A 56,587-nucleotide genomic window follows, 5' to 3' on the forward strand; every position below is an offset into this window, starting at 1 on the left:
AACAGCGTGCCCGAGCGCCAGCCCAGGTAGGCATCCTCGACGGCCGTGCGGCGTTCGTCCCCCAGGGTCAGGCCCGCGGCATCGCCGTCACCCCAGGTGGCGGAGCTGAGCAGGCTGAAGGCGCCGTACAGTGAGCCGGTGTCGGCCAAGGTCTGGCTCGCGCTCAGGCCATATTTGACGTAGCCCTCGCGCCAGTTGTTGCTGCCAGGCGAGCGGTTGCCGGCCTGATTGAAGCTTTCGTCACTGTGAAAGATGCCGAACAAGGCCTCGAGGTTGGCGTTCAGGACAGTGCCATCCTGGTTGTAGAGCTCCTGGGCCTGGGTGAGGGGAGTGGCCAGCAGAAGGGCCAGCGTGCAGACGAGCGGATGCCTCATGGTGTGCTCCATGTTTTCTTGTTGTTTTCAGGAAGTCGGCCTCTTTGCCGGCAAAGCTGCGAAGAGGCCGGGGCAGCTCAGCTTCAGAGCTTGATCAGTACCGACTTGAGCTCGGTGTAGTAGTCGATCGCCGCGGCACCCATCTCCCGGCCGACGCCCGACTGCTTGTAGCCACCGAAAGGCAGGGCCGGGTCCAGCGCACTGTGGCAGTTGACCCAGACCGAACCGGACTTGATGCGGGGAATCATGCGGTGCACGGCGCCCAGGTCGTTCGACCAGATGCTCGCGCCCAGCCCGTAAGGGTTGTCATTGGCCATGCGCACGACCTCGTCGATATCGTCGAAGGGCATCGCCACCAACACCGGGCCGAAGATTTCTTCCTGGACCAGGCGATGGCGCTGGTCGACATCGACGATCACCGTCGGCTTGACGAAGTAGCCCGGCCCGTAGCGCTCACCGCCGCAGGCGATGGTCGCGCCGAGCTCGCGCCCCAAGGCGATGTAGCTGCTGACCCGATCCTGCTGCTTGGCGGAAATCAGCGGCCCCATCTGCACCGCCGGGTCCAGGCCGCTGCCGAGCTTCATGCCGTTGGCGATGCCGGCGATGTCGGCTACCACATTGTCGAAATGCTTGCGGTGCACATACAGGCGCGACCCTGCACAGCACACCTGCCCCTGGTTGAAGAAGATCGCCGTCGCCGCGCCGGCGGCGGCTTCCTGCAGGTTGGCGTCGGGCATGACGATGGTCGGCGACTTGCCGCCCAGCTCCAGGGTGACGCGGGTCATGTTGTCCATCGCGGCCTTGCCGATCAGCTTGCCGACTTCGGTCGAGCCGGTGAAGGTGAGCTTGTCCACACCCGGATGGCGGCTGAGCGCCGCGCCAGCGTTGAGCCCGGTGCCTGTGACCACGTTGAACACGCCAGCCGGGTAACCGGCTTCATCGACCAACTCGGCGAGCTTGAGCGCCGTCAGTGGGGTTTCGTCGGCAGGCTTGAGCACCATGGTGCAGCCGGTGGCCAACGCCGGGGCAAGTTTCCAGCAGGCCAGCAGCAGCGGGAAGTTCCAGGCGACGATCGCACCGACTACGCCCACTGCTTCGCGGCGGATGAAGCCGTGGAACTGCTCGTCGGGCATCAGCGGCATCGACGCTTCGACGGTGCTGCCCTCGATCTTGGTGGCCCAGCCGGCCATGTAGCGCAGGAAGTCGATGGCCAGTTGCACGTCCATGACCTGGGCGACGTTGGCGCTCTTGCCATTGTTCAGGCATTCGAGCTCGGCCAGTTCGCGGGCATCACGGGCCATCAGGTCGGCCAGGCGCCACAGCAGGTTCTGCCGTTCGCGAGGGCGCATCCGGCTCCAGGGCGAGTCGTCGAAGGCCTGGCGGGCTGCGCGCACGGCACGGTCGACGTCCTCGCTGTCGGCCGAGGGGACCTCGCCGAGTATTTCGCCGGTGGCCGGGTTGCGAAAACTCAAAGTGCGGCCACTGGCAGCGTCCTGCCAGTCGGCGCCGATGCGCATCTTCAGCTTGCGCGCGAGGAACGCCTGGGTGGCGGGCAGGATGGGCAGGTCGGAAAACATGGGGCGGTGCCTCTTGTCATTGGAATGTGGCAAGGGCGGCGCAATGGCCGTGCCAAGGTGGCTTAGCGGGCTTAAGTCGTTGATCGGGTTAGTTTTTGTACTGGCGCACAGGGTGGATTGCGGGGTTGCGCTGTTGCACATTGAGACGGTGTGAGACGGTGGTGAAACAGGTAGACCGCACTGGCCCTTTCGCGGGCAAGCCCGCTCCCACAGGTATTGAATCCTGCACCAACCAGTGGGAGCGGGCTTGCCCGCGAAAAGACCACCACCGATACCCCTGTCTCAACCTGAAACAACCTGTCGCGAATTGGGACGTTCCGACCCGCCCCAACTCACCGGGATAGATCGCTCAAAGCAGCTCAAGTCACTGAAAAAACGCCACTTTCAAACACCTGGCACGCTTCCTGTATTGCCACTGTCACATGCACCGGCGGTACCCAAGCGTGCGATAACGATAAGAACAACACCGTGGAGGTCTGATCTTGAAGACGACTCGACTCCGGCAGCAGGCGGGCACATGGGCGCTGGTCGCCGCCGTGCTGAGCGCCCAGGCCATGGCGGCCGAACCGGGCCCGGCGATTTTGCAGAACAAGTGCATGGGGTGCCACATCCCCGAGGGCAACGATGCCTACAGTCGTATCAGCCACCAGCGCAAGACCCCTGAAGGCTGGTTGATGAGCATCGCCCGCATGCAGGTGATGCACGACCTGCAGATCAGCGACGACGAGCGCCGCACCCTGGTCAAGTACCTGGCCGACAAGCAGGGCCTGGCGCCGAGCGAGACTGATGGCGTGCGCTATGCCATGGAACGCCGGCTCAATACCGTCGAACACTTCGATACGCAACTGGCCGAAACCTGCGGCCGCTGCCATTCCGGTGCCCGTGTCGCATTGCAGCGGCGCCCTGCGCAGGAATGGGAACACCTGGTCAACTTCCACCTTGGCCAGTGGCCGTCCCTCGAATACCAGGCCCAGGCACGTGACCGTGACTGGCTGGAAATCGCCCTCAAGCAGGTGGTGCCGGACCTGGCCAAGCGCTTCCCGCTCGATAGCCCCGCCTGGAGCGCGTGGCAGAAGGCCAAGCCCAAGGCTGACGCGTTGCCGGGGCAGTGGGCGTTCAGTGGTCATATGCTTGCCAAAGGCGATGTCCGGGGCGTGATGACGGTCAGTGCCGACCAGGGCGACAGTTTCAAGGTCGAGGTCAAGGGGCAGTACGCCGACGGCACGCCGTTCAACGGCAGCGGCTCGGCGATCCTCTACAACGGCTATGAGTGGCGCGGTAACGTGAAGATCGGCGACAGCACGATGCGCCAGGTCTTCGCGGCCCTCGATGGCGAGATGAAAGGGCGCATGTTCGAGGCCGAGCACGACGAGCGCGGCCTCGATTTCACCGCAGCGAAGGAGGGCAAGGCTCGCCTGCTGGCGGTGCAGCCGGCCTTCATCAAGGCCGGGGACGAGCGCGAGATCACCTTGGTGGGCAACGGCTTGTCCGGCAAGCCCGAGCTGGGTGCCGGTGTGCAGGTGACCGAGATTCTGGAGCAGACCCCAAACCTGGTTCGGCTCAAGGCCCGCGCCGCAGCCGATGCAGCACCTGGCCAGCGCGAGGTGACGCTGGGCACGCTCAAGGGCGTGAATCTTGCGGTCTACGACAAGGTCGAGGAGGTCAAGGTGGTGCCGGCGTTCTCCATTGCCCGCATCGGCGAGAACGGTGCTTCGGTACCCAAGGTCCAGGGGCGCTTCGAGGCCGAGGCCTGGGGCAAGGACGTCAATGGCCAACCGTTGCGCATTGGTTATCTGCCGGCCACCTGGAAGGTCGAGCCGTTCAACGAGCGCGCCGTCGAGGACGAAGACGTCAAGTTCGCCGGGCAGATGCAGGCCGACGGCGTGTTCGTACCCGGCGGTGCCGGTCCGAACCCGGCGCGCAAGATGATGACCAACAACGCCGGCAACCTGAAAGTCATCGCCACGCTGGCTGACGGCGGACAGACCGGTGAAGGCCACATGATCGTCACCGTCCAGCGCTGGAACAACCCGCCGCTGCCCTGAGGGTGGCAGGCACGGTTTTTCCAACGGATCGATTATCGGGAGATCACCATGGGCGCACTACTGAATCTGGTCGAACGCAATCTGCATGAAGTGCAGGTCGATGCCGACCGCATGCTGTTCCATATCCCCAGCAGTTCTCTGTTCACGGCCGACGCGGTGACTGGCGGCATCATCGACACCCTGCGCCAGCAGGGCTGCTCGGCCGAAGAGCTGATGCAGCGCCTCGGCCAGCAGTTCGCGGGCGACGATATCCAGGAAACCCTGCGCGAGCTGATCGCGCTGGAGCTGGTCAGCGACGGTTCGCCGCTGACCCCGGAAATCGCCCTCAAGCAGGTCGAGCGCACCGCACTCAATACGGTGGTGCTCAACGTCAACACGGGCTGCAACCTGAGTTGTACCTATTGCTACAAGGAAGACCTCGACAAACCTTCGGCAGGGCGCAAGATGAGCGCCGCCACCGCCGAGGCTTCGGTGGAGATGCTGCTCAAGGAGTCACCCGACGAAACCCGCTACAGCGTGGTGTTCTTCGGCGGCGAGCCGCTGTCCAACCGGCCGCTGATCGAGCACATGGTCGGCTATTGCGAGCGGCGTTTCGCCGAGGCCGGCAAGCAGGTGGAGTTCATCATGACCACCAACGCCACGCTGCTCACCGAGGAGATCGTCGATTGGCTCAATGCCCATCGCTTCGGGCTGTCGGTGAGCATCGACGGGCCCAAGACCGTACACGACCGCAACCGCATCACCGTGGGCGGGCAGGGCACCTACGATGTGGTACGGCGCAATGCCGACATGCTGCTGTCGCGCTATGACAGCCGCCCGGTCGGCGCCAGGGTGACCCTTACCCGGGGCATCACCGATGTCGAGACCATCTGGAACCACTTGTTCAACGAGCTGGGCTTTGCCGAAGTGGGCTTCGCCCCGGTGACATCGGGCGACATGGCCGACTTCAACCTCACTGGCGAAGAGCTGGTGCAGGTGTTCGCCAACATGAAGGCGTTGGGGCGCCAGTACCTGGAGGCGGCGTTGCAGCACCGCAACATCGGTTTCTCCAACCTGCACCAACTGATCACCGACATCCACGAGGGGCACAAGAAGGCGCTGCCATGCGGCGCGGGCCTGAAGATGCTGGCGGTCGATCACGAGGGCGAGCTGAACCTGTGCCACCGTTTCACCGGCTCCAGCCTGCCGACCTTCGGCAACGTGCACACGGCGGTCAAGCAGGTCGAGCTCAACGACTTCCTGTCCCAGCGCCTGGACCGCAGCGGCACCGGCTGCGACAGCTGCCGCATTCGCAACCTGTGCTCCGGTGGCTGCTATCACGAGAGCTATGCGCGCTACGGCGACCCGCAGCACCCGACCTACCACTACTGCGAACTGATGCGCGACTGGGTCGACTTCGGCATCGAGGTCTACAGCCGCATCATGGCCGCCAACCCGGCCTTCATCGATCGCTACATCACTCCTCGCAAGGCGCACTGACATGAAGCACTTGAAGCCCCTGAACAACAAGGCGCGCATTCTTGAACAGGCTGCCGCCGAAGACCGCGTCGAAGAAGTCATGGCCATGAGCGCAGTGGCCGGTTGTACCGCCACCACCGACCCAGGCTGGGAAGTGGACGCCTTTGGTGGCGTCAGCTCGCTGTGCCAGCCCATGGAGGCTGACCTGTACGGCTGCTCCGACCCTTGCTGGTGGCCGGCCCAGGTGCCCGACATGATGAGCACCTACCAGGACTGGAACGCCCAGGCGAGCAATTCGCAGGACGATTGGCGCAACCTCGGCACCGTATTCCCGAAAGACAAGTGACCGGCCCGACAAGAACGACAAGGGGAAACCGCATGAAACCTGGATTCTGCGCGCAACTGGCGCTGAGCGTCGCCACCTGCGCCGCGACACTGGCCGTGCACGCCACTGACGGCGACGCCGGGCCGGCCCTCAAGCCTGGCCATGAGTACCTGATCGCCACCAACTACCCGAACAACCTGCACGTGGTGGATGTGGCCAGCGATACGCTGTTCAAGAGCTGTCGCTTGCCGGACGCCTTCGGCCCGGGCACGGCGATGATGGCGCCGGACAACCGCACTGCCTACATCCTCAACAATCACTATGCCGATATCTATGGCATCGACCTGGACACCTGCAAGACCACCTTCCACGCCAACCTGTCGAGTGTGCCGGGCGAGGTGGGCAAGTCGATGTACTCCTTCGCCATCAGCCCCGACGGCAAGGAGGTCTATGCCACGGTCAATCCGACCCAGCGGTTGAACGACCACTACGTGGTCAAGCCGCCACGCCTGGAGGTGTTCAGCACAGCCGACGGGGTAGGGGCCAAGCCGGTGCGCACCTTCCCCATGCCGCGCCAGGTCTACCTGATGCGTGCCGCCGACGATGGCAGCCTGTTCGTCGCCGGGCCGGATATCTACAAGATGGACGTCAAGACCGGTCAATACAAAGTGGCGCTGCCGCTGCGCAACTGGAACCGCAAGGGCTACAGCGCGCCGGACGTGCTGTACTTCTGGCCGCACCAGAGCCCGCGCCACGAGTTCTCGATGCTGTATACCATCGCCAGGTTCAAGGATGAAAAACAGGACCCGGCGACCGCCGAGCTGCTGTACGGCTACCTGAGCGTGGACCTCAAGACCGGCAAGACCCACACCCAGGAGTTCGCCGATCTGACCGAGCTGTACTTCACCGGGTTGCGTTCGCCCAAGGATCCGAACCAGATCTATGGTGTGCTCAACCGCCTGGCTCGCTACGACATCAAGCAGCGCAAGCTGGTCAAGGCGGCGAACCTGGACCATACCTACTACTGCGTGACCTTCGACAAGGCGGGCGACAAGCTGTACCTGGGCGGGACCTTCAACGACCTGGCGGTGTTCGACCCGAACACGCTGGAGAAGGTGAAGAACATCAAGCTGCCAGGGGGTGACATGTCGACCACTACGCCGCAGGTGTTTGTCAGGTAATCGGTCGTCTGTGACGGCCCTATCGCGGGGCAGGCCCGCTCCCACAGGTATCCCCTGTAGGCTGAGGGGTAACTGTGGGAGCGGGCTTGCCCCGCGATAGGGCCCGCCTAAACAACACAATAAATATCAGGCCCCTCTATGACCCACCCCAGTCACACCCAGGGCAACCCGGACAAGCCCTTGCTCGACCACTGCATCGGTGACGCCTTCGACGCCACCGTGGCCCGTTTCCCCGACCGCGAGGCCCTGGTGGTGCGTCACCAGCAACTGCGCTACACCTGGCGCCAGTTGGCCGATGCCGTCGACCAGCATGCCCGCGCGCTGATGGCACTTGGCGTGCAAGCGGGCGATCGCCTGGGCATCTGGGCTCCCAATTGCGCCGAGTGGTGCATCACCCAGTTCGCCAGCGCCAAGATCGGTGCAATCCTGGTCAACATCAACCCGGCCTACCGCAGCAGTGAGCTGGACTACGCCCTGAGCCAGTCTGGCTGCCGCTGGGTGATCTGCGCAGATGCGTTCAAGACCAGCGACTATCACGCCATGCTCTGCGACCTGGTGCCCGGATTGTCGGCCTGCAAGCCCGGGGCTGTGCACTGCGAGCGCCTGCCAGAGCTGCGCGGGGTGATCAGCCTGGCGGTAAAGGCGCCGCCAGGCTTTCTCGCCTGGTGCGACCTGCAGGCTCGCGCCGGTGAGGTCAGTGTCGAGGCCCTTGGTCGCCGTCAGGCGAGCCTGCGCCCGTCAGAGCCGATCAATATCCAGTACACCTCCGGCACCACCGGCTTCCCCAAGGGTGCGACGCTCAGCCACCACAATATCCTCAACAACGGTTACATGGTCGGCGAGAGCCTGCGCCTGACAGAGCATGACCGCCTGGTGGTGCCGGTGCCGCTCTACCACTGCTTCGGCATGGTCATGGCCAACCTCGGCTGCATGACCCATGGCAGCACGCTGATCTACCCCAACGATGCCTTCGACCCCTTGCTCACCCTGCAAGCCGTGGCCGAGGAACGCGCCACTGCGCTGTATGGCGTACCGACCATGTTCATTGCCGAACTGGACCACCCGCGTCGCAGCGAATTCGACCTCTCCAGCCTGCGCACCGGGATCATGGCTGGCGCCACCTGCCCGATCGAGGTGATGCGAAGGGTGATCGACGAGATGCACATGGCCGAGATACAGATCGCCTATGGCATGACCGAGACCAGCCCGGTGTCATTGCAGACCGGCCCGGAGGACGAACTGGAAGTGCGCGTGACCAGCGTGGGTCGTACCCAGCCGCGCCTGGAAAGCAAGGTCATCGACGCCGAGGGCAACACCCTGCCGCGCGGCGAGATCGGCGAGCTGTGCACGCGTGGCTACAGCGTCATGCTCGGCTACTGGAACAACCCAGAGGCTACCGCCGAGAGTATCGACGAGGAGGGCTGGATGCACACCGGCGACCTGGCGCAGATGGACGAGGCTGGGTTCGTGCGTATCGTCGGGCGGAGCAAGGACATGATCATTCGCGGCGGGGAGAACATCTATCCGCGTGAGTTGGAGGAGTTCTTCTTCACCCACCCGGCGGTGGCCGACGTGCAGGTGATCGGCATTCCGTGCAGCAAGTACGGCGAAGAGATCGTCGCCTGGGTGCGACTGCATCCGGGGCACAGCGCCAGCGCCGAGACGTTGCGCGAATGGGCGAAGGCGCGTATCGCGCACTTCAAGGTGCCGCGGCATTTCCGTTTCGTCGACGAGTTTCCGATGACGGTGACCGGCAAGGTGCAGAAGTTTCGGATGCGCGAGATCAGTATCGAAGAACTGAGTGGGGTGTCAGCCGGTTAGCGTAACCACTCCGGGCTGTTGAAGTTGCCGAGCCGCTCATCGTCGACGGCACATTCCAGCCCCTGCAGCGATTCACGCGACAAGGCCCGCTGCAGGCTCCGCTCACCGGCCTGCCAGGCCTGTTCCAGCCGTGGCAACAGGCGCGTCGGCAATACGCTGAACATCGGCTGCCAATAGCCTCCCTGGCGCACCATCGCAGCGCTGTCATGGCGGGCAGCCAAACCGCGCAGCCCATCGATCAGCGCCTGGTCGACCCGCGGTGAATCGCAGGCCAGCACCACCACCCACGGGTGTCTGGCCACCTTGAGCCCGGCGATGACACCAGCCAGAGGCCCGGGATAATCCGCCTCGGCATCGCCGACGCATTGGTCGGCATAGGCGGCATAGGCGTCCTGGTTGCGGTTGCAGGAAATCACCAGGTCGTCGCTCAACCCCCGCACCACCCGATGGATGTGTGCGATCAGTGGTTGGCCCCGCCATGGCACCAGGCCCTTGTCGCGCCCGCCCATGCGTTGGCCGCGGCCACCGGCGAGGATGAGGATGGAGCAGGGGGGTAGGGCGGCAGGCATGAAAAAGGGTCCCGGGCAGTCGATGCCCGGAACCCTCTCATTCAACGCCTGGCTTGTCCAGTCAGGCGTCGTGGGGTACTGCATGATCCGGGTCAGCGCTGCGCTTGCCGGCCAACCGCATCACCACCACGAAGAACACCGGTACGAACACCACCGCCAGTGTCGCGCTGAGCATCCCGCCGATCACGCCGGTGCCGATCGCCTGCTGGCTGGCTGAGCTTGCGCCGCGTGCGATGGCCAGCGGCACGACGCCGAGGATGAACGCCAACGATGTCATGACGATCGGGCGCAGGCGCAGGCGGGCGGCCTGCATCGCCGCATCCGCAGCGTCGACCCCCTGATCCACCAGGCTCTTGGCGAATTCGATGATCAGGATCGCGTTCTTTGCCGACAGGCCAATCAGGGTGATCAGGCCGACCTTGAAGAACACGTCGTTGGGCATGCCGCGCAGGGTTACCGCAAGCACGGCGCCGAGCACACCCAGCGGAACCACCAGCAACACTGCGGTAGGGATCGACCAACTCTCGTAGAGCGCTGCCAGGCACAGGAACACCACCAGCAGCGACAGGGCCAGTAGCAAGGGCGCCTGGCTACCCGAAAGACGCTCCTGCAACGACAGACCGGTCCATTCCAGTGCGCTGCCGGTCGGCAGTCGATCGACCAGGCGCTGGATTTCCGCCATCGCCTCGCCGGAGCTGTAGCCGCTTGCCGGTTCCCCGGAAATAGACACTGCCGGGTAGCCGTTGTAGCGGGTCAGTTGCACCGGGCCGCTGAGCCAGCGGGCCTGGACGAACGCCCCCAGTGGCACCATCTTGCCGCTGCTGTTGCGCACGTGGATCTTCAACAAGTCCTCGACCTGGCTGCGCTGGTCACCCTCGGCCTGCACCACCACGCGCTGCATGCGGCCCAGGTTGGGGAAGTCGTTGACATAGTTCGAGCCCACCGCGGTGTTGAGCACGGCGCCGATGTCGGCAAAGGAAACCCCGAGGGCGTTGGCCTGGCGTCGGTCGATTTCCAGTTGCACCTGCGGGCTTTCGGCCAACGATGCCTCGCGCACGTTGGCCAGCACCTTGCTCGTGCGTGCGTTGGCCAGCAGTTCGTCACGGGCTGCCATCAGCCCGGCATGACCCAGGCCGCCGCGATCCTGCAGGCGGAACTCGAAACCCGTGGACTCGCCCAGGCCATCGACTGGCGGCGGCAGCACGGCATAGGCCACGGCATCCTTCAGCGCGGCGAAGGCCATCGTGGCACGGTCGGCGATCGATTGTGCGCCGTCGTCGGCGCCGCGTTCTGACCAGTCCTTCAGCGTGGTGAACGCCAGCGCGGCGTTCTGCCCGCTGCCTGAGAAGCTGAAACCGAGAATCAGCGTGGTATTACCCACCCCGGGTTCTGCGGCATTGTGCGCCTCGATCTGCGCCGCCACCTGCTCGGTACGCATCCGACTGGCGCCTGGCGGAAGCTGGATATCGGTGATGGTATAGCCTTGGTCTTCGGTCGGCAGGAAAGCGCTGGGCAACTGGCTGAAGCCATAGGCCAGCACCGCCACCAGCAACCCGTAGAGCAACAGGTAGCGCCCGCTACGTGCCAAGGCGTGGGCAACCCAGCGTTGGTAGCCATTGCTCATGCCCTCGAAGCAGCGGTTGAACCAGCCGAAGAAGCCTTTGCGTACGTGATGCTCGCCCTTGGCCACTGGCTTGAGCAGCGTGGCGCACAGTGCCGGGGTGAGGCTCAGGGCGAGGAAGGCCGAGAACAGGATCGACACCGCCATCGACAACGAGAACTGCTGGTAGATGACGCCCACCGAGCCTTTCATGAAGGCCATCGGCAGGAACACCGCGACCAGCACCAGCGTGATGCCGACGATAGCCCCGCTGATCTGGCCCATGGCCTTGCGCGTCGCGGCCTTCGGCGACAGGCCTTCCTCGGCCATGATCCGTTCGACGTTCTCCACCACGACGATGGCGTCGTCCACCAGGATGCCGATGGCCAGCACCATGCCAAACAGGGTCAGCACGTTGATCGAGAAACCCAACGCCAGCATCACCGCGAAGGTGCCCATCAACGCCACCGGAACCACCAGCGTAGGGATCAGCGTGTAGCGGATGTTCTGCAGGAACAGGAACATCACCACAAACACCAGCAGCATGGCTTCGAACAGCGTGCTGATGACCTGCTGGATCGAGACCTTGACGAACGGCGAGGTGTCGTAGGGGATGTCGTACTTCACGCCGGCCGGGAAGTAGCGTGCCAGCTCATCCATCTTCTGGCGTACCAGGGTCGCGGTTTCCATGGCGTTGGCCCCCGGCGACAGCTTGACGCTGAAGGCACTGGTGGGCTTGCCGTTCAGGCGTGTGCCGTACTGGTATTCCTGGGCACCGATCTCGACCCGCGCCACGTCACCCACGGTGACCACCGAGCCATCCGGGTTGGCCCGCAGCACGATGGCCGCGAACTCCTCTGGCGTGCTCAGTTGGCCCTTGACCACCACGTTGGCGGTGATTTCCTGGGTCGCACGGGCGGGCAGGTCTCCGATGCTGCCGGGTGCAACCTGGGCGTTCTGCGCGGCGATGGCGTCGGCGACGTCCTGGGGCGTGAGCTTCAAGCCGACCAGCTTCGCCGGGTCGATCCAGATGCGCATGGCCCGCTCCGAACCATACAACTGTGCCTTGCCGACACCTTTGAGGCGGCGAATCTCGTTCATCACGTTGCGCGCCAACAGATCGCTGAGGGCGATCTCGTCGTAACTGCCGTCCTCGGAGGTGAGGGTGCCCAGCAGCAGGAAGCCGGTGGAGACTTTTTCCACCTGCAGGCCTTGCTGCGTGACGGGCCGCGGCAGGCGCGACTCGACCACCTTGAGGCGGTTCTGTACATCGACCTGGGCCAGGTCAGGGATGGTGCCCGGCTCGAAGGTGGCGGTGATGGTCGCGCTGCCCAGGCTGCTCTGGGACTCGAAGTACAGCAGGTTGTCCGCACCATTGAGCTCCTGCTCGATCACGCTGACCACGCTTTCGTCCATGGTCTGCGCCGAGGCACCGGGGTAGACGGCGTACACCTCCACTTGCGGCGGCGCGACATCGGGGTACTGCGCCACGGGCAATTGCGGGATGGCCAAGGCACCGGCGAGCAGGATGAACAACGCAACCACCCAAGCGAAGATCGGGCGGTCGATGAAGAATTGCGGCATGGATCAGGCCCTCACTGGCCGTTGCGCTGGACGATGGGGTTGGCGGCCTTGTCGGCATCGACCCGGACCTGATCGCCGACCTTGACGTGCTGCAGCCCCTCGATCACCACCCGTTCGCCGGGGGCCAGGCCTTCGCTGACGATCCAGCGGTCGCCCTGGGCATTGCCCAGTACCACCTGGCGTTCCTCGATGCGCTGCTGGGCGTCGACCACCAGGACCTTGGGCACGCCTGCGCTGTCACGCAGGATCGCCCGCTGCGGCACGCTGATGCCCTTGGGCTGCAGGGCCTGTTCGAGGCGCACACGCACGTAGCTGCCAGGCAACAGATCGAGGTCGGGGTTGGGGAATTCGCTGCGCAGGGTGATCTGGTTGGTGCTCGGGTCGACGCTGATATCGGAGAACAGCAGCTTGCCCGGCAGCGGATAGGCACTGCCGTCGTCCTGAATCAGGGTGGCGCGGGCCTGGTCCTGGCCGACCTGCTGCAGCTCGCCAGCGCGCATGGCGCGGCGCAGGGCGTTGAGGTCGCGGGTCGACTGGGTGACGTCGGCGTGGATCGGGTCCAGTTGCTGGATGACGGCTAACGCGGTGGTTTCGTTCTGTCCGACCAGCGCCCCTTCGGTGACCAGCGCGCGGCCAACCCGTCCGGAGATCGGTGCGGTGACCGTGGCATAGCCCAGGTTGAGTCGCGCGCGTTCGAGGGCGGCCCGGGCTTCGGCAACCTGGGCGTCCGCCTGGAGGAAGGCGGCACGGGCATTGTCATATTCCTGGCGGCTCACGGCCTTGTCGTCGACCAGCTCGCGGTAACGTTGTTCCTGCAGGCGCGCCTGGTACAAGGTGGCTTCGGCCTTGGCCAGTGCGGCGCGGGCACTGTCATGGTCCGCCTTGAACGGCGCCGGGTCGATGAGGAACAGCACATCGCCCCGCTTGACGTCGCTGCCCTCGCGATACACCCGCTTGAGCACCACGCCGGCAACCCGGGCGCGGACTTCGGCGGTGCGTGGCGCGAGAATCCGCCCGCTGAGTTCGGTGCTGATCGCCATGGCTTGCAACTGTACGGTTTCGACCCGCACCTGGGGGGCGGGTGCCTGCGCGTCCTGTTCGGGGGCGTCGTTGCAGCCGGTCAGGGCCAGTGTGAGCAAGGCGAGAATCGCCAAAGGGCGCTTGGAGAAGGGAATGGACATACGGATCTTCCGGATAGGATCGCCCCTATGCTAAGGCAGGCGCTCGCGCATGGGCTGTTAAGCTGTGTAGGCCGTGTGTGAAAAAGTGTAAGGCTCGTGCCGTGTGGAGCGTAGGATTCTATATCCTGCGAGCAACTGACTGCACTGGCCCCATCGCCGGACAAGCCCGCTTCCACAGGTGTTCGCAGCCTCTGTAGGCGCGGGCTTGTCCGGCAATGACGACGGTAAGGTCTCAAGCCTATCTGTTCATGACGACCCACATGCCAAACATCCTTCTGGTCGAAGACGACAGCGCGCTGTCCGAACTGATTGCCAGCTACCTGCAGCGCAACGACTTCCACGTCCGGGTCATCGCCCGTGGCGATCATGTGCTCGACGAGTTTCGTCGTCAGCGCCCCGACCTGGTGGTGCTCGATCTGATGCTGCCCGGCCTTGACGGCCTGCAGGTGTGCCGCCTGCTGCGCCAGGAGTCGCAAAGCCTGCCAATCCTGATGCTGACCGCCCGTGACGACAGCCATGACCATGTGCTGGGCCTGGAAATGGGCGCCGACGACTACGTCACCAAACCATGCGAGCCCCGCGTACTGCTGGCCCGGGTCCGCACCTTGCTGCGCCGTAGCAATGTCAACGAACCACGGCTTGATAGCGAGCTGATCCAGGTCGGTGGCCTGAGCATCAATCTGGCCGAGCGCAGCGTGAGCTGGCGCGGCTGCGAGGTGGAGCTGTCCAGCGGCGAATACAACCTGTTGGTGGTGCTGGCACGCAATGCCGGTGAAGTGCTCAGCCGCGACCGCATCCTCCAGCAACTGCGCGGCATCGAGTTCAACGGTACCGACCGTTCGGTAGACGTGGCCATCTCCAAGCTGCGGCGCAAATTCGACGACAATGCCGGCGAAGCCCGCAAGATCAAGACCGTGTGGGGCAAGGGCTATCTGTTCAGCCGGGTCGAGTGGGAGTACTGACGCGCCATGCTCAAGATCCTGGTGCGCCTGTACCTGGTGATCATCGTCGCCTATGCCGGTGCCTTGCTGCTGATCCCCGACGCTATCGTCGGCGCGTTCCATGAACGCTTCATGGCGTACAACCTCGATCAGGCCAAGGGCGTGCAGTCGTTGATCGTCCGCCAGTTCCATCAGGCCCCGCGCGAGCAATGGCCTTCGGTGGAGCAGGACCTGGCCTCGGCCTTTGCGCCCCTGCAGGTGCAACTGCTGCGCATGGACGCCGCCGACCTTGCGCCGCAGGAGCGGGCGAGGCTGGAGCACGGGCTGTATGCAGTGCGCATCGCCGACTGGGGCTATTACGAAACCGTGCTGGCGCCGCTGGACAAGGACTGGCTGGTGCGCCTGCACTCGCCGCCGGATCCGCTCGACATCAACGTGTTGTCGTGGGGCGTCACGGTACTGATCGGTGCCGCCATGCTGGGTTGCCTGCTGCTGTGGGTCTGGCCGCACTGGCGCGACCTGGAACGGCTCAAGGAAACCGCGCGGCGCCTGGGGCGCGGGGAGATGGCGGAGCGTACGCAGATCTCGCCGCGCTCGAACATCGGCGAGCTGGCCGGAGTGTTCGACACCATGGCAGGCGACCTGGAGCGCCAGGTCAACCAGCAACGCGAGCTGCTCAATGCGGTCTCGCATGAGCTGCGTACCCCCCTGACGCGCCTGGACTTCGGCCTGGTGCTGCTGTTCGATGAAGTGCCGCCGGCCAGCCGCAAGCGTTTGTTGGAACTGGTGGGGCATGTGCGGGAGCTGGACGAGCTGGTGCTTGAGCTGCTGTCGTACAGCCGCCTGGAGAACGCCGACCAGGTCCGCGAGCGGGTCGAGGTGTCGTTGCTGGAACTGGTCGACAGTGTGCTGGGCAGCTTTGCCGAAGAACTCGATGGTCGCGGGATCAGATGGGAGGTGCGCGCTGACGACAGGCTGCCACGTTTCGTCCTCGATCCTCGCTTGACCGCGCGGGCGGTGCAGAACCTGGTACGCAATGCCATGCGCTATTGCGACGAAAGCCTGCTGCTGCGACTCAAGCTCGAGGCGGATGGCGCTTGCCTGCTGACGGTAGAGGATGACGGGATCGGTATTCCGCCTGAGGAGCGCGAGCGGATCTTCCAGCCGTTCTACCGCCTGGACCGCAGTCGGGACCGCAGTACCGGTGGTTTTGGCTTGGGGCTTGCGATCAGCCGCAGGGCGATCGAAGGGCAGGGCGGGACGCTGACCGTGGCGCAGTCGTCATTGGGTGGGGCGCAGTTCAGGATTCGTCTGCCGGCGGGATGATCAAAGGTAAGGGATCGTCCCGCGACCGGCCGTAACCAGCGGAACCGCTCTCACCGCAATTCCCCCGCTGCCTCACGGGCACCGCATTGCACGGTGCCTCGATGAGGCTTGCCGCTTTAGATCACCACACCCTGGCTACGCAGGTAGTCGTCATAGGTGCCGCTGAAGTCGACCACTCCATCGGCCGACAGCTCGATGATCCGCGTGGCCAGCGACGACACGAACTCACGGTCATGGCTGACGAACAGCAGGGTGCCTGGATAGTTCTCCAGCGCCAGGTTCAGCGCTTCGATCGATTCCATGTCCAGGTGGTTGGTCGGTTCGTCCATCACCAGCACGTTGGGCTTTTGCAGGGTCAGCTTGCCGAACAGCATGCGGCCCTGTTCACCCCCGGAAATCACCTTCACCGACTTGAGGATCTCGTCGTTGGAGAACAGCATGCGCCCCAGCGTGCCGCGAATCACCTGCTCGCCGCTGGTCCACTGGCCCATCCAGTCGAACAGGGTGACGTCGTCTTCGAAGTCGTGGGCGTGGTCCTGGGCGTAGTAGCCGACCTCGGCGCTGTCGGTCCACTTGACCGAGCCTGCATCGGGCTGCAGCTCGCCGACCAGGGTGCGCAGCAAGGTGGTCTTGCCGATGCCGTTGGGGCCGATGATCGCTACGCGCTCGCCGGCTTCGACGGTAATGTCGAAGTTCTTGAACAGCACCTTGTCGTCGAAGGCCTTGGCCATCTTTTCCACGACCACGGCCTGGCGGTGCAGCTTCTTGGTCTGCTCGAAGCGGATGAACGGGCTGACCCGGCTCGACGGCTTGACCTCGGCCAGCTGGATCTTGTCGATCTGCTTGGCGCGCGAAGTGGCCTGCTTGGCCTTGGAGGCGTTGGCCGAGAAGCGGCTGACGAAGGTCTGCAGCTCGGCGATCTGGGCTTTCTTCTTGGCGTTGTCCGACAGCAACTGCTCGCGCGCCTGGGTGGCGGCGGTCATGTACTCGTCATAGTTGCCCGGGAACAGGCGCAGCTCGCCGTAGTCCAGGTCGGCCATGTGGGTGCAGACGCTGTTGAGGAAGTGACGGTCGTGGGAAATGATCACCATGGTGCTGTTGCGTGCGGTGAGCACGTTTTCCAGCCAGCGGATGGTGTTGATGTCCAGGTGGTTGGTCGGTTCGTCGAGCAGCAGCACGTCCGGATCGGAGAACAGCGCCTGTGCCAGCAGCACCCGCAGTTTCCAGCCTGGCGCCACTTCGCTCATCGGCCCGAAGTGTTGCTCCAGCGGAATGCCCAGGCCCAGCAGCAGCTCGCCGGCGCGCGATTCGGCGGTGTAGCCGTCCATCTCGGCGAATTCGGTTTCAAGCTCGGCGACGGCCATGCCGTCCTCTTCGGTCATTTCCGGCAGCGAGTAGATACGGTCGCGTTCGGCCTTGACCTTCCACAGTTGGCCGTGGCCCATGATCACCGTGTCGATGACGCTGAACTGCTCGTAGGCGAACTGGTCCTGGCGCAGCTTGCCCAGGCGGGTGTTGGGCTCGAGCATGACCTGGCCGGCGGATGGCTCCAGGTCGCCACCGAGGATCTTCATGAAGGTCGACTTGCCGCAGCCGTTGGCCCCGATCAGGCCGTAGCGGTTGCCGTTGTTGAATTTGACCGAGACGTTCTCGAAGAGCGGCTTGGAGCCGAACTGCATCGTGATATTGGCTGTAGAAATCAAGTACTTGTCCTGCGGGAATGTATGGCGCAGCCCTCAGGCACAGGGTTGCGAAGCTGAGGCGGGTATCGCGCTGGCGGCGGTCACGGATGTTCAGCGCATCGAGCGCTGATTTGAAGCGGCGCAGTGTAACACTTGGCTCGTTGATCCACAGCCCATCTTTGTTCTGTTGGCAAACAAAAGGACGGGCTGCGGGAAATGTCGAACGACCTCAAACGGCATAGCCATCAATGACCTGCAATCGCTTTCAAGGCCGCAACCGCCGCATCGTTACCCTGCGACTCGCTGATCATCAGCGCGGTATTGCCCCTGGCATCCCTGTGCTGCGGGTCGGCACCGTGCCGTACCAGCTCGGCAAGGATGTCGAGGCGGCCGAACAGGGCCGCGAACGAAAGTGCAGTCTGGCCATCGTTGTTGCTTGCATCGATAGGGCACAGGTCGATCAAGCGCCGGGCAATGGCCATTTCACCTTTGAACAGCGCCCCCATCAGCGCGGTGTTGCCATTGTTGTCGGCAAGGCAGGGGTCAGCATGGGACCGCAACAGGGCGTTCACTTCGTCGAGGTCGCCGTGGTAGGTCGCCAGGATCAGCGCGGTATGGCCTCGGCTGGTCTGGCTGTCGATCGGATATCCAGCCTGGAGCAGCGCATCGGTGATGTCGATGCGCCCGGCGCGCGCGGCATCGAACCACTGGCTGTCATACAGGTGCGGATCGACGCGCTGGACACCGACCTGCACTTGGAACTGTTCGGTATTGGCAGGTAGCCACAGGCCGGGAACGAACAGGTGCAAGACCCGGTATCCAATCACCAGAAGCAGCAGCACCGCGGCGGCGGCGAGGCTGGTCTTGATTCGTGCAATGCTCATCGGGACTCTCCCGCAAGCCTGCGCCATCACGCAGCGCAGGCTTGCCACTCACAGGCTGATCAGTTCGCCAATGCCTTGGCGGCGGTGTCCACGCGCTTGATATCGGCATGGGTGGCCTTGGCCAGGCGAGTGCCGTAGTCCGGGTCGGCCTTGTAGAAGTACGAGAGCATCGCGTACTTGTTGCTTTCGTTTGTCACATGGTTCAGGTCGCCACTGAGGGCTTCGATCAGCAGCCCCTTTTCCTTGGAGGAGAGGGCGCGGTAATACTCGCCAGCCTGCAGGAAGTTCGCCTGTTTCTTGATTGCCAACTGCTGGGTGACGCCACTGACCGGGGTGCTGGCGTACTTGTATTGCGGGTCCTGCGGGATTTCGGCGATACCGGAAGGCTCGTAGTTGACCTCGCCCTTGCGACCGCTGCTGTTCATCGCGCCGTCCTGCGAGTTGTTGCTCACCTTGTTACGCGGCTGGTTGACCGGAATCTGCTGATAGTTGGCGCCCAGGCGGTACATCTGGGTGTCGGCGTAGGCGAACAGGCGGCCTTGCAGCATGCGGTCCTCGGAGGCCTCGATACCTGGCACCAGGCGGGAGGGGGCAAACGCGGACTCTTCAGTGGACTCGAAGTAGTTGTCCGGAACCTTGTTCAAGGTCATGGTGCCGACCTTGCGCTCGGCCACGCCTGTCCAGACCTTGGTGTCATCCAGTGCATTGAACGCGAAATGGCCAAGTTCCGAGGGCTTGAGCACCTGGACGTACAGGTCCCACTTGGGGAAGTCGCCTTTGTTGATCGCGCCGTACAGGTCGTTGGTCATCATGTTCGGGTCCTTGCCGATGGACTCGCTGATCTGCCCAGGCTCCAGGCTGTGCAGACCTTGCTGGGTCTTCCAGGCGAACTTGACGTAGTGCACCTCGCCTTGGGCGTTGACGAACTTGAAGGCATGCACCGCCGAGCCGTTCATGTGCCGGTAGGAGTCCGGCATGCCTTCGAGCGAGTACATGTGGGTCAGCATGTTGGTCGCTTCGGGGCTGTGGGCGAAGAAGTCGAAGGCCAGGTTGGGGTCCTGCACACCGGTGACAGCACTGGGCTTGTTGGCATGAACGAAGTCCGGGAACTTGATGGCGTCACGGATGAAGAACACCGGCACGTTGATGCCAACCATGTCCCAGTTGCCCTGGGTGGTATAGAACTTGACGGCGAAGCCCCGCGGATCACGGGCTTGCTCAGGGGAGCCGCGATACCCCATCACGGTGCTGAAGCGCACGAAGACCGGGGTGCTCGTGCCGCTCTTGAATACTTCGGCGCGGGTCAGGTCGGTGATGTCGGCGGTGGGTTCGAACGTGCCGTAGGCACCGGTGCCACGCGCATGAACCACGCGTTCGGGGATTCGCTCGCGATCGAAACGCTGAAGTTTTTCGATCAGGTGGGCATCTTGCAGAAGTACCGGGCCATCGGCACCTGCTGTCTGAGAGTTCTGGTTATCGCCTACCGGTGCACCCGAATCGCGAGTGAATTCATTGGCCGCGAATGCACTGACAGTCAAACTGGTAAATAACAGGCACAGGGGAAGTCTCAAGCGTGAATGACGCATACAACGATCCTTCTTTTTTTGATTGGAATCAAAATGATGAATCGCTGCGCAGAACGTGCACCAATATAAGCTTTCAATTGTATTAATAGTGCTAAATCATTGGGTTGCCGAAGGGCGGGAGTCGCATGTTAGTGTCGGGAAGTTTTCGGTATTTTTTATGGGTTGGATAGTTGTGACCCCTGTCGCACTTTGCAGTTTAGGGTTTCATGCGTATTTAATTGACAGTGCATGACAAGTTCGTATGCGGGGCAGATATATACGGACTTGCCATGCTTCTGGGTTTATCTGATCAGACCGTCGGTGCCGGATTTCAAACCGTCCGTGGAGATGGACTAGAACCCGACAGACCCTAGTTAGCTTCTTTCACCGCACTGAGAAACGCACGCGTACGCTCCTGTTGCGGATGCTCGAAGACCTGCGCTGGTGTGCCCTGTTCGTGGATCTGCCCCTTGTAGAAGAAGCACACGCGATCAGCGAACTCCCGCGCGAAGCCCATCTGGTGAGTGACCATCAGCATCGTCAGGTTGTGCTCGGCGCCGAGCTTGCGGATCACGTTGAGCACTTCACCGCACAACTCAGGATCGAGCGCCGAAGTCACTTCGTCGAACAGCATGACCTTCGGCCGCATCGCCAAAGCCCGCGCAATCGCCACCCGCTGCTGCTGTCCACCGGACAACTGCGAAGGGTAGTGCCCCAGCTTGCTGCCCAGCCCCACCAGCTCCAGCAGATCCGCTGCTCGCTCACGGGCTTCGGCAGGCTTCATGCCCAGCACCTGCACCGGCGCCTCGATGACGTTCTGCAACGCGGTCATGTGCGGGAACAGGTTGAAACTCTGGAACACCATGCCGATCTTGCCGCGCACGCGACGGATATGCCGGTCATTGGCTGGCACCAACACGCCATTACGGTTGGGCATGTGGGTCAGCAGGTCGTCTTCGATGCGGATCACCCCGTCATCGATGCCTTCCAGGGTCATCAGCACCCGCAACAACGTGGATTTTCCCGAGCCGCTGGGGCCGATGATCGCGACTTTCTCGCCCGGCGTGACATCCAGGTTCAAGTGGTCGAGCACCGTGAAGTTGCCATAACTCTTGGTGACGTCCTGGAAGCTGACGATCGGCTGTACTGCCTTCGGTTGATGCATGGCCGTGGCCTCCTGCAAATGCAGCGGTGTCAGATTGCCGTGCCGGGAAAGGTCGTGGGAAGTTGAGAGTGGAGAAGTCATTAGCGTAGCTCCAGGCGCAGTTCGAGGCGCCGTACCAGATAAGCCAGGGCGATGCTCAGGGCGAGGAAAAACAGGCCGACCATGGTGATCGGTTCCAGGTATCGGAAGTTCTCGGAGCCGATGTTCTTGGCCTGCTGCATGATTTCCACCACGGTAATGGCCGACAGCACCGGTGTGTCCTTGAGCATCGCCACCAGATAGTTGCCCAGTGGCGGCAGAATCGGCCGCAGGGCCTGGGGCAGGATGATGTTGCGGTAGGCGCTGTACGGCGCGATGTTCAGTGCGGTGACGGCTTCCCATTGCGCCCGTGGCACCGCATCCAGCCCACCGCGGTAAACCTCTGCGATGTAGCAGGCGTAATGCACGCCGATGCCGATGATCCCTACTTGCATGGCGGTCATGCTCACCCCGTAGTTGGGCAGCACGTAGTAGAGGAAATACACCTGGATCAGCAGCGGCGTGCTGCGGATGAACTCGATCGTCCCGGCGATCGGCCACGACAGCCAGTACAGGCGGCTGCGTCGGCCGATGGCGAGGAACAGCCCCAGCACGATGGCGATGAGGAAGCCGATCAGGGTAATGCCCACGGTGTTGAGCGAGGCGCGCAGCAGATCGGGCAGGATCTGCCAGGCATACGTCCAGTCGAACAGATTCATGACAGGCCTCCACGCATCCGGCCGCGTGCCAGGCGACGCTCAATTGCGCGCATGCCGAGGTTTATCGCCTGGGCGAGGATGAAATACATCACCAGTGCCAGGCTGAAAATTTCCAGGGTCTGGAAGGTAGCCTGATCCAGTTGCCGAGCGCGGAAACTCAGGTCGGACAGGGTAATCAGCGACACCAGCGAGGTGTTTTTCAGCAGCTCGATCAGCAGGTTGGTGCCGGGGGGAATCGCGGCCAGCAGTGCCTGGGGCAGAATGATCCGGCGAAAGCGCTTGTAGGCACTGAAGTTCAACGCGGTCGCCGCTTCGTATTGACCCTTGGCCACGGAGCTGATCGCACCGCGCATCACCTCCGCACCGTAAGCGCCGATGTGCAGACCAAGTCCGACAATCGCCACGGCGTAGGGGCTCAGCTCCAGGTTGAACGGCGGCAGCGGCAACACGAAAAACAGCCAGAACAGTTGCACCAGCAACGAAGTACCGCGAAACACTTCGATGTAAGTGACAGAGAACCAGCTCACCAGCCGCCACGGCGACATGCGCCCGAGCGCCGCAAGAATGGCCGCGACAATCGCGAGCAGCGAACCGAAGAACGTCACCTGGATAGTGACCCAGGCGCCCTGTATCAACAGCGGAAGTAACTCACCCATGGTTCAGCATCCCGATTAAGCAGGGAAATAGGCATCGCGCCATGGCAGCGCCATGCCTGTTTCGACTATTGAGCGCAGAGCTCTGCAGCCGTTTTGCTTGTCACGTTGGATTTGTCGAAACCGAACGGTGCGACCGTCTTGAGGTGCTCTTCGGAGCCCAGCCACTTTTTCAGTTCGGCGTTGACCGCATCGCGCAGGTCCTTGTCTTCCGGGCGGAAGGCGAGGGCGCCGTAGCCGGTGTGCGACGGATCGTCCTTGAACTCGGTGACCGCTTCGACCTTTTCACCGCCCTTGGCGGCCAGGCCCTTCATGGTCAGTTGGGTGCCCACGGCGGCATCGGCGCGACCGGCGCGCACGGCTTGCAACTGGGCAGTGGTGTCCGGTACCTGGAGGATCTGAGCCTCTTTCACGCCGGAGTCCCGGGCATATTTCAGGTTCACGGTACCGGCCATGATCGCCAGTTTCACCTCCGGATTCTTCACGATGTCTTCATAGCTGTGCAGATTCTTCGGGTTGCCTTTGGCGGTCAGAAGCGCATCGGGCAGTTGGTATTGCGGGTCGGTGAAAATCACCTGTTTGCAGCGTTCCGGAGTGATGTACATACCGGCGGCAATCACATCGAAACGCCCGGCACGCAGGCCCGGGATCAGGGAGCCCCATTCGGTCAACACGCCGTCGACCTGTTTGATGCCCATCTTGGCGAAGATGGCCTTGGCAATTTCCGGCGATTCACCGGTGACCCGGCCGTCGGTTTCGGTGAAGGCGAACGGGGTTTCGTTGGCGTAGCCGATCCGGATTTTGCTGTTTTTGGTGATGGTTTCCAGCGTCGTGGCGGCGTGGGCGCTGGCGGCGAGGCCGAACATTGCGCACGCCACGAACAGGTGGCGTAAACCATAAGACTTGCGGGGGAAGGAATTGCTCATCGATAAAATCTCCTGTTTCTTGTGGACCCGTCGATGACGGCTCTGTGTTAGGAGGCAGTGTGACAAGAGCAAAGCGCACGAAAGCTGATACCAGGGCTTGGGCACTGCAGCCGTACAGATCGATTGGTTTTATTTTTCGGGCTTGCCGAGAAGTCCGGGCATCGACCTTGGAACGAGCATACAAAAGCCCTACACGACATTGCATTGCACTAGGACAATTGCTTTGCACGGATTCTCGCGGGATGCTGTCGGCACTGGGGAACACGCGGGTTCTACGCCGATGGACAAGTGGAAAGCAGCACTGGAAATCGCCCGCAGCGGCGAGTCGAAATACAAGATTCTGGTTCAGGCGATTGCCGACGACATCGAACAGGGCTTGTTGGCCAACGATCAACGCCTGCCTGCGCAGCGCAATGTGGCCGATGCCATGGGCATCAGCGTGCAGACCGTGACCAATGCCTACAAGGAGCTTGAGCGCCAGGGCCTGGTGCGTTGTGAAGTAGGGCGCGGCAGCTTCGTTTCGCGGCGCATGAGCGACCGGGTCGCGACTTACATTCTCGATAGCCCCGAACGAGCGCTGGTGGATTTTTCCATAGCACGCATCCTTCATACCCGCGAGCACGACCAGGTCTGGCGCGATACCTGCCGGGAGCTCAGCACCGAGGAAGATCAGCCGTGGATTCACGCCTTTCGCCCCATCGCCGGGTTCGAATCCCACCGCGAGGCGGCCATGCAATGGATCGGCCGCCTGGGCCTGCGGGTCGAACGTGACGACATCCTGATCACCAACGGCGCAGCCCATGCGATCTTCCTCGCCCTGGCCTCACTGGCCGGGCCCGACGATGTGGTGTTGTGCGAAGGCAGAACCGATCATGGCGTCATCGGCAATTCCCAAGTGCTGGGGTTCACCCTCAAGGGGCTCGAAATGGACCGCCACGGCATCGATCCCGAGCACTTCGAAGACATGTGCAGCAATGAGCGCATCACTGCGCTGGTGTGCACGCCGAACCTGAACAACCCCACCACCACGCTGATGCCGGACAGTCGCCGCCGGGAGATCGCGGGGATTGCCCGGCGCTTCGGCGTGCACATCATCGAGGACGATGTGTACGGCTCGTTGCTCGAAGAGCGCCACGCTCCGCCGATCAGTCATTACCTGCCGGAGCTGTCCTTCTACTGCACCAGCATGACCAAGTCGGTGCTGACCGGTTTACGCGTGGGTTATCTGGTCATGCCCAAGCGCCTGGCACTGCGTACCGAGAGCATCCTGCGGGTCAACAGCTGGATGGGCACGCCGATGGTCTCGGAGATTGCCACGCGCTGGATTCGCGATGGTCGCGCCGACACGCTGCTGCGCTTGCAGCGCCAGTTGCTTTCGGTGCGTCAGGCGATGGTCACCGAACACCTGGGTGAGTTCGTCCTGGGCCAACATCCCCATGCCTTGAATGCCTGGGTCGGTATCCCGCCGCACTGGGAGGTCGACAGCCTCGTGCGGGCCCTGCGCCATCGGCATATTGCCGTCACGCCACCTGACCCGTTCACCGTGCGTGGCACGCCCAGGGCACGGGCGGTGAGGGTGTGTGTTAGTGCCGAATGCAGCGACGAGGACGCGCGCGAAGCCTTGATCAACATGCGTGAAATCTTTGGTCAGTACCCGCGTATCCATGACTTTTGAGCGGGAAAAAAGGACGCCGAAAAAATTGTCCTGAATTGACCTAGTACATTCAGCGCGACAATCCTGGCCTCTTAGACTGCGCCCAATACCTCATCGGGACGCGGTCATGCCAACGCCACAGCTCAACGATATCTACCTCGCCCGCCAGCGTATCGAAGCGCTGGTGCGACGCACGCCCATGGAGCATTCGCCCAGCCTGTCTCGGCTGTTGGGCGTGCCGGTCTACCTCAAGCTCGAGTCCCAGCAGATCACCGGCAGCTTCAAGTTGCGCGGTGCGAGCAATGCCGTGGCGCAACTCAGTGCTGAAGAAAAACAACGAGGTGTTGTGGCGGCGTCGACCGGTAATCACGGTCGCGCATTGGCTTACGCGGCTTCCCGCCAGGGCGTGAAGGCGACGATCTGCCTGTCGCAACGGGTACCGGCAAACAAGGTGCGGGCGATTCGCGATCTTGGGGCCCACGTATGCATCGTCGGCAACTCCCAGGATGACGCCCAGCGCGAAGCCGAGCGCCTTGCCGCCGAGCAGGGTGCGATCCTGCTGCCGCCGTTCGATCATCCGGCGATCATCGCCGGCCAGGGCACGTTGGGGCTGGAGATCCTCGAGCAGCGACCGGACGTCGCCCAGGTCCTGGTGCCGTTGTCCGGCGGTGGTCTGTTCGCCGGCGTGGCGCTGGCGCTGAAAACCGCCAACCCGCAGATCGTCGCCCACGGCATCAGCATGCAGCGTGGCGCGGCGATGCACGCCAGCCTCGCAGCCGGCCATCCGCTGGAAGTCGAAGAGCTGCCGACGCTGGCCGATTCCCTCGGCGGCGGTATCGGTCTGGACAACCAATACACCTTCAGCATGACCCGCGACACCTGCGATCACCTGCATTTGCTCAGCGAAACCTCCATCGCCAACGCCATCCGCCACGCCTATCGCGAAGAGCGCCAGGTGCTGGAAGGCGCGGCTGCTGTGGGAATCGCCGCGCTGCTCGAAGGCCTGATCGAGCCTCGTGGCCCTGTCGTGGTGGTGATCAGTGGACGCAACGTCGACACCGATCAGCACCTGCGGGTACTTGCCGGAGCCGAGGCATGAAACCGAACAATAACGACGTCATGGGAGCGCCCGTTGATGAGTGAAATCACCCTGCTGAGCGAAGCCGATCTGCGCGCCTGTGTGGCGCTTGATCTGCCCAGTATCGAAGCCGTCGAGCAGGCCTTCGTGCTGCTGGCCACCGCCGCCGTGGCGATGCCACCGATCCTGCGTCTGGACATCCCCGAGCACAACGGCGAAGTGGACGTGAAGACCGCCTACCTGCCGGGGCTGGAGCGCTTTGCGATCAAGGTCAGCCCGGGCTTTTTCGACAACCCGAAACTCGGCCTGCCCAGCCTCAACGGCATGATGATGCTGTTGTCGGCGCGCACCGGTCTGCTGGATGCCTTGTTGCTGGATAACGGTTACCTGACGGCGGTACGTACGGCCGCTGCCGGGGCGGTGGCGGCGCGGGCATTGTCGCGATCGGACAGCCGCAGCGTGGCGCTGATCGGCGCTGGCGAGCAAGCTGCGTTGCAGTTGCAGGCCCTGCGCCTGGTGCGCCCCATCGACAACGTGCGGGTGTGGGCGCGGGACTTGGCCAAGGCGCAGGCCTTCAGCGTGGAATTGACCCGTGACACCGGTCTGGCGGTCAAGCCCTGCGCCACCCTCGACGAAGCCATGGTCGAGGTGGATATCGCCATCACCTGCACGCCAAGTCGCGAGCCGTTGATCGATGTGCGCCATCTGCATCCCGGTCTGCACATCACCGCTATGGGCTCGGATGCCGAGCACAAGAACGAAATCTCCCCACAGGTGCTGGCACAGGTCGACCGCTACGTGGCCGATCGACTGAGCCAGACCCGCATCCTCGGCGAGTTGCATCACGCCCTCGCGGCGGGCGTCGTCAGCGACGAGTCGAACTTCGCCGAATTGGGCCAGGTGCTGGCCGGTCAACGCCCCGGTCGCACGGACGCCTCGCAGGTCACCCTGTGCGACCTCACCGGCACCGGCGCCCAGGATACCGCCATGGCCAATCTCGCGTTCGAGCGAGCGCGCTCGGCGGGCAAGGGCGTCCAGTTCGGCAGCTAAGGGTTTTTTTGTCCGCGCGTCATTTACCCCGCTTCATCTACAAGAGGGCAGGTGCATGTCTCAGAGAGTCGTCAATCTCCCGTTCAGCCGGGAGGAATACGCCCAGCGGCTGGCCAAGGTGCGAGTGGCCATGCAGGCCCAGGGCATCGAGCTGTTGCTGGTCACCGATCCGTCGAACATGGCGTGGCTGACCGGCTACGACGGTTGGTCGTTTTATGTTCACCAGTGCGTGCTGCTGGCGATGGATGGCGAGCCGGTCTGGTTCGGCCGCGGCCAGGACGCCAACGGCGCCAGGCGAACGGTGTTCATGCAGCAGGACAACATCGTCGGTTACCCGGACATCTACGTGCAGTCCCGGGAGCGGCATCCCATGGACTACCTGTCGCGGGAAGTGATCGCTGCCCGTGGTTGGGACGCGCTGACCATCGGTGTCGAAATGGATAACTACTATTTCAGCGCCGCAGCCTTCCTGTCGTTGCAGAAACATCTGCCCAAGGCCCGGCTGATCGATGCGGCCGGGTTGGTGAACTGGCAGCGGGCAGTCAAGTCGCCGCAGGAAATCGCCTACATGCGCATTGCCGCACGCATCGTGGAAAACATGCACGGGCGGATCCTTGAACGGATCGAACCGGGCCTGCGCAAGAACGAATTGGTGGCCGAAATCTACAGCAGCGGCATCCAGGGTGCCGATGGCCATGGCGGTGATTATCCAGCCATCGTGCCCTTGTTGCCGACCGGTGCCGACGCCAGTGCGCCGCACCTGACCTGGGATGATTCGCCGTTCGAAAAGGGCGCGGGGACCTTCTTCGAGATTGCCGGTTGCTACAAGCGTTACCACTGCCCGCTGTCGCGCACGGTATTCCTGGGCAAGCCGCCGCAGCATTTCCTCGAGGGCGAGAAAGCCGTGGTCGAAGGCATCGCCGCCGGCCTGGAAGCGGCCAAGCCGGGCAACACCACCGGTGACATCGCCGTAGCGTTCTTCAAGGTGCTGGAGAAATTCGGCATCCACAAGGACAGCCGTTGTGGCTACCCGATCGGTATCAGTTATCCGCCGGATTGGGGCGAGCGCACCATGAGCCTGCGTCCTGGCGACACCAGCGTGTTGCAACCGGGCATGACCTTCCACTTCATGCCGGGCCTGTGGATGGACGATTGGGGCCTGGAAATCACCGAAAGTATTCTGATCACCGACACCGGTGTCGAAACCCTGTGCAACGTGCCACGCCAACTGTTCGTGAAGGATTGAGCCAATGAGCGATCTGCCTGCCAACCCGATCAGCGCCACGGTGGATTTGTGCCGTGAAGGCGTGCAGCACGGGTTTCTCAAGTTGCCGTATTCGCGGGATGATTCTGCCTGGGGCGCGGTAATGATTCCGATCACGGTGATCGCGCGGGGTGAGGGGCCGACGGCGCTGCTCACCGGTGGCAACCACGGTGACGAATACGAAGGTCCGGTGGCCCTGAGCAAGCTGGCTCAGGGCCTGGCGGCCGCCGAGGTCAGCGGGCGGGTCATCATCATTCCGTTCATGAACACACCCGCGTTCCGTGCCGGGCGACGCACGTCGCCCATCGACAGGGGCAACCTCAACCGCAGTTTTCCCGGCAAGCCGGACGGCACGGTGACCGAGAAAATCGCCGACTATTTCACCCGAACTTTGCTGCCTCTGGCGGACTTCGTGCTGGACATTCATTCCGGCGGGCGCACCCTGGATTTCCTGCCATTCGCCGCCTGCCATGTGCTGCCGGACAAACAGCAGCAGGCGCGATGTGAGGCGGGCATGCGCGCGTTCAATGCGCCATACAGCATGCGGATGCTGGAGCTGGATGCCGGGGCGATGTACGACACGGCTGCCGAGTCTCAGGGCAAGGTCTTCGTCACCACGGAACTGGGCGGTGGCGGTTCCTCCACCGCGCGCAGTGTGGCGATTGCCGAGCGCGGCGTGCGTAACTTGCTGGTGCATGCGGGGATTCTTCAGGGCGAGGTGCAGAGGGGGCCGTCGGTCATGCTCGACATGCCGGACGGTGATTGCTTCATCGCCAGCGAACACGACGGCCTGCTGGAAATGTGTCGCGACCTGGGCGACAGCGTGGACAAGGGCGAAGTCATCGCCCGGGTCCACGACGCCACCCGCAGCGGCGTGGCCCCGGTGGAGTATCGTGCTGCGCGCGGCGGCCTGCTGGCGGCGCGGCATTTTCCGGGGTTGGTGCAGTGTGGCGATACCCTTGCCGTGATCGCGGACATACTGGAGTAATACACTGTCCCCGCCCAGTGGCAGCCTCGCTGCCACTGGGTTGATTTCTTCAGGGGTTGCCATTCACTCAGGAGCTTCTTGGCCCATGCACAAACTCGATCGCTATGACCTGAAAATCCTGCGGATCCTCGCTGGCGACGGGCGTATCACCAAGTCGAGCCTGGCCGAGGCGATCAACCTGTCGGTGACCCCGGCCTGGGAGCGCGTGCGCAAGCTCGAAACCCTCGGCCTGATCAAGGGTTACCGCGCGCAGATCGATTGGGGCGCGGTGTTCAAGAGCCAGCAAGTACTGGTGGAAATCACCCTGGCCCGACACACCGCGCAGGACATGCGGCGCTTCGAACAGCGGATGAACGACGCGCCGGAAGTGGCGTTCTGTTACGCCACCGGTGGCGGTGTGGATTACATGGCGATGATCCAGGCGCCTGACATTGATCACTACCAGCGATTCATCGATCAGTTGCTGCTCGATGACCTGGGGATCGAGCGGTACTTCACCTACATCGTCACCAAGACCATCAAGACGGCCGGCGCCTTGCCTGCGGAGTTGTCTCAGGACTACTGAAACCTGCAACACGGGGGATAGCCCCACCGCAAAAACCTCCGAATCATCCCGCTCAATCAGAAAAAACCACCTGCACACCCCCCTGCAAACCGCAATTCCCCGACGCCTCGCTGCCCTAGCATGAACTCCACGCACACGGTTCGGAGTGAATGCCATGACCTACAAACATCCCCTGCTGTTCAAAGCCCTCTGCTACGTCGATGGCCATTGGTTGCACAGCGACAGTGGCAACAGCATCGCCGTGCACAACCCGGCTGATCAGAAACTGATCGGCCATGTGCCGATGCTCGATCAACCGCAGATCGTCGCCGCCGTGGATGCCGCGCACCGGGCATTTGCCGACTGGCGTGAGCAGAGCCTGGAGACTCGCGGGACAATTCTTCGGCGCTGGGCGGCGTTGATCCTGGAACATCAGGAAGACCTGGCGCGGATTCTCAGCCTGGAGCAGGGCAAGTCCCTGGCCGAATCCCGGGGTGAAATCGCCTACGCTGCGAGCTTCATTCCGTGGTTCGCCGAAGAAGCCCGGCGCCTCTATGGACAGAACATTCCCAGCCACATTCCCGGCGCTCATCTGGGTACGGTCAAGGAACCGGTCGGCGTTTGTGCACTGCTGACACCGTGGAATTTCCCCTCGGCCATGATCACCCGCAAAGCCGCTGCCGCATTGGCCGCCGGTTGCACCGTGGTCGTCAAGCCGGCCCACGAAACCCCTTACTCGGCATTCGCCCTGGCGCAACTCGCGGAAGAGGCCGGGTTCCCCGCCGGGGTCTTCAACGTGGTGCTGGGTGAACCACAGATGGCCATGCAAACCCTGGTGCAGGACACCCGCGTGCGCTCGGTGAGCTTCACCGGTTCCACCCGCGTCGGCAAGTTGGTCCTGCAAGCGGCTGCTCATGACGTGAAGAAAGTCTCGCTGGAACTGGGGGGCAACGCGCCGTTCATTGTCTGCGCCGATGCCGATCTGCAACGGGCGGTGAAAGTCGCGGTGGCCGCCAAGTTCCAGACTTCCGGCCAGGATTGCTGCGCCGCCAACCGGATCATGGTCGAGCGTTCGGTCTACCCGGCGTTTCTCGAACGCTTTGCCGAGGCCGTGCGTGAGCTACGGGTCGGTCCGGCGATGATCGGCGAGCGGGAGCAACAGGTGGAGGTGGGCCCGTTGATGCACCAGGGCGCCTTAAATGTGACTGCCGAGCGCGTGGCCGATGCGCTGCAACAGGGTGCGCAACGGTTGGTGGGCGGCGAAGCCCATGCCCTCGGCGGGCTGTTCTACCAGCCCACGGTGCTGGCCGACGTCACGCCGCAAATGCGCATTTACCGTGAAGAGAACTTCGCGCCGATTGCCGGGGTGATGCCGTTCGACACCCTCGACCAGGCCATCGAGATGGCCAACGACACCGAGTACGGTCTGGCGGCCTACATTTGCTCGAATCGCCTGGATCTGATCTACCCGCTGATCCGTCGACTCGACCACGCCATGGTCGCGGTCAACGGCGTCAAGTTCACCGGCCATCCGATCCCGTTCGGTGGCATGAAAGCCTCAGGGCTGGGCCGTGAAGGCGGCACCGAGGGCTTCGAAGCCTTTGTCGAAACCAAATACTTTTGCTTGCACCATCAAGGCCAGTTCTAAGGCCCGTTCCCAGGAGATAGCCATGAACCAAGAATTCGACCCGCTGTTCGAACAAGACCGTGCCCACTTCATGCACCCCTCCACCCACGCCCACGACCATGCCAGCGGTGCGCTCAAGGGGCGCATCATCACGGGCGCATCGGGCATCCGCATCCGCGACCACGAAGGCCGCGAATTGATCGACGCCTTTGCCGGCCTGTACTGCGTCAACATCGGCTACGGCCGCACCGAAGTGGCGGACGCCATCTACAAGCAGGCCAAGGAGTTGGCGTACTACCACACCTACGTCGGCCACTCGACCGAGGCGATCATCGAACTGTCGAGCCGCATCATCGACTGGGCGCCGGAAGGGATGAAAAAGGTCTATTACGGCCTTTCCGGTTCCGACGCCAACGAAACCCAGATCAAACTGGTGCGTTACTACAACAATGTACTGGGTCGGCCGCAGAAGAAGAAAATCATCTCTCGTGACCGTGGTTATCACGGCTCGGGCATCATGACCGGCAGCCTGACCGGCCTGCCGAGCTTCCATCAGCATTTCGACCTGCCGGCCGAGGGCATCAAGCACACCGTGTGCCCACACTGGTATCGCAAGGCACCCACCGGCATGGATGAAGCGGCCTTCGTGCGTTATTGCGCCGACGAGCTGGAAAAGATGATTCTGGCCGAAGGCCCCGACACTGTGGCCGCGTTCATCGGCGAGCCATTGATGGGCACCGGTGGCATCATCGTTCCTCCGGCAGGCTACTGGGCGGCCATTCAGGCGGTGCTGAACAAATACGACGTGCTGCTGATCGCCGACGAAGTGGTCTGCGCCTTCGGTCGCCTGGGGGCGAAGATGGGCAGCCAGCGTTATGGCATGCGTCCGGACCTGATCACCACGGCCAAAGGCCTGACCAGCGCCTATGCGCCGCTTTCGGCGGTGATCGTCGGCGAAAAAGTCTGGGATGTGATCGAGAAAGCCTCCGAGTCCCACGGCCCGATGGGGCATGGCTGGACCTACTCCGGGCATCCGATTTGTGCGGCGGCGGCCCTGGCCAACCTCGACATCCTGGAGCGGGAAAACCTCACGGCAAATGCCGACAAAGTGGGTGCCTATCTCAACCGCCGGATGCGCGAAACCCTGGAAGGTCATCCGTTGGTGGGTGAAGTGCGCGGCGAAGGCATGCTTGCGGCCGTCGAATTCATGGCCGACCGTGAACAGCGCACGCCCTTCGATGCGGCCTTGAAGGTCGGCCCGAAAGTCTCGGCGGCCTGCCTTGAGCACGGCATGATCGCCCGGGCTATGCCCCATGGCGACATCCTCGGCTTCGCCCCGCCATTGATTCTCACCGAGGCTGAAGCGGACTTGATTGTGAACATCACCAAGGGTGCCATTGATCAAGTGGCCAATGAGCTGTTGGGCTAAATCCTAGGGTGAACATACAAACCCGCCCATGGAGTGATGGGCGGGTTTTTTGCGCGCGTCGAGATAAGGGGGCGGGGAGATGATGTGGGCGCTATAGGTTTTGACGAGATTCACAATTTTGTGCGCTTTCTGCCGGAAGGACCTGCGTTTTAACAAACGCATCCGTCTGGCGCCCCACAGGTCTTGCTCGGTGAACACGATCCGGTTGTCGTCGAGGTGGACGGTCAGTGTCGCTTGCTGCGAATCAGCAACCTCGAAACCCGGGGGCTCGCGATAATGCGCCCGCGTTTTCTGCAGGCCATTGCAACGCAACAGGGGGCTCAGCGGCGTGGTGTTCTCCGGATGGCGGGACAGGAGTTGGGCGATAGTCGCGCCTTGCTCAATGGGACGAAACATATACGGGTGAGCCAGAGGGGGCGGGCAGTGCATAGGTTGCCTTCATCCAGTCGATCTCGGCCTGGGGCGTACGGCCGAAGAAGCGCTTGAACTCGCGGCTGAACTGCGAGGGGCTCTCGTAGCCGACGCTGAAGGCGGCTGCCGATGCGCTCAGGGCGTCGTGCAACATCAGCAGGCGTGCCTGGTGCAGGCGGGCCGACTTCAGGTACTGGATGGGCGAAGTGTTGGTCACGCTACGAAAGTGCCGATGGAAACTGGGCACGCTCATGCTGGCCTCGCGGGCCAACGACTCTACGTCCAGATGCTCCCGGTAGCGGCTGTGAATGGTGCGCAGGGCGCGGGTCACCTTGGCGAAATGGCCGTGCCGACCCAACGCCGCCCGCAGCGAGCCGCCCTGCGCGCCAGAGAGGATGCGGTAGTAGATTTCACGCACCAGCGCCGGGCCGAGGATCTGTGCGTCGCTGGCGACGGTCATGGCTTCAAGAAAGCGCAGTGTGGTGACCTGCAGCGCATCGTCCATGGGGGAGGCGTACATGCCCTGCGGCGGTTCGCTGCTGCTGCCCAGCAGTTCATCCACTTGCAGGGTCAGCTCGCTGGCCAGCTGCAGGTCCAGGCGTATGTAGATGGCCAGCATCGGCTCGCGTTCGCTGGCATCGGTTTCCATGGTGAAGGGCACGGGAACCGACACCACCAGGTAGTGCCGAGCGTCGTACACATATACCTGGTCACCCAGGTAGCCGCGCTTGCAGCCTTGGCAGAGGATGACGATGCCGGGCTCGTAGAGCACCGGCACATGGCTCAACGGCCGGTTCGAGCGCAGGAAGCGCACGTCTTGCAGCGCGCTGAGGTTATAGCCTTCCACCGGCGCGAGCTGCGTGAGCAACTGCACCATGCGCGCGCTGCGGGTGTCGGTCCGTGTCACTGCCCGGTCCTCTGCCTGGCGCTCAACCATCGGTCGAGCAGGTCAGGTCTTGCCATTGATCGATCTCCTTGCTCATGCGCTGCAGCTTGTCGCGCACCAGGCCCAGTGCGTCGCTGCCCAGCAACAGGTGGTCGGGCGGGCTGGGGCTGGCGATGACCTGCAGGATCGCCTGGGCGGCCTTGCGCGGATCGCCCAGCTGTTTGCCGCTCTTGTCCTGGCGCGCCTTGCGAATCGGGTCGAAGCTCTGGTCATAGTCGGCGATGCTGCGCGGCGAACGCTGCATGGAGCGACCGGCCCAGTCGGTACGGAACGAGCCCGGCGCCACTGCGGTAACGGCGATGCCAAACGGGCGAAGTTCCTGGCTCAGGGTATCGGAAATGCCTTCCAGTGCGAACTTGCTGGAGCAATAGTAGGCGATGCCCGGCATCGTGATGGTGCCGCCCATGGAGGTGATGTTGATGATGTGCCCGGCCCGGCGCTCTCGAAAATACGGCACGAAGGCCTTGGTGATGGCCACGGCGCCAAACACGTTGACCTCGAACTGGCGGCGCATCTCCTCCAGTGGCGATTCCTCGAAGATGCCTTCGTGGCCGTAGCCTGCGTTGTTCACCAACACATCAATGGGGCCGTGAAGCGCCTGCACCTGTGCAACCACCGCGTCTATGCGGGCGAAGTCGGTGACATCGAGGATCACCGCGTGAGCGCGTTCGCTGTCCAGGGTCTGAAATGCCGTCAGTGCGCCGTCGTTGCGCACGGTGCCGATGACGCGATGGCCTGCAGCAAGCGCGGCCTGGGCCAGGGCACTGCCAAAACCACTGCTGACGCCGGTAATAAAGAGAGTCTTGCTGTCACTCATGATCGCGATCCTGTGTGTGGAGTACGCGAGCATGCTAGGTGGATTGGCTGATCGTCCCTATGCCGGGGGCTCTTGAAACCTTGCCCATTTCTATCAGAAGCGAGCGTGGTCATCCTGCGAGGGATGCTGCAGGCAAAGAAAAGCCCGCTGGGGAGGGCGGGCGAAGTATTTCACGGATGTAGGGTGACTGTGCCAGCCGCGACGTGAAAATGTCGTGAACGGGGTGTCAAAAAATGCGTACAACGTGCAGAAAACCAGTTTTGGGAAAGCCCCTACTGCCAATGGCTATTTGGATGGCATGCATCGCTAAAGCGTCCCTGGAGAATCCTTTCTCGGTCAATGTCGATCAGCGTCTAGAGGAACGATTCCGTGTGCTTTCACAAAACCAGAACTATCGGGGCGCTTCTGGCGCTCCTGGCGCTGCAGGGTTGCGCCAGCATCATCAGTGACTCCAAGTATCCGGTGACTGTCACGAGCAGCCCGGCGGGTGCGAATTTCGAGGTCATCAACAAATCAGGGGTGGTCGTTCATCGCGGCAGCACCCCTGGGGTCGTGACACTGATGTCGGGGGAGGGCTATTTTCGCGGCCAAACCTACACGTTGCGCTTCATGAGGGAGGGGTACCCGGATCGACAGGTCGAACTCGACTCGAGAGTGGACGGTTGGTACTGGGCGAACATCTTGTTTGGCGGTGTTATCGGCATGCTGATCGTCGATCCGCTGACCGGTGCGATGTACAAGTTGCCGGACGAGGTCTCAGCCGACCTTGGGCAGCCGGTGGCGGAGGCGATGCAGGACGCCCTTCGGATCGTCTCGATCAATGACCTTGATCCCGCGCAACGCGCCCAGCTTGTTGCCCTTCAATAAGGGGGGATTGGGCGGGGTGCAGGGAAGGTCGCATGCCCTGCACCCACGTTGCGCTGTCAGAAGCCAGGCGCGATCTGCCCTTTGTAGCGGGTCAGGATGAATTGACGCACTTCAGGGGAGTTCAGCGCCTTGGCCAGTTTCTGGATGCCGGGATCCTGCAGATTGTCCGGACGCGCCACGAGGTATTCCACGTACAGATCCTTGCCTTTTTCGACGATCAGCGCGCTGCTGGTATCGATACCTGCCTCCAGCGCGTAGTTGGCGAACACGAATGCCAGGTCCACCTGTTTCACCGAGCGCGCCAGCATTGCCCCTTCCAGCTCACGGATCTTCAACTTGTGCGGGTTGGCGACGATGTCGCGCTGGGTCGACTGTGGGTTGCTGGAGTCCTTGAGTTCAATCAGCCCGGCCTCGGCCAGCAGTACCAGGGCACGACCGGTGTTAACCGGGTCATTGGGAATGGCCACGCTGGCACCGTCCGGCAGCTCCGCGAGGCTCTTGTACTTGGCCGAATAGGCACCGAACGGCTCGATGTGCACACCGACCACCGGGACCAGGTCGGTGTGTCGAGTCTTGTTGAAGTCGTCGAGGAAGGGACGGTACTGGTAGTAGTTGGCGTCCAGGTTCTTCTGCGCAAGCTGCAGGTTGGGCTGGATGAAGTCATTGAACACCTTGATGTCCAGGTCGACACCTTCCTTGGCCAGTACCGGTTTTACGAACTCGAGGATCTCGGCGTGGGGAACGGGGGTGGCACCGACGACCAGGTGCTCGTTGGCCTGCACGTTGAGGGCGATGACCGCAGCCAGGGTGGCGAGGATTTTTTTCATGGGAATGCTCCGAAAAAGGTCGGGAATCAACGGCGGGTGAAATGTCTGACGAGGCGATCGCCACTCATCTGCAAGGCCTGCACCAGCAGGATCAACAGCAGTACGGTGACGACCATCACATCGGTCTGGAAGCGTTGGTAACCAAAACGGATGGCCAGGTCGCCCAGGCCGCCGCCACCGATTACACCGGCCATCGCCGTGTAGTCGACCAGCACGATGGCGGTGACGGTGACGGCGGCGATCAGCCCGGTACGGGCTTCGGGCAGCAAGGTGTGGCGGATGATCTGCCAGGTGCTGCCACCCATGGCCTGGGTGGCCTCGACCACGCCACGGTCGACTTCGCGCAGGGCGGTCTCCACCAGGCGCGCGAAGAACGGCGTACAGCCCACCACCAGTGGCGGAATGGTGCCGCGCACACCGAGTGAGGTGCCGACAACCAAGGTGGTCAGGGGGATCAGCACGATCAGCAGAATGATGAACGGCAGCGAGCGCAGCACGTTGACCACGGCCGACATGGCCCTATACGCCGGCGCATTGGCCAGCAGTTGGCGTTGCCCGGTGAGAAACAGCAGCACCCCCAACGGCAGCCCCAACGCTACGGTGAAGCCCAGCGCGGCGCCGAGCATGCTCAGGGTGTCTAGGCAGGCGAGGCCGATTTCACTCCAGTCCAGGTTGGCCAACAGCGCGTTCATCGTCCACGCTCCTGGCGCAACGCAGCCACTGGATGGGGCGCACGCAGGCGATCACCTTGGCCGAACAGCTTGTTGCGCAGGCTGCCTTCGGCGTACTCGCGCTTGAACAGGCCGCGGGCCTGCAGTTCAGGGACCAACAGATCGACCACGGCAACGAAGGTTTCCGGCACGACCACGCTGGACAGGTTGAAGCCGTCCACGTCGGTGTCTTCGACCCAGGCCTGCAACTGATCGGCGACGGTCGAGGGCGATCCGACCAGCAGCGGGCCGTCGCCACCCAGGCAGCAGTATTCGGCGATCTCGGCAACGGTCCAGGTCCGCGTCGGGTCGGCGCGGGTGAAGCCCTCGACCACCGACTGGATGGCTTCGCTGGGCACCTCGCGAAGAATCTGGTCGGGGCTGTAGGCAGCGAAGTCGATGCCGGTCCAGCCCGACATCAGCGAGAGCGAGCCGCTGGCACTGGCGTACTCGCGGTACTCGCGCAGACGGGCCTGCGCGGCCTCGTCGGTTTCAGCGACGATCACCGTGAGCTGTTCGAGGATCAGGATGTCGCAGCCCTTGCGCCCGGCGGCGACCGCTGCGGCACGTAGATCGGCCACCTGCTTCTTCAGCACGGTCTTGCTCGGTGCGGCAACGAACACGCATTCGGCGTTGGCTGCGGCAAAGGCTCTCCCTCGGCTGGATGCTCCTGCCTGGTAGAGCACGGGTGTGCGCTGTGGCGACGGGGCGCTGAGGTGAAAACCAGGGACCTTGAAGTAGGTGCCGTCATGCTCGATGCCGTGGACTTTGCTCGGGTCGGTGTAGACTCCGCTGGTACGATCGGCGCGCACGGCATCCTCTTCCCAGCTGGTTTCCCAAAGCTTGTAGCAGACCTGCAGGTATTCCTCGGCCAGCGCGTAGCGCTGGTCATGGCTCAGCTGTTCAGGCTGGCCAAGGTTGCGTGCCCCGCTGGACAGGTAGGAGGTCACGATATTCCAGCCGGCACGGCCCTGGGTCAGGTGATCGAGGGTGCTCATGCGCCGGGCGAAGGGAAAGGGATGCTCGAACGACACCGAGGCGGTGACGCCAAACCCCAGGTGGCGCGTGGCTGCGGCCATCGCCGGTACCAATTGCAGCGGGTCGTTCAACGGTACCTGGGCGCCGCTGCGCAGCGCTTCGTCGGCATTGCCGCCGTAGACGTCATAGACACCCAGCACATCGGCGAGGAACAGGCCGTCGATACAGCCACGCTCGAGGGTCTGGGCCAGTTCGACCCAGTAGTGGATATCGGTGTAACGCGTCGCCTGGTCGCGCGGATGGCGCCACAGCCCAGGCGACAGATGCCCGACCGTGTTCATGGCGAAGGCATTGAGACGGATCTGCTTGGTCATGGCGCGGCCTCAGTTCCAGTCGTGGCGCGTGGGACGGATACCGTTCAGGGCCCAGTTGCCGACCAAGTGGTACTTCCAGCGCACGGGATCGTGCAGGGTATGCACCCGGGCATTGCGCCAGTGCCGGTCAAAGTTGTGCTGCAGCAACGAGGAGCGGGTCCCGCCCAGTTCGAACAGGCGATTGCTGGCCTCGATCGACACCTCCGTGGTCAGCACCTTGGCCTTGGCCACCGCCACCGAGGCAGCGGCGACGTTGTCTTCGTTCGGCGCAGGCTTGGCGGCATCCAGCACCTTGCCGGCGCGCTCGAGCAGGGCCTCGGCGGCCTCCTGGCGGATCTCCAGGGAGCCGATCTGAATGATGGTGAGCGGATCCTCGCTGGCCTTTTCAACACCGGCATCGATCCACGGACGGGCATGGTCGCGTACGAAGGCAATGGTGTCGTCCAGCGCCGCGCGGCCGATACCGGCGTCAATCGCCGCAGTGGTCAGTTGGGCGAAGGGTCCGGCGAGGGTAGGGTGCTCGTAGGAGCGGTAGCTGGGGAACAGGTTGAATGCGGGCACGCGCAATCCGTCCAGCAGCACGGTGCCGCTGGAGGTGGTGCGCTGGCCCATGCTGTTCCAGTCGTCGACGACCACCAGCCCAGGAGTGCCACGTGGCACAAAGGCCAGTTGCGCCCGGTCCAGTTCGTCCAGGGCCAGGACGCCGATCCAGTGGGCATAGAGCGAGCCGGTGCAGTAGCCCTTGCGGCCGTCGATGCGGTAGCCGTCGGCTTCGGCAACCAGGCGGGTCCGGATGTCCTGGACGGTCTTGCCACCGGTTTCCGACAGTGCATTGGCAAAACGATGGCCTTTGAGCACCAAGTCGAAGAAGAAGCGCCGCTGCTCTTCGGTGCCTTGCAGGCGGATGTCTTCTAGCAGGCAGTAGTGGTTTTGTGGAATCTGGCCAAGCGAAGGGTCGGCGGCCGAGACGATGGCGATCACCTGCGCCAGGGTGGCGAAGGACACTTCGGCACCTCCGTAGGCACGTGGCACGGTGATGCCCCACAGACCGCTGTTGGAATAGGCATCGACCACATCGGCAGGGACTTCTCGGCGTCGGTCACGCTCGGCAGCGCCTTCGCGCAGCAGCGCGGCGATCTGGTGGGCAACGGCGATGGCTTCGGCATCGTCGCGGATGACATGGGCATCCGGCTGGCGGATGTCGTAGGAGGCTGAGACGGCAGGCGTGGACATGGGTTCCTCGGGAAACTGTGCGTGTACACAGCTCACCGGAGCAGAAACCGTGCCAGCGACTTTATTTGAATAAAATCAATGGCTTGAAATTGTTTTATGCGGGAGGTGTCGCCCTTTGGGCAATCAACTGTTGGCCAGGTGTTGCTGGTCAGACAGTTGCCAGGGAAACATGTCGCCGTACATGCCGACCCGCGTTGCAGCCTCGCTTGCCTACAACATTCATCCCCTCGGGTCTGTGTAAGGGTTATGTAAAAAACCGTTTAAGAATTGTGAACAACTGTATTCTGAAAAGACCTACACCATTGGCCAGACCCATGAACCAACTTCCGTCGCAGTCAGAGGCTGCACGCGGGGCGTTCTCCAGCTTTGAGGCGTGTCGCAATACCCAGAAAGGCCCTGTGGTGATCCTGGCGTCAGGTGCGTCAGCGAAAGATTTTCCGCTCGAAGATTTTGCCAGCGTCCCGATCATCGCCATGAATGGCTCCATTTCGATGCTGGTGGGCACGGATGTGCGTCCGTTCTTCTACATTTGCACCGACAAGGATTTCTGCAACCAGCAACCCGAGCTTTTTGCCACGGCATTGCACACCAGTCCGCGACTGGCGCTGTGGCCGGAGCAGTTCGATCTGTTCGACCTGCCTGAGGACACCGAGCGCTACCCGCTGCTCAAGGCCCTGGACCCGACGTTCAGCGAATGGCTGGGGCTCGGCGATGGACGCTATGCGCGAAACCGCACGCTGTGGAGCAAGCGGGCGCGTTCGATCGGTTTCAGCAGGAACCTGTCGTACGGGTTCTTCGATGCCCGGACCGTGGCATTTGTGGCCCTGCAACTGGCCTACCACCTGGGCTTCGATGATGTGCTACTGGTCGGCGTGGATCTGAACCAGTCGGCAGGGCGCTTTTATGAGACCAACGGCGGCAAGCGCTCGCCCTGCGGCCTCGACCAGCATTGGGAAAGTCGTATCCTGCCGTCACTGACTCTGATGGCGCACCAAGTGGTGGGTGAGCGCTTCCGCGTTCATAACCTCTCGACCCGCTCACGCATCCCCCCGGCATTGATCCCCAGGATCGACCTGCAGCAGGCCCGCGCCCTCGCGGCGCGAGCGACGGCCGTGGTGTGAGCATTGCACGTCAAGAAAGCGGATGCAGCACGATCGCGCGATAGGTAGAGTGCCGGGGGTCGCCAGCCAGCATCAGGAGTTGCCTGTGTCCAGCGCTTTCACCCTCATGTCATCGCCAGTCGGCACCCTGACACTGGTCGCCCGTGGCGAGTGCCTGGCCGCCGTGCTATGGGAAGAGGAGCGTGCCAACCGGGTGCGCCTTGGCGAACTGCACCGTGATGACCAGGCGCCCGTACTGCGGGAAGCTGCCCGTCAGTTAGGCGAGTATTTCGCCGGCCAGCGGCAGCGCTTCGAGCTACCGCTGGACTTCGATGGCACTGAATTCCAGCGCCAGGTCTGGGCGGCGCTGCTGACCATTCCTTTCGGCCAGACTCGCAGCTACAGCGATATCGCCCAACAGATCGGCAACCCCACGGCAGTGCGTGCGGTAGGGGCAGCCAATGGGCGCAACCCGATCTCGATCATCGCACCCTGCCATCGGGTGATCGGTGCCTCGGGCAGCCTGACTGGCTTTGCTGGCGGGTTGCCGGCAAAGCAGTATCTGCTGGCGCTCGAGGGCAGGCAGAGCCTGTCGCTGTTCTGAGCGCTCAGCTCAACCACCACGCCAATGCGCACAGCACCAGTGCGAGCACCGAGCCTGCGAACAGGCTGTAGTGCCGCTGCGCCCGTCGGGCATGGCGTTCGACCTCACGCAGGTACTGGCCGGGTGTCGGTGCATCCGGGCGATGGCGCAACCCTTCGGCGATGTCTGCCAGCCTGCCGCGAATCAGCAAGCCAACCAGGTAGTAGCAGGAGGCATAGCTGGCGAATGCCAGCAGCAGGTACTTCACGGGGATCCTTCCTTGGGTGATACAAAGGGAGAGGATACCCTCAGCCGCTCGCCGTTAACCAGCAAAACTCAGGACGCCGGCCGTGCAGCGAAACGCTGGCGGAACCAGTCATCGAGCATGGCCTTCTCGGCATACAGGCGATCGCTGCTGCCCACGCGGCCTGGGCGGCTCAGGTACATCTTGTCGCTGACGCGTTCCTCGGCCTTGCGCTCGGGCTGACCGGGTTGAACGAGGGTGTAGCTGAGGTCGATGGTCGGCCAGGTGATTTCGCGCATGAAACGTACGTTGTAGGCCTGACTGTTCCAGGGTTCGTAGCGGCCGGCCAGGTCGATGTCGTGGATGTCGATGTGTACTCGCTGACCGGGCTGAAGGTAGCGCTGGCCAAGTTTTTCCAGGTGCCGGGTGAGTGCCTTCATCACTTCTGGGTCGGCGCCGCGCTCATAGCCGGGGCTGTTCAGGCTGGCATCGCGGAATTTTTCCGGGTGATCGAAGCTGACCTGGACCTGCGCGGGCGGGATGCCTTGTGCCATGCTGTCGTATGCCAGCACCATCAGTGCAGCACAGGCTAGGGTAGAGCGCATGATGCACCTCCGCGACGGGCTCGTTGGCTCTCCATTCTACGCCTGGCGCCGGCGACACAGCAGAGGAATGATGTAATGGCGCGTTTTCGGCAGCTAGCTGCCAACGACAAAGGGCGCGACTTGGCGGTCGGCGATATCCACGGGCACTTCCAACGCCTGCAGGCCGCGCTCGAGCAGGCGGCATTCGATCCGGAGGTTGATCGGCTGTTCAGTGTCGGTGACCTGATCGACCGGGGCCCGGCCAGCGAAGACGCCCTGAACTGGCTGGCACAACCCTGGTTTCATGCCGTGCAGGGCAATCACGAAGCATTGGCCATCAGCCGATATCGCGGTGGCCGTGTGGATCTGGACATGTACCGTGCGGCTGGCGGGGGCTGGTTTCTCGATTTGCCCAAGGCTGAGCAGGCGCGCTTCGTCGAGCAGTTCGAACGTCTGCCGGTCGCGCTCGAAGTACAGACTGCCCACGGGTTGGTCGGCATGCTGCATGCAGACAGTCCGTTCGCCGACTGGGCTGAGCTGCGCGCCTGCCTGCAGACGAGGGACGACCCTGCCGTGCGCGAGGTCTGCCAATGGTCGCGCCGGCGCCTGAAGAGCGGCGATAGCCAACCCATCCAAGGGCTGCGTGCGCTGCTGGTCGGCCACACCCCGGTGCTCACGCACAAGGTATTGGGCAACGTGTGGCACCTGGATACCGGTGGCTGGAGCAGCGGTTTTTTCAGCCTGCTGGATATCGGCACGCTGACGCTGATCAACGAGTGACACATCTGCGACCTACCCAAAAACGACCACCCACACATTCGGGGTATGTCTGCAGCCAGCCAGACCTCCCATAGTGACCCCATCGGCTCAATCCGGAGCAGTCACACGATGGAGTTGCTATGCGCAAGGCACTGAAGGTGATTGGCGGTCTGCTGCTGGTGTCCTCGACGGCACTGGTGCAGGCAGCGGCAGAGGGGGACAGCAGCAACACGCTCAGGCTGTACAACTGGACTGACTACATTGGTGAAACCACCCTGGCCGACTTCGAAAAGGCCACCGGTATCAAAGTGGTTTACGACACCTTCGATGGCTATGAAACGGTCCAGACCAAACTGCTCACCGGCCGCTCCGGCTACGACCTGGTCATGCTCAATGCGTCGCTGGTACCGCCGCTGATCCAGGCCGGCGTGTTCCAGGCCCTGGACAAACAGCAACTGCCCAGTTGGCACAACCTCGACGAGCAGGTGGTCAGCAACCTGCAAGGTTACGACCCTGGCCTGAAGTACTCGGCGCCCTACACCTGGGGCAGCTCCGGCGTTACCTATAACGTCGACAAGATCAAGGCGCGCATGCCCGACGCACCGATCGGCTCGCTGGCCATGCTATTCGACCCGGCCATTGTTTCGCGCTTCGCCGATTGCGGCGTGACCCTGATGGACGCCCCCACCGAAGTGATTCCACTGGCCCTGCAGTACCTGGGCAAGGATCCGCGCAGCGCCGCACCGGCGGACCTCAAGGCTGCCGAACAGCTGCTGCTGGGCATCCGCCCCTATATCCGCAAGTTCGACTCGGTCAACTACCTGACCAGCCTGCCCAACGGCGATGTGTGCCTGGCCCTGACCTGGTCGGGCGACTACGCCACCGCCCAGGCGCGTGCGGTGGAGGCGAAGAAGGCTATCAAGCTGGCGTTCTTCATTCCCAAGGAAGGCTCGCTGATCTGGTTCGACAACCTCTACATCCCCAAAGATGCGCCGCACGTCAGCAACGCCCATCGCTTCATCGAGTTCCTGCTGCAGCCACAGACCATGGCCAAGGTGACCAACTTTATCCACTACGCCAACAGCAATGCTGCGGCCACCGCTCTGGTACAGGCCGATATCCGCCAGGACCCGGCGATCTACCCGGATGCCCAGACCCGCGAACGGCTGTTCGCGCAAAAGACCCAGACGCCCAAGGACATGCGTGCGATCACGCGGGTCTGGAGCACGGTCAAGACCGGTTTCTGAACACTTTCGAACGATCCTCGCCAAGGAGCTGCCCATGGCCACTTCAAGCAACGCATTCGCTATCGCCCACGATCCATTGGTGGAAGCCGACAAAGCCCATTACATGCACGGTTACCACATGTTCGACGATCATCGCGAACAGGGCGCGCTGAACATCATCGAAGGCGAAGGCGCCTATATCCGCGACACCCAAGGCAACCGCTTCCTCGATGCCGTTGGCGGCATGTGGTGCACCAACATTGGCCTGGGGCGCGAGGAAATGGCCTTGGCCATTGCCGACCAGGTGCGCAAGCTGGCCTATTCGAACCCGTTCTCGGACATGGCCAACGATGTGGCCATCGAGCTGTGCCGCAAGCTCGCGCAACTGGCGCCGGGCGACCTGGACCATGTCTTCCTCACCACAGGTGGGTCCACTGCCGTGGACACCGCCTACCGACTGATCCAGTACTACCAGAACTGCCGCGGCAAGCCTGGCAAGAAACACATCATCGCCCGCTACAACGCCTACCACGGCTCGACCACCCTGACCATGCAGATCGGCAACAAGGCTGCCGACCGGGTGCCTGAGTTCGACTATGCCCACGACCTGATCCACCACATCTCCAACCCCAACCCGTACCGCGCCCCGGACAACATGGACGAAGCCGAATTCCTCGACTTTCTGGTCGCCGAGTTCGAAGACAAGATTCTCTCCTTGGGGGCCGACAACGTCGCAGCCTTCTTCGCCGAACCCATCATGGGCTCGGGCGGGGTGATCATCCCGCCCAAGGGGTACTTCGCGCGCATGTGGCAGCTGTGCCAGACCTACGACATCCTGTTCGTCGCCGACGAAGTAGTGACCTCGTTCGGACGCCTGGGCACCTTCTTCGCCAGCGAAGAGCTGTTCGGTGTCACCCCGGATATCATCACCACGGCCAAGGGCCTGACGTCCGCCTACCTGCCGCTGGGTGCGTGCATCTTCTCCGAGCGTATCTGGCAGGTGATCGCCGAGCCGGGCAAGGGCCGTTGCTTCACCCACGGGTTCACCTACAGCGGCCATCCGGTGTGCTGTACTGCGGCGCTGAAGAACATCGAGATCATCGAGCGGGAAAGCTTGCTGGAACACGTCAAGGATGTTGGCGGCTACCTGGAACAACGCCTGCAGAGCCTGCGCGAGCTACCGCTGGTGGGCGATGTGCGCTGCATGAAGCTGATGGCCTGCGTCGAGTTCGTCGCCGACAAGGCGAGCAAGGCACTGTTCGACGATGCGATCAACATCGGTGAGCGCATCCACAGCAAGGCCCAGGCCAGGGGGTTGCTGGTGCGGCCGATCATGCACCTGAACGTGATGTCGCCGCCGCTGATCGTCACCCGCGCCCAGGTCGACGAGATCGTCGAGACCCTGCGCCAGTGCATCCTCGAAACCGCGCGCGAGCTCACGGCGCAAGGGTTGTACCAGGGGCGATGAGCAGCCTGCAGCGGGCTGTGCGTGGGCATGTCCGGCAGGCTAGACTGCCGGGCATGACCCAGGCCTCTCCCGACACACCGCTTACCCTCACTCTCGGCGCGCTGCAACAGTGGCATGCGGCGCTACAAAGTGCGTTGGCCCATAGTGAATCACCGCAGGCCCTGCAGCATCTGGCCAAGGCGCTGGGCCAACTGGTGGCGGTCGAGTCGATGATGATCAGTGTCGAGAGCCAGGGGCAGGCGCCACGCCTGTTGTACCAGCAGGGTATTCCCGATGCCCATCGCGACGCGGTGCTCAACCGCTATTTTGCAGCCGGCTACCTGCTTGATCCTTTCTGCCTTGCGGTACAGAGCGGGCTGGCCGAAGGTTTCTATCACCTGCAGGACATCGCACCAGACAACTTCTTCGACAGTGACTACTACAAGGCTTACTACCTGGGCACTGGCTGCAGCGAAGACAGCTACTACATCGTCGACCTCAGCGATGGCCGCAAACTCTCCCTCAGCCTGTTCCAAGGTTGCAGCGGTACGCGACTGAGCGCGCAACAGATCGACCTGTTGCGTGCGGTCGAACCGATGGTGCGCGAACTGCTGGGCCGCTATGCACGGCACATTCTCGAGCCCGGTTCCGCGCCGCTGGAGCATGCAAGTCTGCAAGCTGCGTTCGACAGCTTCGGTTGCCAGGTACTGACTGATCGCGAGCGGGAAGTCGCGCACATGATCCTGCGTGGGCATTCGGTGAAGTCCACGGCGCAGGACCTCGGCATTTCGCCGGAAACCGTACGCATGCATCGCAAGAATCTCTATCTGAAGCTGGGCATCAATTCGCAATCGGAGCTGTTTGCGCGCTTCATCGACTGGCTGCGCCAGGGCTAGGGCCAGCCTGAGCTCCTGATTCCTGCGAGCTCGATCTACTTCTCAACACATTTATTACAGAGCCTAAGAATCCACTGGGAAAAGCTGAGTTTTTAGTATGTAATTACGGGCTACATACCACGTTACGAAATCCAGGAGCGAACATGGCCCGCGGCGGCATAGACAAGGCGGCAGTGCAGCAGGCGCGACAGGCGCTGATCGCCCGGGGCGAGCATCCGAGTATCGATGCAGTACGTATCGAGTTGGGTAATACCGGTTCGAAAACCACCATTCATCGCTACATGCGTGAGCTCGAAGCGCTGCAACCGCTGGCTGACAAGCGTTCACCGGCCCTCAGCGACACGCTGGGGCGTTTCGTCGGCCAACTGGCCGAGCAGTTGCGCGAGGAAGCAGAGGCCCGTATTCGCGACGCGCAGGCGGTGTTCGATGAACAGCGCGGCCAATTGCAGGTGCAGTTGCAACTTGCCCAGCAAGCACTCGCGGCTGCTCACCAGCAACAACAGATTCAGGCCAGCGCCCTTGCGGCCGAGTCGGAAAAGCTCGAGACAGCGCTGAGCACTCTGCAGGCCGAGCAACTGCGCAGCGCCAGCCTCAACCAGTCCCTGCGCGAACTGCGGCTCAGGCTGACCGACAAGGACGAGCAGTTGCAGCAGTCGCAAGGGGAATTGCGTCAGTTGCAGCAGGACGCGATCGCCCGCCAGGAAGAACTGACACACCTGCACCGTGAGAATGAGCGCCTGCTGACCGAAAACCGACAGGCCAGCGCCCAGCACAAACAACTCGACGAACAATTGGAGCAGCGCGATGCCCAGGTTCAAGGGCTGCGCTCGATCCTGGCCCAGGCGCAGGGGGCGAGCGAGGAGGTACGTCGGCAGTTGGACAGCGAGCGTCAGGCGCTGGTGAGTCAGCGTGACATCTGCGCCGAACAGATGCGCCTGATCGAGCGCCTGCAGGATCGTCTGACACTTAGCGAGGCGCGCTGTGCGCAGCTCGAGACCTTCCAGGCAAAGGGCGCGTAGATAAATCAAACTTCGCCAGACCCGCGCTTTCTTCTGTAGACACCGTTACGGAGAACGCACTATGAGCGAACAGAAACGTCCCCACCCTGCGCAAGGGCCTCACTCCTCCGACAAGGCGTCCAGCAAGCAGGACCTGGATTTTGATCCGGATTCCCCTGACCTGGAGGATCCGCAAGTCGATCCGCAAGGTCCGGCAAAGCCACCTCGCGATCACGAAAAGAAAGGTAAGTAACCGAGGCATGATCCCCCGGGCGTGCGCACGCGGCAGCAAGTGCCGCGCCCGCAGCCCGAGGGTTCAGCTGTCGAGCTGACGCGCCGCGTCTACGCCGGCACTGGACAACTTGATTGGATAACGCACGCTGATCTGGTGATCGGCATCGACATTGACGCTGCCATCATGGATCAAGCCGGCCTCCTGAAGCGTCTTGAGCATGCCGGCCACGGCCTTTTCGCCGCGGTAGTTGTCCAGTACTTCCTTACCCAGACCTTCAGGATGGGCATGCAGTAGCCGAGTCAGTACTTCGGCGCGCAGAGCATCATTACTCATATCAAGCCTCTCTGATTACCTGTGGATCACTTGCCGTGCTTGGCCTGAAGCTGTTTGGCATGCTCCAGGTGCTTCTCGAGGGTGGGCAGGGTTTCGCTGGCGAAGGCCTTGAGCTCCGGCTTGTCGGACGATGCGGCTTCCTTCTTGAACAGCTCCACGGCTTTCTCGTGGGCATCGACCTGATTGTTGACATAGGACTTGTCGAACGACTCGTCGCGCCATTCCAGGATCATCTTCTTGACCTTGTCGGTGAGCGCAGCCTCGTCAGGCACGCTGATATCCAGCTTGCGGGCGATGTCACCGAGTTTCTGGTTGGCCTGGGTGTGATCGGTGACCATCTGCTGGGCGAAGGTCTTGATCTCGGCGTCCTTGCTCTTTTCCAGCGCCAGGTTGCCGGTTACGACTTCAGCGATACCGGCCTCGGTCGCGGCATCGACGAAGTCGTCGGATGAAGCGGCCATCACCTGCATCGAGGCAAGGCCCATGGCCATGCACAGACCGGCTCGCTTGAGGAACAGAGTATTCATGTGTCTCTCCTTGTCCGTGGTCGCGACATCGGTGTCGCAGACGGTTGAGCATCGATCGGCGGCGAAAGTTTGAAATTTCTCACCGGCGTCATGCTCGACGGGAGGGGAAGGGGGTTGCAAGTAAATTGTTATAACGTAACATTTGCGTGAATCAGCTTGCCTCAGGAAACGTACCGTGATCCGCAGAAACCCTTCCGGCCACCTCCCGCAAATCGCCGAATCGGCCTACATCGACAAGACCGCGATCATCTGCGGCAAGGTCATCATCAAGGACAATGTGTTCGTCGGCCCCTACGCGGTCATTCGCGCCGACGAGGTGGACGGCACCGGTGACATGGAGCCGATCGTCATTGGTGCCAACTCCAACATTCAGGATGGCGTGGTCATCCACTCCAAATCCGGCGCGGCGGTGAGTATCGGTGAATACACCTCCATCGCCCACCGCTCCATCGTGCATGGCCCCTGCGTGGTCGGCGATCGGGTGTTCATCGGTTTCAACAGCGTGCTGTTCAATTGCCGCGTGGGTGATGGCAGCGTCGTGCGTCACAACTCGGTGGTCGATGGTCGCGACCTGCCGGAGCGCTTTTACGTACCGCCCACCGAACATATCGGCCCACACACCGATCTTGACCGTTACCCACCGGTCAGTGTGTCGGCCTCGGAGTTTTCCGAGGATGTCGCCCGCACCAACATCGACCTGGTCCAGGGCTACAAGGCCCTGCAGAACGAGTTCTGATCATGGCCGACTTGCTGATACGCAACGCACGACTGGTCAACGAAGGGCGCGAGTTCGAGGCTGACCTGCTGGTCGCCCGCGGGCGTATCGACAAGATCGCCGCGAGCATCGAAGGCGTGCGCGCTAAAGTCGAGATCGATGCGCAAGGGCAGTGGTTGGTGCCGGGAATGATCGATGACCAGGTGCACTTTCGTGAACCCGGGGCAGAGCACAAGGGGAACATTGCCAGTGAGTCGCGGGCTGCGGTGGCGGGCGGCATCACCAGTTTCATGGACATGCCCAACACCGACCCGCCAACCCTCACCACTGCGGCGCTGGCCGACAAGAAACGTCGCGCGGCGGCCAGCTCGCAGGCCAACTACGGCTTTCACTTCGGCGTCAGTCGCGACAACCTGGACACCATCGCCGCGCTCGACCCGCGTGAAGTCGCCGGGGTCAAGGTGTTCATGGGCGCGTCCACCGGCAACATGCTGGTGGACGACCCGCAGGTGCTCGAGCGGCTGTTCATCTATTGCCCGACCATCCTGCTGGCCCACTGCGAACACACCCCGAGCATCCTGGCCAACGAGACGCTGTGGCGGGAGCGCCATGGCGAATTCATTCCTGCGGCCGCTCATCCGCTGATTCGCGATGCCGATGCCTGCTATCGCTCCTCGTCACTGGCCGTGGACATGGCCAGGCGTTTCGGCACGCGCCTGCATGTGCTGCATCTGACCACCGCGCGAGAACTGGCACTGTTCGCCCCAGGTCCCGTACACAACAAGCACATTACCGCCGAGGTCTGCGTACATCACCTGCTGTTCGACGACAGCGACTACGCGCAACTCGGCCATCTGATCAAGTGCAACCCGGCCATCAAGACCCGTGCCGACCGCGATGCACTGCGCCAGGCACTGGCCGGCGACGTGATCGACGTGATCGGCACCGATCATGCGCCGCACACGCTCGAGGAAAAACGCCGAGTCTATGGCCGCGCGCCCTCGGGCCTGCCACTGGTTCAGCATGCCTTGCCAGCTGCGCTGGAGCTGGTCGGCGAGGGCGTGCTGAGCCTGACCCAGGTAGTCGACAAGACCAGCCACGCCGTGGCCCGCCTGTTCGCCATCCGCGAGCGCGGTTTTCTGCGCGAAGGCTACTGGGCCGACCTGGCGCTGGTCGAGCGCCTGGCGCAACCGCGCCAGGTCGCCGACGACCCGATCCTGGCCCGCTGTGGCTGGACACCCTTTCAGCATCGACACCTGCGGCATGTGGTGCGCACCACCGTGGTATCCGGCCAGCTCGCCTGGCATCAGGGCCAGGTGCAGCCACGCTGCCAGGGCCTGCCGCTGATGTTCGATCGATGACCCTTTATTGCACGAGTGTGCCCCATGACTGAAGAAGACTTGCTCGGCCAGCCGGCCGAGGCTTACATGAACGAACCCCAGCGCCAGTACTTTCGTAACCTGTTGCTGGGGCAGCGGGTGGAGTTGCAGGAGCGTATAGAGCAGGATTTCCAGGCGCTGCGCGAGCAGGAAGTGCACAGCGATCCGGCCGACCTGGGCAGTGCCGAGGAGGAGCGGCATTGGCAGTTGCGCACCCTTGAGCGGGAAAAGCGCCTGCTGGACAAGATCGACCAGGCGCTCGAGCGCCTGGCCAAGGGGGATTATGGCTGGTGCGAAGAGACCGGCGAGCCGATCGGTCTGCGCCGCCTGCTGCTGCGTCCGACCGCGACCCTGTGCATCGAGGCCAAGGAGCGGCAGGAACTCAGAGAGCGGCATTTGCGCGACGATGCTTAATCGACTTCTACCGCTTGGGCATGGAGTTGCCAGCGTACCGAGCTGACGCCTTTCTCCAGGCTCACTCGGCTGACCAGGCGTTCGAGTTGTGTGGGCGCCTGTGGGGTGCCCAGCAGTTCGGCGCGTACTTCCAGGCGCAGCGGGTCGTGAAGGTCTTCGCTGTGCAGCGACTGCAGGCGCAGGCCTGGGTCACTGAGGCTGTGCAGCATCAGGCTGCGTACCTGGATCTCGTCTTCGGCCCGGCAGACGATGCGCACCTCGAAGCGTTGCTCGACTTCACTGGCGGGCACCACTTCCTGACGGTCCAGGCGCTGGGCGATGTCGCGCAACAGGATGTTGGCACACAGCACCACCAGGCTGCCCAGAGTGGCCTCCAGCAACAGCCCCAAGCTGCACAGCACACCAATGGCCGCGGTGCACCAGAGCGTGGCGGCCGTGTTCAGGCCGCGCACGTTGAAACCATCACGCATGATCACGCCACCGCCGAGAAAGCCGATCCCGGACACGACATACGCGGCGATGCGGGAGGCGTCGCTGGGTTCCATGCCGGGTACCGCCTGGGTCATCAGCACGAACAGGCAGGCACCGGTGCTGACCAGCGCATTGGTGCGAAGGCCGGTCAGGCGCTGGCGCAGTTGACGTTCGGCGCCGATCAGGGCGCCGAGTACGAGGGCCACGCTGACGCGCAGCAGAAATACTTTCCAATCCATAGCAAACCTCTTTCCACGGGCAATGGCCCGCGCATACGCCACTGGCAAGCGTGACGCCGATGAAATGAATGAGCGCGCAGGACCACGACACTCGCCGGCATGAGCTGGCTGAGCGGGAAAGAAGAGGGGAGATCTGCCTTTGCAGGCGAGATGGACCGCCGTCTACCGTATTCGGCAAGACAGCGGCAGGAATGCTGCCGGACTAGCTTGCCGTGTGGACCTGTCGCAATCGACTGGGGCTACTGTCCAATGCAGGACTCCTGTAGGGGATGCATAAGTGCGACGCGGACCTTACGCCTGCAGTTGCGCAGAATCAAGGCCGAATTCATGACAATTGCTTCATTGCCGAAACCTCCTACCGTTTCCGATGCGTTCGTCAGCGGTGGTAACCTTGGCGCCTTTAACTATCTACGCCGGACTGTCCCATGCTGTTCAACATCGCCGTGCTGCTCGCCACGTTGGTGGCCATGGAGGGTGTCGGCACGCTGGCCCACAAGTACGTCATGCACGGCTGGGGCTGGTGGCTGCATCGCTCGCACCATGAGCCGCACCTGGGTGTGCTCGAGACCAATGACCTCTACCTGGTGGCGCTGGCCCTGATCGCTGCTGGCCTGATAGCGCTGGGCAAGGCCGGCTACGCGCCCCTGCAGTGGGTCGGCGCAGGTGTGGCGGGCTATGGAGTGCTGTACGTGCTGGCCCACGACGGTTTCTTCCATCGGCACTGGCCGCGTAAACCCAAACCCATGCAGCGCTACCTCAAACGCCTGTACCGGGCGCACCGGCTTCATCACGCGGTGAAAGGGCGCGAGGGTAGCGTGTCGTTCGGCTTTTTCTACGCGCCACCGCTGCGCGAGCTCAAGCGCCAGTTGCGCGCGCGGCGAGGTGATTGAGTCGCGCAGGATTCAATTCGCGGTTTCCTGCGCGGCAATGGCCTCTTTGTGTCCCCGACTCACCCACCAGCCAAAGGCGGCGGCCGTGAAGAACATGATCAGGCTGTAGATCGCTGCCGGCACGGCCATGGTGGCGTTGTTCAGCAGGCTGGGGCTCAGCGCCAGCGCGATGGCCAAAGTGCCATTGTGAATGCCGATCTCCATGCCGATGGCAATTGCCTGGCGTTTCGGGATGCGCAACAGGCGCGGCACCCAATACCCCAGCCCCAGGCTGATCACGTTGAACAGCAGCGCGGCGACCCCCACCACCGGCGCGTACTCCACCACCGTCTGCCAGTCCTTGGCCAGTGCCAGGACGATGGTGAAGGCCAGGAACAACGCCGCCACCAGCTTCATCGGCTTCTCCATCCGCGCGGCAAAGCTCGGTGCGTAGCGGCGGATCAGCATGCCCAGGCCCACAGGCAGCAAGACGATGGCGAAGACCTGCATGACCTTGGCGAATTGCAGCGGAATGGCCTGGTCCGACTCCATGAAGTAGATCAGCGACAGGTTGACCAGCAGTGGCATGGTGAGGATGGCGATCAGCGAGTTGACCGCCGTCAGCGTGATGTTCAGTGCCACGTCGCCATGTGCCAGGTGGCTGAACAGGTTCGCGGTAGTCCCGCCCGGCGATGCGGCCAAGAGCATCAGGCCCACTGCCAGCGCGGCCTCCAGGCCAAACCCGTTGGCGATCAGGAAGCAGATGAACGGCAGCAACAGGATCTGACAGGCCAGGCCGACCAGCACGGGCTTGGGATACTTCACCACTCGGGCGAAGTCGGCGAGGGTCAGCGACAACCCCAGGCCCAGCATGATGATGCCCAGGGCAATGGGCAGGAAGGCAGTCAGCAAGGGGGAGGCGGTCATCGGCATGCTCGTGGGCGAGGGATTCCGGAGAGTGTAGGCAGGCTCCGTCGATCAGCTAATCGCAAAGTACCAGCCTTTGGTAACTGATTATTTCCGGATGAGCCGCACCTCGCCGCGACCTGACGCGTTGCGATGGGCTGCCGAGCACAGTAGGATTCGCGCTTTTGCCGAAGGATTAGCTCGTCATGTCGTTCCAGCAAGGTCTGCTCGCCACTCCGGTGCCGGCCCACGCCCGTCACCTGTTCTTTGCCCTGCATACGGGGGAGGCGTTGCCTGCCGTTCTGGATGCCTTGTTGCAGCAAGTCGACGGCCACAGCCTGATCCTGGCCGTCGGCGCGCCGCTGGCCAAGGCACTGGGGCGCGATGTCCCGGGCTTGCGCAGCTTCCCGCAGCTGGACGCGGCGGTCGAAAACCCGGCCACCCAGCATGCCCTGTGGCTCTGGTTGCGTGATGACGCGCGTGGTGATCTGTTCCTGCGTGCCCAAGCCCTGGAGCAGGCCCTGGCGCCGGCATTCACGCTGGTCGACAGTGTCGATGGTTTTCTGCACCACGGCGGACACGACCTGACCGGCTATGAAGACGGCACCGAAAACCCGCGGGACAACGATGCTGTCGACGCAGCCATCGTGGCGGGCGAGCAAGCGGGCCTGGCAGGTTCCAGTTTCGCTGCGTTCCAGCTGTGGAAACACGACCTCAACTACTTCAAGTCGCTGCCTCAGCCAGAGCAGGACGACATCATTGGCCGTCGCCTGAGCGACAACGAGGAACTGGAAGACGCGCCGGAGTCGGCCCACGTCAAGCGTACCGCGCAGGAAAGCTATGACCCCGCGGCCTTCATGGTGCGCCGTTCGGTGGCCTGGGCCGACAACCGTGGCGCAGGGCTGGCTTTCGTTGCTCTGGGCCGTTCGTTCGATGCCTTCGAAATCCAGCTGCGGCGCATGAGTGGCCTGGAAGATGGCGTGGTCGATGCCTTGTACCGCTTCAGCCGACCACTGACCGGCGGCTACTACTGGTGCCCGCCAATGGGAGCTGAAGGCCTGGACCTGCGCCTGTTGCTCGGTTAAATATCCCGATACAGAATCGCTGCGCATCGCGGGGTAGAGCGACTAGCCTTGAAGGTTTCCCCCTGTAACCGGGAGCCTCCTTCATGTACGCACGTCGCGATGTCCTGCGCGCCAGCGCCGCGCTTGGCGCGCTGGCCCTGAGCCCTTGGCTGCGCGCCGAGTCCGCCAGCGGCCTGCTGACCCGCAAGATCCCCTCCACCGGGGAGGCCTTGCCGGTCATCGGTGCCGGCACTTCCGGCAGTTTCGAGGTCCAGGCCGGCTCTGCCCAGTACCAACAGCTCAAGGCTGTGCTCGAGGCGTTCTTCAAAGGCGGCGGCAAGGTCATCGACACCTCGCCCAACTACGGCGGTGCCGACGCCATTCTCGGTCAGTTGCTGGAGGAGGGCGGCTGGCGCCGTCAGTGCTTCATCGCCACCAAGATCGCCGCCGACAGCCGCGACGCCGCCGAACGGCAATGGGCGCAAAGCCTCTCCAGCCTGCGCACCGACAAGGTCGACTTGCTGCAGATCCACAACCTGCGCGATTGGCAGACCCAGCTCCCCTATGCCCGGGAGTTGAAGCAGCAAGGCAAGACGCGCTATGTGGGCATCACTCACTATCTCAACAGCGGCCAGGATGAGGTGGCGCGCATCGTGCGCAGCGAGCCGCTGGATTTCATCCAGATCAACTACTCGGTGAACGCCCCGGATGCCGCGCGCGAGCTGCTGCCGCTGTGCCAGGACAAAGGCGTCGCGGTGCTGGTCAACCGTGCTTTCGACGACGGCCGGCTGTTCGCCCGGGTCAAAGGTCAGGCATTGCCGGGGTGGGCGGCCGAGGCGGGTATCGGCAGCTGGGCGCAGATGTTCCTGAAGTTCGCCATCAGTCATCCGGCGGTGACCACGGTAATTCCTGCGACCGGCCGACCGGACCGTCAGCTCGACCAGCTCAAGGCTGGCAGCGGGCCGCTGCTGAGCGAAGCCCAGCGCCAGGCGCTGATCAAGCAATTTGCCTGACGCCATGAATGGCTGGCGGCGGCGCCTGGACCAGAGCCTCAACATCCAGCCCGGCGAAGGCCCGGCAGTGGTCGCGGGTCTTGCGCTTTTCTACCTGCTGTTCACCGGTTATTTCATGCTGCGCCCGGTCCGCGAGACCATGGGCGTGGCCGGTGGCGTGGACAATCTGCAATGGCTGTTCACCGGTACCTTCA

General features: G+C 63.0%; 55 protein-coding genes and 2 pseudogenes (1 of these 57 cut by a window edge). 31 read left to right on the forward strand and 26 right to left on the reverse strand.

Annotation, left to right across the window (positions count from 1 at the left end):
• Positions 1-374: pseudogene (locus F6X62_RS11710) on the reverse strand (hypothetical protein); the annotation flags it as partial.
• 83 nt (positions 375-457) lie between these two features.
• Entirely contained in the window at positions 458-1,951 is a 1,494-nt protein-coding gene (locus tag F6X62_RS11715) for an aldehyde dehydrogenase (protein ID WP_153773582.1), read from the reverse strand.
• A 482-nt stretch (positions 1,952-2,433) separates the two neighbouring features.
• Here F6X62_RS11715 and peaA point away from each other — a divergent pair, with 482 nt between their 5' ends.
• The 5 genes from peaA (at position 2,434) to F6X62_RS11740 (ending at position 8,781) form a co-directional block, all read left to right on the forward strand.
• A complete protein-coding gene (peaA, locus tag F6X62_RS11720) occupies positions 2,434-3,996 on the forward strand; it encodes a quinohemoprotein amine dehydrogenase subunit alpha (RefSeq protein WP_153773583.1) in 1,563 nt (520 codons plus the stop codon).
• 48 nt (positions 3,997-4,044) lie between these two features.
• Positions 4,045-5,475 (forward strand): quinohemoprotein amine dehydrogenase maturation protein, encoded by a 1,431-nt coding sequence (peaB, locus tag F6X62_RS11725; RefSeq protein ID WP_153773584.1) that lies wholly within the window; start codon positions 4,045-4,047, stop codon positions 5,473-5,475.
• 1 nt (position 5,476) lies between these two features.
• Complete coding sequence (gene qhpC, locus F6X62_RS11730; protein ID WP_054891339.1) at positions 5,477-5,800, forward strand: quinohemoprotein amine dehydrogenase subunit gamma; 324 nt, start codon at positions 5,477-5,479, stop codon at positions 5,798-5,800.
• A 32-nt stretch (positions 5,801-5,832) separates the two neighbouring features.
• Positions 5,833-6,960, forward strand: coding sequence for a quinohemoprotein amine dehydrogenase subunit beta (peaD, locus tag F6X62_RS11735; protein WP_153773585.1), 1,128 nt, complete (start codon positions 5,833-5,835; stop codon positions 6,958-6,960).
• A gap of 138 nt (positions 6,961-7,098) precedes the next feature.
• Positions 7,099-8,781 (forward strand): AMP-binding protein, encoded by a 1,683-nt coding sequence (locus F6X62_RS11740; RefSeq protein WP_153773586.1) that lies wholly within the window; start codon positions 7,099-7,101, stop codon positions 8,779-8,781.
• On the opposite strand, the gene mobA is transcribed toward F6X62_RS11740, so the two are convergent.
• The 3 genes from mobA to F6X62_RS11755 all read right to left on the reverse strand — a co-directional run bounded on the left by mobA (position 8,778) and on the right by F6X62_RS11755 (position 13,715).
• Positions 8,778-9,350 (reverse strand): molybdenum cofactor guanylyltransferase MobA, encoded by a 573-nt coding sequence (gene mobA, locus F6X62_RS11745; protein WP_153773587.1) that lies wholly within the window; start codon positions 9,348-9,350, stop codon positions 8,778-8,780. The two genes, F6X62_RS11740 and mobA, sit on opposite strands and share 4 nt — an antisense overlap.
• A gap of 61 nt (positions 9,351-9,411) precedes the next feature.
• Entirely contained in the window at positions 9,412-12,534 is a 3,123-nt protein-coding gene (locus F6X62_RS11750) for an efflux RND transporter permease subunit (protein ID WP_153773588.1), read from the reverse strand.
• Between the two features lie 11 nt (positions 12,535-12,545).
• Positions 12,546-13,715 (reverse strand): efflux RND transporter periplasmic adaptor subunit, encoded by a 1,170-nt coding sequence (locus F6X62_RS11755; RefSeq protein WP_153773589.1) that lies wholly within the window; start codon positions 13,713-13,715, stop codon positions 12,546-12,548.
• Between the two features lie 260 nt (positions 13,716-13,975).
• Between F6X62_RS11755 and F6X62_RS11760 the strand changes: the two genes are divergently transcribed.
• Complete coding sequence (locus tag F6X62_RS11760) at positions 13,976-14,677, forward strand: response regulator transcription factor (protein ID WP_125929842.1); 702 nt, start codon at positions 13,976-13,978, stop codon at positions 14,675-14,677.
• Between the two features lie 6 nt (positions 14,678-14,683).
• The gene (locus F6X62_RS11765; RefSeq protein ID WP_063544840.1) at positions 14,684-15,982 is read left to right on the forward strand and encodes an ATP-binding protein; all 1,299 of its coding nucleotides are present in this window, start codon (positions 14,684-14,686) and stop codon (positions 15,980-15,982) included.
• Positions 15,983-16,098: 116 nt separating this feature from the next.
• Here the strand turns inward: F6X62_RS11765 and F6X62_RS11770 are convergent, their stop codons facing one another.
• The 8 genes and pseudogenes from F6X62_RS11770 to ehuB all read right to left on the reverse strand — a co-directional run bounded on the left by F6X62_RS11770 (position 16,099) and on the right by ehuB (position 23,594).
• Complete coding sequence (locus tag F6X62_RS11770; RefSeq protein ID WP_054891347.1) at positions 16,099-17,685, reverse strand: ABC-F family ATPase; 1,587 nt, start codon at positions 17,683-17,685, stop codon at positions 16,099-16,101.
• A 34-nt stretch (positions 17,686-17,719) separates the two neighbouring features.
• Positions 17,720-17,836, reverse strand: a pseudogene (locus tag F6X62_RS25645) (integrase); the annotation flags it as partial.
• A 73-nt stretch (positions 17,837-17,909) separates the two neighbouring features.
• Positions 17,910-18,548, reverse strand: coding sequence for an ankyrin repeat domain-containing protein (locus F6X62_RS11775; RefSeq protein ID WP_153773590.1), 639 nt, complete (start codon positions 18,546-18,548; stop codon positions 17,910-17,912).
• A gap of 59 nt (positions 18,549-18,607) precedes the next feature.
• Positions 18,608-20,134, reverse strand: a complete 1,527-nt coding sequence (locus tag F6X62_RS11780) for a catalase (protein WP_153773591.1) — start codon at positions 20,132-20,134, stop codon at positions 18,608-18,610.
• Between the two features lie 349 nt (positions 20,135-20,483).
• Complete coding sequence (gene ehuA / locus F6X62_RS11785; RefSeq protein ID WP_153773592.1) at positions 20,484-21,278, reverse strand: ectoine/hydroxyectoine ABC transporter ATP-binding protein EhuA; 795 nt, start codon at positions 21,276-21,278, stop codon at positions 20,484-20,486.
• An 80-nt stretch (positions 21,279-21,358) separates the two neighbouring features.
• The gene (gene ehuD, locus F6X62_RS11790) at positions 21,359-22,015 is read right to left on the reverse strand and encodes an ectoine/hydroxyectoine ABC transporter permease subunit EhuD (RefSeq protein WP_065862854.1); all 657 of its coding nucleotides are present in this window, start codon (positions 22,013-22,015) and stop codon (positions 21,359-21,361) included.
• Positions 22,012-22,671, reverse strand: a complete 660-nt coding sequence (ehuC, locus tag F6X62_RS11795; protein WP_063544843.1) for an ectoine/hydroxyectoine ABC transporter permease subunit EhuC — start codon at positions 22,669-22,671, stop codon at positions 22,012-22,014. The genes ehuD and ehuC overlap by 4 nt, the downstream gene beginning before the upstream one ends.
• A gap of 65 nt (positions 22,672-22,736) precedes the next feature.
• Complete coding sequence (gene ehuB, locus F6X62_RS11800; RefSeq protein WP_153773897.1) at positions 22,737-23,594, reverse strand: ectoine/hydroxyectoine ABC transporter substrate-binding protein EhuB; 858 nt, start codon at positions 23,592-23,594, stop codon at positions 22,737-22,739.
• 280 nt (positions 23,595-23,874) lie between these two features.
• On the opposite strand from ehuB, the gene F6X62_RS11805 reads away from it, so the two are divergent.
• From F6X62_RS11805 to F6X62_RS11840, 8 genes are all read left to right on the forward strand, one after another.
• On the forward strand, positions 23,875-25,269 hold the full coding sequence (locus F6X62_RS11805) for a PLP-dependent aminotransferase family protein (protein ID WP_153773593.1): 1,395 nt from the start codon (positions 23,875-23,877) through the stop codon (positions 25,267-25,269).
• 106 nt (positions 25,270-25,375) lie between these two features.
• Complete coding sequence (gene eutB / locus F6X62_RS11810; RefSeq protein WP_153773594.1) at positions 25,376-26,347, forward strand: hydroxyectoine utilization dehydratase EutB; 972 nt, start codon at positions 25,376-25,378, stop codon at positions 26,345-26,347.
• A 36-nt stretch (positions 26,348-26,383) separates the two neighbouring features.
• Complete coding sequence (eutC, locus tag F6X62_RS11815) at positions 26,384-27,376, forward strand: ectoine utilization protein EutC (protein ID WP_125929849.1); 993 nt, start codon at positions 26,384-26,386, stop codon at positions 27,374-27,376.
• Between the two features lie 55 nt (positions 27,377-27,431).
• Positions 27,432-28,622, forward strand: a complete 1,191-nt coding sequence (gene doeA / locus F6X62_RS11820) for an ectoine hydrolase DoeA (RefSeq protein WP_153773595.1) — start codon at positions 27,432-27,434, stop codon at positions 28,620-28,622.
• A 4-nt stretch (positions 28,623-28,626) separates the two neighbouring features.
• A complete protein-coding gene (gene doeB / locus F6X62_RS11825; RefSeq protein ID WP_054891359.1) occupies positions 28,627-29,628 on the forward strand; it encodes a N(2)-acetyl-L-2,4-diaminobutanoate deacetylase DoeB in 1,002 nt (333 codons plus the stop codon).
• 85 nt (positions 29,629-29,713) lie between these two features.
• On the forward strand, positions 29,714-30,193 hold the full coding sequence (locus F6X62_RS11830; RefSeq protein ID WP_065862861.1) for an Lrp/AsnC family transcriptional regulator: 480 nt from the start codon (positions 29,714-29,716) through the stop codon (positions 30,191-30,193).
• Between the two features lie 154 nt (positions 30,194-30,347).
• Entirely contained in the window at positions 30,348-31,820 is a 1,473-nt protein-coding gene (locus F6X62_RS11835) for an NAD-dependent succinate-semialdehyde dehydrogenase (protein WP_153773596.1), read from the forward strand.
• A 22-nt stretch (positions 31,821-31,842) separates the two neighbouring features.
• Entirely contained in the window at positions 31,843-33,228 is a 1,386-nt protein-coding gene (locus F6X62_RS11840) for an aspartate aminotransferase family protein (protein ID WP_153773597.1), read from the forward strand.
• 3 nt (positions 33,229-33,231) lie between these two features.
• Here F6X62_RS11840 and F6X62_RS11845 read toward each other — a convergent pair whose 3' ends face one another.
• From F6X62_RS11845 to F6X62_RS11855, 3 genes are read right to left on the reverse strand one after another with little or no spacing between them, the layout of a single operon-like run.
• Positions 33,232-33,624 (reverse strand): hypothetical protein, encoded by a 393-nt coding sequence (locus tag F6X62_RS11845; RefSeq protein ID WP_153773598.1) that lies wholly within the window; start codon positions 33,622-33,624, stop codon positions 33,232-33,234.
• Entirely contained in the window at positions 33,608-34,516 is a 909-nt protein-coding gene (locus tag F6X62_RS11850) for an AraC family transcriptional regulator (RefSeq protein ID WP_178117554.1), read from the reverse strand. Before F6X62_RS11850 ends, F6X62_RS11845 begins: the two co-directional genes overlap by 17 nt.
• A 52-nt stretch (positions 34,517-34,568) precedes the next feature.
• A complete protein-coding gene (locus F6X62_RS11855; RefSeq protein WP_153773600.1) occupies positions 34,569-35,402 on the reverse strand; it encodes an oxidoreductase in 834 nt (277 codons plus the stop codon).
• A 369-nt stretch (positions 35,403-35,771) separates the two neighbouring features.
• Here F6X62_RS11855 and F6X62_RS11860 point away from each other — a divergent pair, with 369 nt between their 5' ends.
• The gene (locus tag F6X62_RS11860; RefSeq protein WP_153773601.1) at positions 35,772-36,269 is read left to right on the forward strand and encodes a hypothetical protein; all 498 of its coding nucleotides are present in this window, start codon (positions 35,772-35,774) and stop codon (positions 36,267-36,269) included.
• A gap of 56 nt (positions 36,270-36,325) precedes the next feature.
• Here F6X62_RS11860 and F6X62_RS11865 read toward each other — a convergent pair whose 3' ends face one another.
• The 4 genes from F6X62_RS11865 to F6X62_RS11880 are packed head-to-tail and all read right to left on the reverse strand — an operon-like array spanning position 36,326 to position 40,391.
• Positions 36,326-37,096: a MetQ/NlpA family ABC transporter substrate-binding protein gene (locus F6X62_RS11865; RefSeq protein ID WP_153773602.1), complete on the reverse strand. Its 771-nt coding sequence runs from the start codon at positions 37,094-37,096 to the stop codon at positions 36,326-36,328.
• Positions 37,097-37,122: 26 nt separating this feature from the next.
• Positions 37,123-37,788, reverse strand: coding sequence for a methionine ABC transporter permease (locus F6X62_RS11870; protein WP_153773603.1), 666 nt, complete (start codon positions 37,786-37,788; stop codon positions 37,123-37,125).
• Positions 37,785-39,158 carry an LLM class flavin-dependent oxidoreductase gene (locus tag F6X62_RS11875; RefSeq protein WP_153773604.1) on the reverse strand — a complete coding sequence of 458 codons (1,374 nt, stop codon included), beginning with the start codon at positions 39,156-39,158 and terminating at the stop codon, positions 37,785-37,787. Before F6X62_RS11875 ends, F6X62_RS11870 begins: the two co-directional genes overlap by 4 nt.
• A gap of 9 nt (positions 39,159-39,167) precedes the next feature.
• The gene (locus F6X62_RS11880) at positions 39,168-40,391 is read right to left on the reverse strand and encodes an SfnB family sulfur acquisition oxidoreductase (protein WP_054891371.1); all 1,224 of its coding nucleotides are present in this window, start codon (positions 40,389-40,391) and stop codon (positions 39,168-39,170) included.
• Positions 40,392-40,705: 314 nt separating this feature from the next.
• On the opposite strand from F6X62_RS11880, the gene F6X62_RS11885 reads away from it, so the two are divergent.
• Both F6X62_RS11885 and F6X62_RS11890 read left to right on the forward strand, forming a co-directional pair.
• A complete protein-coding gene (locus tag F6X62_RS11885) occupies positions 40,706-41,512 on the forward strand; it encodes a lipopolysaccharide biosynthesis protein (RefSeq protein ID WP_153773605.1) in 807 nt (268 codons plus the stop codon).
• 85 nt (positions 41,513-41,597) lie between these two features.
• Positions 41,598-42,095, forward strand: a complete 498-nt coding sequence (locus F6X62_RS11890) for a methylated-DNA--[protein]-cysteine S-methyltransferase (protein WP_153773606.1) — start codon at positions 41,598-41,600, stop codon at positions 42,093-42,095.
• A 4-nt stretch (positions 42,096-42,099) separates the two neighbouring features.
• Here F6X62_RS11890 and F6X62_RS11895 read toward each other — a convergent pair whose 3' ends face one another.
• Positions 42,100-42,342 (reverse strand): hypothetical protein, encoded by a 243-nt coding sequence (locus F6X62_RS11895; protein ID WP_063544858.1) that lies wholly within the window; start codon positions 42,340-42,342, stop codon positions 42,100-42,102.
• A 68-nt stretch (positions 42,343-42,410) separates the two neighbouring features.
• Positions 42,411-42,923, reverse strand: coding sequence for a DUF3016 domain-containing protein (locus F6X62_RS11900; RefSeq protein WP_153773607.1), 513 nt, complete (start codon positions 42,921-42,923; stop codon positions 42,411-42,413).
• Positions 42,924-42,998: 75 nt separating this feature from the next.
• On the opposite strand from F6X62_RS11900, the gene F6X62_RS11905 reads away from it, so the two are divergent.
• The 6 genes from F6X62_RS11905 (at position 42,999) to F6X62_RS25195 (ending at position 48,481) form a co-directional block, all read left to right on the forward strand.
• Positions 42,999-43,682 carry a metallophosphoesterase gene (locus F6X62_RS11905; RefSeq protein ID WP_153773608.1) on the forward strand — a complete coding sequence of 228 codons (684 nt, stop codon included), beginning with the start codon at positions 42,999-43,001 and terminating at the stop codon, positions 43,680-43,682.
• A 119-nt stretch (positions 43,683-43,801) separates the two neighbouring features.
• Entirely contained in the window at positions 43,802-44,908 is a 1,107-nt protein-coding gene (locus F6X62_RS11910; RefSeq protein WP_125929863.1) for a polyamine ABC transporter substrate-binding protein, read from the forward strand.
• Between the two features lie 34 nt (positions 44,909-44,942).
• On the forward strand, positions 44,943-46,355 hold the full coding sequence (locus F6X62_RS11915) for an aminotransferase (RefSeq protein WP_153773609.1): 1,413 nt from the start codon (positions 44,943-44,945) through the stop codon (positions 46,353-46,355).
• On the forward strand, positions 46,352-47,230 hold the full coding sequence (locus F6X62_RS11920; RefSeq protein WP_153773610.1) for a helix-turn-helix transcriptional regulator: 879 nt from the start codon (positions 46,352-46,354) through the stop codon (positions 47,228-47,230). Before F6X62_RS11915 ends, F6X62_RS11920 begins: the two co-directional genes overlap by 4 nt.
• A gap of 143 nt (positions 47,231-47,373) precedes the next feature.
• A complete protein-coding gene (locus tag F6X62_RS11925) occupies positions 47,374-48,249 on the forward strand; it encodes a DNA-binding protein (protein ID WP_153773611.1) in 876 nt (291 codons plus the stop codon).
• A gap of 61 nt (positions 48,250-48,310) precedes the next feature.
• Positions 48,311-48,481, forward strand: coding sequence for a DUF6021 family protein (locus F6X62_RS25195; protein ID WP_178117545.1), 171 nt, complete (start codon positions 48,311-48,313; stop codon positions 48,479-48,481).
• Positions 48,482-48,544: 63 nt separating this feature from the next.
• Here the strand turns inward: F6X62_RS25195 and F6X62_RS11930 are convergent, their stop codons facing one another.
• Complete coding sequence (locus F6X62_RS11930) at positions 48,545-48,796, reverse strand: hypothetical protein (protein WP_054891381.1); 252 nt, start codon at positions 48,794-48,796, stop codon at positions 48,545-48,547.
• A gap of 26 nt (positions 48,797-48,822) precedes the next feature.
• A complete protein-coding gene (locus F6X62_RS11935) occupies positions 48,823-49,323 on the reverse strand; it encodes a DUF4142 domain-containing protein (protein WP_065862877.1) in 501 nt (166 codons plus the stop codon).
• Between the two features lie 175 nt (positions 49,324-49,498).
• Here F6X62_RS11935 and F6X62_RS11940 point away from each other — a divergent pair, with 175 nt between their 5' ends.
• Genes F6X62_RS11940 through dksA form a run of 3 tightly spaced genes read left to right on the forward strand, consistent with a single transcriptional unit; the run spans position 49,499 to position 51,831 of the window.
• Positions 49,499-50,059 carry a carbonate dehydratase gene (locus F6X62_RS11940; protein WP_153773612.1) on the forward strand — a complete coding sequence of 187 codons (561 nt, stop codon included), beginning with the start codon at positions 49,499-49,501 and terminating at the stop codon, positions 50,057-50,059.
• A 2-nt stretch (positions 50,060-50,061) separates the two neighbouring features.
• Positions 50,062-51,399: a dihydroorotase gene (locus tag F6X62_RS11945; protein WP_153773613.1), complete on the forward strand. Its 1,338-nt coding sequence runs from the start codon at positions 50,062-50,064 to the stop codon at positions 51,397-51,399.
• Positions 51,400-51,423: 24 nt separating this feature from the next.
• On the forward strand, positions 51,424-51,831 hold the full coding sequence (gene dksA / locus F6X62_RS11950) for an RNA polymerase-binding protein DksA (protein WP_054891385.1): 408 nt from the start codon (positions 51,424-51,426) through the stop codon (positions 51,829-51,831).
• Here dksA and F6X62_RS11955 read toward each other — a convergent pair.
• Positions 51,828-52,541, reverse strand: a complete 714-nt coding sequence (locus tag F6X62_RS11955; protein ID WP_153773614.1) for an MgtC/SapB family protein — start codon at positions 52,539-52,541, stop codon at positions 51,828-51,830. The two genes, dksA and F6X62_RS11955, sit on opposite strands and share 4 nt — an antisense overlap.
• 425 nt (positions 52,542-52,966) lie before the next feature.
• Here F6X62_RS11955 and F6X62_RS11960 point away from each other — a divergent pair, with 425 nt between their 5' ends.
• Complete coding sequence (locus tag F6X62_RS11960) at positions 52,967-53,431, forward strand: sterol desaturase family protein (protein WP_054891387.1); 465 nt, start codon at positions 52,967-52,969, stop codon at positions 53,429-53,431.
• Positions 53,432-53,443: 12 nt separating this feature from the next.
• Here F6X62_RS11960 and F6X62_RS11965 read toward each other — a convergent pair whose 3' ends face one another.
• Positions 53,444-54,337, reverse strand: a complete 894-nt coding sequence (locus tag F6X62_RS11965) for a bile acid:sodium symporter family protein (protein WP_063544870.1) — start codon at positions 54,335-54,337, stop codon at positions 53,444-53,446.
• A gap of 185 nt (positions 54,338-54,522) precedes the next feature.
• Between F6X62_RS11965 and F6X62_RS11970 the strand changes: the two genes are divergently transcribed.
• The 3 genes from F6X62_RS11970 to F6X62_RS11980 all read left to right on the forward strand — a co-directional run.
• Complete coding sequence (locus tag F6X62_RS11970) at positions 54,523-55,401, forward strand: Dyp-type peroxidase (protein WP_063544871.1); 879 nt, start codon at positions 54,523-54,525, stop codon at positions 55,399-55,401.
• Positions 55,402-55,484: 83 nt separating this feature from the next.
• Positions 55,485-56,393, forward strand: a complete 909-nt coding sequence (locus tag F6X62_RS11975; protein WP_153773615.1) for an aldo/keto reductase — start codon at positions 55,485-55,487, stop codon at positions 56,391-56,393.
• Positions 56,394-56,397: 4 nt separating this feature from the next.
• Positions 56,398-56,587: the start of an NTP/NDP exchange transporter gene (locus F6X62_RS11980; protein ID WP_153773616.1), read on the forward strand. It continues 1,088 nt past the right edge of the window; only the first 190 of its 1,278 coding nucleotides appear in the window; its start codon is at positions 56,398-56,400; its stop codon lies beyond the right edge, outside the window.

This window comes from Pseudomonas sp. MNR3A, from assembly GCF_009650575.1.
Taxonomy (GTDB): domain Bacteria; phylum Pseudomonadota; class Gammaproteobacteria; order Pseudomonadales; family Pseudomonadaceae; genus Aquipseudomonas; species Aquipseudomonas machongensis.

Coding starts and splice junctions, on each gene's coding strand:
- F6X62_RS11920 (WP_153773610.1), top strand. CDS start 46,352: ATGAGCAGCCTGCAGCGGGCTGTGCGTGGGCATGTCCGGCAGGCTAGA.
- ehuD (WP_065862854.1), bottom strand. CDS start 22,015: ATGAATCTGTTCGACTGGACGTATGCCTGGCAGATCCTGCCCGATCTG.
- F6X62_RS11780 (WP_153773591.1), bottom strand. CDS start 20,134: ATGCGTCATTCACGCTTGAGACTTCCCCTGTGCCTGTTATTTACCAGT.
- F6X62_RS11935 (WP_065862877.1), bottom strand. CDS start 49,323: ATGAATACTCTGTTCCTCAAGCGAGCCGGTCTGTGCATGGCCATGGGC.
- F6X62_RS11840 (WP_153773597.1), top strand. CDS start 31,843: ATGAACCAAGAATTCGACCCGCTGTTCGAACAAGACCGTGCCCACTTC.
- F6X62_RS11965 (WP_063544870.1), bottom strand. CDS start 54,337: ATGACCGCCTCCCCCTTGCTGACTGCCTTCCTGCCCATTGCCCTGGGC.
- F6X62_RS11955 (WP_153773614.1), bottom strand. CDS start 52,541: ATGGATTGGAAAGTATTTCTGCTGCGCGTCAGCGTGGCCCTCGTACTC.
- F6X62_RS11870 (WP_153773603.1), bottom strand. CDS start 37,788: ATGAACGCGCTGTTGGCCAACCTGGACTGGAGTGAAATCGGCCTCGCC.
- F6X62_RS11760 (WP_125929842.1), top strand. CDS start 13,976: ATGCCAAACATCCTTCTGGTCGAAGACGACAGCGCGCTGTCCGAACTG.
- F6X62_RS11775 (WP_153773590.1), bottom strand. CDS start 18,548: ATGAGCATTGCACGAATCAAGACCAGCCTCGCCGCCGCCGCGGTGCTG.
- F6X62_RS11875 (WP_153773604.1), bottom strand. CDS start 39,158: ATGACCAAGCAGATCCGTCTCAATGCCTTCGCCATGAACACGGTCGGG.
- F6X62_RS11850 (WP_178117554.1), bottom strand. CDS start 34,516: ATGGTGCAGTTGCTCACGCAGCTCGCGCCGGTGGAAGGCTATAACCTC.
- mobA (WP_153773587.1), bottom strand. CDS start 9,350: ATGCCTGCCGCCCTACCCCCCTGCTCCATCCTCATCCTCGCCGGTGGC.
- qhpC (WP_054891339.1), top strand. CDS start 5,477: ATGAAGCACTTGAAGCCCCTGAACAACAAGGCGCGCATTCTTGAACAG.
- F6X62_RS11880 (WP_054891371.1), bottom strand. CDS start 40,391: ATGTCCACGCCTGCCGTCTCAGCCTCCTACGACATCCGCCAGCCGGAT.
- eutB (WP_153773594.1), top strand. CDS start 25,376: ATGCCAACGCCACAGCTCAACGATATCTACCTCGCCCGCCAGCGTATC.
- F6X62_RS11750 (WP_153773588.1), bottom strand. CDS start 12,534: ATGCCGCAATTCTTCATCGACCGCCCGATCTTCGCTTGGGTGGTTGCG.
- F6X62_RS11960 (WP_054891387.1), top strand. CDS start 52,967: ATGCTGTTCAACATCGCCGTGCTGCTCGCCACGTTGGTGGCCATGGAG.
- ehuA (WP_153773592.1), bottom strand. CDS start 21,278: ATGCATCAACCGAAGGCAGTACAGCCGATCGTCAGCTTCCAGGACGTC.
- F6X62_RS11765 (WP_063544840.1), top strand. CDS start 14,684: ATGCTCAAGATCCTGGTGCGCCTGTACCTGGTGATCATCGTCGCCTAT.
- dksA (WP_054891385.1), top strand. CDS start 51,424: ATGACTGAAGAAGACTTGCTCGGCCAGCCGGCCGAGGCTTACATGAAC.
- peaD (WP_153773585.1), top strand. CDS start 5,833: ATGAAACCTGGATTCTGCGCGCAACTGGCGCTGAGCGTCGCCACCTGC.
- F6X62_RS11910 (WP_125929863.1), top strand. CDS start 43,802: ATGCGCAAGGCACTGAAGGTGATTGGCGGTCTGCTGCTGGTGTCCTCG.
- F6X62_RS25195 (WP_178117545.1), top strand. CDS start 48,311: ATGAGCGAACAGAAACGTCCCCACCCTGCGCAAGGGCCTCACTCCTCC.
- ehuC (WP_063544843.1), bottom strand. CDS start 22,671: ATGGGTGAGTTACTTCCGCTGTTGATACAGGGCGCCTGGGTCACTATC.
- F6X62_RS11755 (WP_153773589.1), bottom strand. CDS start 13,715: ATGTCCATTCCCTTCTCCAAGCGCCCTTTGGCGATTCTCGCCTTGCTC.
- F6X62_RS11715 (WP_153773582.1), bottom strand. CDS start 1,951: ATGTTTTCCGACCTGCCCATCCTGCCCGCCACCCAGGCGTTCCTCGCG.
- F6X62_RS11855 (WP_153773600.1), bottom strand. CDS start 35,402: ATGAGTGACAGCAAGACTCTCTTTATTACCGGCGTCAGCAGTGGTTTT.
- F6X62_RS11835 (WP_153773596.1), top strand. CDS start 30,348: ATGACCTACAAACATCCCCTGCTGTTCAAAGCCCTCTGCTACGTCGAT.
- F6X62_RS11975 (WP_153773615.1), top strand. CDS start 55,485: ATGTACGCACGTCGCGATGTCCTGCGCGCCAGCGCCGCGCTTGGCGCG.
- F6X62_RS11845 (WP_153773598.1), bottom strand. CDS start 33,624: ATGTTTCGTCCCATTGAGCAAGGCGCGACTATCGCCCAACTCCTGTCC.
- F6X62_RS11900 (WP_153773607.1), bottom strand. CDS start 42,923: ATGCGCTCTACCCTAGCCTGTGCTGCACTGATGGTGCTGGCATACGAC.
- peaB (WP_153773584.1), top strand. CDS start 4,045: ATGGGCGCACTACTGAATCTGGTCGAACGCAATCTGCATGAAGTGCAG.
- F6X62_RS11740 (WP_153773586.1), top strand. CDS start 7,099: ATGACCCACCCCAGTCACACCCAGGGCAACCCGGACAAGCCCTTGCTC.
- F6X62_RS11970 (WP_063544871.1), top strand. CDS start 54,523: ATGTCGTTCCAGCAAGGTCTGCTCGCCACTCCGGTGCCGGCCCACGCC.
- F6X62_RS11915 (WP_153773609.1), top strand. CDS start 44,943: ATGGCCACTTCAAGCAACGCATTCGCTATCGCCCACGATCCATTGGTG.
- F6X62_RS11865 (WP_153773602.1), bottom strand. CDS start 37,096: ATGAAAAAAATCCTCGCCACCCTGGCTGCGGTCATCGCCCTCAACGTG.
- ehuB (WP_153773897.1), bottom strand. CDS start 23,594: ATGAGCAATTCCTTCCCCCGCAAGTCTTATGGTTTACGCCACCTGTTC.
- F6X62_RS11805 (WP_153773593.1), top strand. CDS start 23,875: ATGGACAAGTGGAAAGCAGCACTGGAAATCGCCCGCAGCGGCGAGTCG.
- F6X62_RS11925 (WP_153773611.1), top strand. CDS start 47,374: ATGGCCCGCGGCGGCATAGACAAGGCGGCAGTGCAGCAGGCGCGACAG.
- F6X62_RS11905 (WP_153773608.1), top strand. CDS start 42,999: ATGGCGCGTTTTCGGCAGCTAGCTGCCAACGACAAAGGGCGCGACTTG.
- F6X62_RS11945 (WP_153773613.1), top strand. CDS start 50,062: ATGGCCGACTTGCTGATACGCAACGCACGACTGGTCAACGAAGGGCGC.
- F6X62_RS11885 (WP_153773605.1), top strand. CDS start 40,706: ATGAACCAACTTCCGTCGCAGTCAGAGGCTGCACGCGGGGCGTTCTCC.
- eutC (WP_125929849.1), top strand. CDS start 26,384: ATGAGTGAAATCACCCTGCTGAGCGAAGCCGATCTGCGCGCCTGTGTG.
- F6X62_RS11930 (WP_054891381.1), bottom strand. CDS start 48,796: ATGAGTAATGATGCTCTGCGCGCCGAAGTACTGACTCGGCTACTGCAT.
- doeA (WP_153773595.1), top strand. CDS start 27,432: ATGTCTCAGAGAGTCGTCAATCTCCCGTTCAGCCGGGAGGAATACGCC.
- F6X62_RS11830 (WP_065862861.1), top strand. CDS start 29,714: ATGCACAAACTCGATCGCTATGACCTGAAAATCCTGCGGATCCTCGCT.
- doeB (WP_054891359.1), top strand. CDS start 28,627: ATGAGCGATCTGCCTGCCAACCCGATCAGCGCCACGGTGGATTTGTGC.